The sequence below is a fragment of the Paucilactobacillus salsurae genome, assembly GCF_054784995.1.
The window spans coordinates 115,344-173,014 of record NZ_BAAHWX010000002.1 but is presented as its reverse complement, the minus strand read 5'-3'; the positions used below and the strand labels follow the sequence as shown (position 1 = coordinate 173,014).

Here is a 57,671-nt window from a genome sequence, read left to right as displayed (position 1 = left end):
ATCAATTTTATCTTGAAGTCCAAATGATTTAACAGTTCCTTTACCTTCACCCATCACACCAGAACCATGTGCGTCATCAACGTAAGTAATCAAATTATACTTATCTGCAATTTCAACTACTGATGGTAAATCTTGAACATCACCATCCATGGAGAAGACACCGTCCGTGATATACATGACTTTATTATATAGTCCGCTTTCGGTTGCCTCCTTTGCTTTTGCTTCTAAGTCTTGCATATCTTTATGTTTAACTCGAATGATTTTTGCTCCAGATAGGCGAGAACCATCGATGATGGAAGCATGATTTAATTCATCAGACAAGATGGCGTCATGCTTGTCCATTACTGCTGAGATGGCACCCATGTTAGCATTAAAACCGGATTGATATGCTAATGCTGCTTCTGTTCCCTTAAATTCAGCAATCTTTTTTTCAAGTTGATCGTGAATTTGCAGCGTCCCATTAATGGGACGGACAGCACCAGCACCAACCCCCCACTCTTTCGTTGCATCAATGCTTGCATCAATTAACTCTTGCTTGTCAGCAAAACCTAGGTAGTTATTTGATGCTAGGTTAATCAGGTTTTTCCCGTTTACTTCGATAACAGGTCCATTGGGTTTTTCCAAAGTATCGATGGTATTCAATAACCCTTTGGATTGTAAATCCGTTAAATTAGTTTCTAAAAACTTATCTAATGAGCTTGCCATTTTTTGACCTCCTTAAAACCATTGCAACAACTTTTCAACTAAAACTATATCATGGAAATGTAACCGCTTACAAGCAATATGAATGAAATTATAGTTACTTAGTGAAATTGTTATGGCCGCGATGCTTACCGTTATCATTGATACACAGCGTTTTTAAAACGTTTTCTTCACAAAAAAAAGACTAGAAAGAATTTGTCTTTCTAGTCTGAATTTGAGCTTGAAATCATCAAATTAATTAATCATTTCTAATCAAATTTGTATTTGTTTTTGAGGTAGAAATAGAATGGAATTCCAATTGCTGTTAATACAATTCCAATACCAGCAAGCATAAATTGTGTGAACAGTGTATTGATAACAATGAATAATCCACCCAACAAAGCAACAATCGGAATTACTGGATATGCAGGAACCTTATAAGGACGAACCAATTCAGGTTCCTTCTTTCTCAAAATCATCACAGCTGCAAAAGCCATGCAATAGAATAACCAAATAACGAATACAAGCATGTTAGTAATAGCATCAAATGCGTTTGTTAACATCATAATTGCTGCAATTACTAATTGGAAAATTCCACTGAACCAAGGAACTTTACTCTTTGCAGTTAATGCACCAAATAAATTACTAAATGGCAATTTATGCTCTTCAGCCATAGCAAGAGGAATTCTCATCCCAGTCATGGTATACCCGTTAATCGTTCCATAAACAGAAATCAAAATACCAATCGTAACTATTTTACCACCTAGCCCACCAAATAAAACTTTTGATGCGTCAGAAGCAACATTTAAATTACCAATAACGGCGTTGTGTGCACCTGCTAATGGCAAAATCATTAAGAACACAGCGTTAACGATTAAATAAACAACCATGATCAAACCAATACCAAGTGAGATTGCTTTTGGTAAATCTTTACTTGGATTCTTCATTTCACCAGCAATATTACCAACATGAATCCAACCATCATAGGCAAACATTGTTGCAAGTAATCCTTGTCCTAAACCTGTCCATAAACCAATGTGTTGACCTGGTTTAACTGGAAATAGTGAGAAATCAACACCATTTGAGCCACCATGCATTAATCCAACAATCACAATTAAAGCAAGTGGAATCAACTTGATAACCAATGTGATTGATTGCAAATAACCGGCTGCTTTGGCACCCAAGAAGTTGATAAGGGTTACTGTAGTAGCACAAACAATGGCAATTGGAACAACCGTTCCTGTACTTAATCCAAATAAATTGGCTACTTGTGTTCCGAAAATAATTGCTAAAGCGGCTACGTTAGCAGGGAAATAAATAATAGCTTGTGCCCAACCTGCAAGGAATCCCCAGAAGCCACCATAGGTGTGTTGTAAATATTTCGTTAATCCACCTGTTTCTGGAATTGCAGCAGCTAATTCAGCCCCTGTTAATCCAGCACAGATACTAATTAACCCACCAATAAACCAGGCCATCATGGCTAAACTGGTTGATCCTGTCACTTGTGCAACGTTTGAAGCTTTAAAGAAGACACCGGCACCAATAACGGTTCCCATAACTGTCGCCAAGGCAGGGAAAAAGCCGAGGGTCTTTTTTAATTGATTTTCTTGGTCATTCATTGTTTTGCCTCCCTTTTTTTACTTTGAAATAGTAAATTGAAATTAAAGCTAAATACCAAATAACTGCAAGAACTATTGAAGTTAGCATGTTGCTGTCAAACATTAAAACAATGAGTACGAATACGAAAAATATAATCGTTAAAATATCAGTAAATGGATACCCTGGCATCGGAAAAATTAACTTATCCACATTTTTTACGGTTCGGCGATAGAGTATATGACATATAATTAAAACTACCCAAATAAAGATAAAGTTAACAGTCGCCATTCCGGAAATTAACTTAAAAACACCGTTTGGAATAAAATAATTCAGAGCCACAACAATTAACAAAACTAATGATGAGAAATTCAGTGCGACATTTGGTACTAAATTACGTCCAATTTTTTTGAATCCTTTTGGTGCATTGCCACCTTTTGCCATTGCATATAAAGTACGACTGGTACTAAAAATCGCACTATTACATGCTGACATTGCTGCGGTCAACACAACAAAATTAACTATTCCAGCAGCAGCCGGAATTCCAACATCACTAAATACTGTAACAAAAGGGCTTTGAGATGGTGACAGTGAATCCCAAGGATAAATACTCATGATGACAATCATCGATCCAATATAAAACAACCCAATTCGAACTGGTAACGAATGAATGGCTTTTGGAAGATTTTCTTCGGGGTCTTGTGTTTCACCCGCAGTAATTCCAACCATTTCGATTCCGGCAAAAGCAAATAATACCATTTGGAATGACGTCAAAAATCCATTTATTTTTGTCGGGAAAAAGCCACCATGTGATACCAAATTACTTAAGCTAGCTGTGCCAGCGTTACTTTGATATCCTACAAGAATCATGTAGCCACCAATCACAATCAACGCGATAATTGCTACAACCTTAACAAACGCAAACCACGATTCCATTTCACCAAAGAGCCGAACACTTGCCATATTGCTAATCAGTAAGACAACAATGATGATAAGCGGTGTGGCCCATTGTGGGAAATGGGGGAACCAATACTTTACATATATTCCAGAAGCAGTCAAATCAGCCATTGCAATGTTGATCCAGCAAAGCCAATAAGTCCATCCAGTAACAAACTCAAACTCGTCACCTAGATATCTCTTTACAAAATCAATAAACGAATGAAGTTTTGTATCAGAAAGTAACAAATCTCCAATTGCGCGCATCAAAAAGTAACAAAATACTCCAGCAACAGCGTAAGCTAGAATTATTGAAGGACCGGACTCGTGAATTGCAGTACCAGAACCTAGGAACAAACCAGTTCCTATGGCACCACCAATTGCTATCATCTGTATATGTCTACTCTTCAAAGATCTGGAGAGTTCGGGGTCGGGACCATCCTTCATCAGTACATTACCTCAATTCTACTAAATTTTAACAAAAGCCCCATCGCACAAACAATGTCATGTTAGGGGCTAGCAATGATCTTAATTATTCAGATTATTAAATTGTATTTTTTTCAATTAAATCAAAATAATTAGTCTCACCAAATTTTAATAGTTAACATTTTAACATGTTATTTCAATTTAGCCAATACCTTTTTCAGTTCCAACTGGAGCTAAGAAGTGGTCAATGATCTTTGAAACACGTTGTAAGTCAACGTTACCACCTGAAACAAGGGCAACAGTCTTCTTACCTTCGAGCCATTTCTTATCAATTTTTCCTGATTCGATAGCAGCTGTTGGTAATGCACCAGCACCTTCAACACAAATCTTAGTACGTTGCATAAGGTCTTTCATTGCTAATGCGATCTCGTCTTCATTTACCAAGACAATTTCGTCAACCAAGTTTTGAACAATAGGGAATGTCAAATCACCTGGAGTTGAAACATCAGTTCCATCAGCTAATGTAAAGTCATCATGATGGAATGTAATTTTACCTGCTTCAACTGAAGCTTCCATTCCATGAACGTTTTCTGATTGAACACCAATTACGTGAATTGATGGGTTGAATGACTTAACTGCAGTAGCAATACCAGAAATCATTCCACCACCACCAACAGGTACGATAACTGTATCAACATCCCAAAGATCATCTAAAATTTCAAGACCAATGGTACCTTGTCCAGCAATAACATATTTGTCATTAAATGGATCACAAACTGTTAGTCCTTCTTTTTCAGCACGTTCAAACATCCAAGCATGTGCATCATCAAATGTTGCACCGTGAATGTCAACTTCCGCACCATATCCACGCGTTGCATCACGTTTCATTTGAGGTGCTTCATCTGGCATAACAATCGTAGCATTAATTCCTAAAAGTTTTGAAGTTAAGGCGACACCTTGAGCATGGTTACCCGCTGAGGCTGCGATAACACCACGCTTCTTTTCTTCATCACTTAAATGGTTAATTTTGTTGTTGGCACCACGGAATTTGAATGATCCAGTTAATTGCATGTTTTCAAGCTTCAAATAAACATCGCCTTTAGCAACGTTTCTTGAAAGGAACATTGATTGAATCAATGGTGTACGACGTGCATATTTACTAATAATACTTTTTGCTTCTTCAATATCTTTAATATCACAAATATCGGCTGTTTTGGCTACAATACTATTCATTGGCATAATAGTGTTACTCCTTTGTGTATACTTTAATTTGTAAAGTATTTTTGTTCACTAAACCGTGTAATATCTAATCATTCTCATGTATTAGTTTTCACAATACTTTCGAAAATTATAATAGATTTAAATCTTCATCTAAATCTATTACAATCATTTTTCAACAGAGCAAAGTAAATTCTAATTAAAAATTAAATGTTTAATTCTTCATATGGTAAGTCTAATGATTTACCTAAACCTTCATTGGTAATCGTACCTTTATAAAGGTTAACACCTGTTCCTAATGCTGGATCTGCTTTAACTGCGCCTTCAAGGCCTTTGTCAGCAATTTCCAACAAGTACTTCAGGTTTCCAGCTGCAAGTGCCATCGTAGCTGTCCGTGGAACGGCACCTGGTTGGTTAGGAACAGCATAGTGAACAACACCATCTTTGACAAATACTGGATCATCAATGGTTGTTGGGTGATCAATTGTTTCAACCGTTCCACCTTGGTCGATGGCGATATCAACAATTACACTACCTGGCTTCATTGATTTAACCATGTATTCTTTAACAAGCTTTGGTGGTTTGCTCCCAGGAATAAGAATTGTTGAAACAAACAAATCAGCATCTTTGATTTCTTTTGCTAGGTTTTCTTCGTTTGATTTAACAACACGAACTTTTTGACCTGCAAATTCAGATTCAAGTTGCTTGATGCGATCATCGTTTAATTCGATAATTACAACTGAGCATCCTAATCCAAGTGCCATTTCTGCGGCATTGGTAGCTGCATTACCACCACCGAAGATAACAACGTTTCCTGGTGTAATACCTGGAACATCGATTCCTGGAAGTAAGATTCCTTCACCTTGATGTTGAGCTTCCAAGTAGTAAGCACCCATAATCACAGAACGTCGACCTGCGATGGCACTCATTGGAGCTAACAATTCAAGTTTTCCATCATTAACAATTGTTTCACCACCGATAGCGGTAGTTCCAGCCTTCATCATTGCTTCAACAGTTGGTTTTGATGAAGCTAAATGTTGAAAGCCCCAAACAATTTTACCTTCAGAGAAATACTTGTATTCTTCTGCATCTGGTTCCTTAACCTTAATGATTAAGTCAGCTTTCCAGCCTTCTTCATGACTGACAATCTTACCACCGGCATCTTCAAACTCAGCATCTGGGAACCCGGCACCTACACCGGCATTCTTTTCAACTAAGACTTCGTTACCAGCTTCTACCATCTTGCGAACATTTTCTGGAGTAGCCGCTACACGACCTTCTCCTTCTTTTTGTTCTTTGATAACTGCGATCTTCATTCCAACACTCCCTTTAGAATTACTATTTGACGTCGACATAATGATAGCGCTTTCCAAAAAATGTGTCAACGATTTTGTGAAAAAATGCATCAACTTTTTTATGAGATTTTTCTCATTTTTTCATTAATTTTTTTATTACTTATTATTTAAAAGTTTCTTAGAGCCCCAAGGAATAGCAACTTTACCGTTTTTAAGTTCGTGAAATGAGTATTAAACTTATAATTGCAGAAATGCTTAAAAAATCACAAACCGCTAAGGAAAAAAATTGATTTTTACCATTTTATCGGTAAAAATCAATTTTTTTATTTTTTTATTCAGTTATCTCAACTTTGTTCGATTCTTCAACTTTAAACCGATCTTTAAATTGTCTCATTTGTTCAGCTAAGTGAACTTCATCCACAACAAACTCGTGGGTTCTGCAGACATAGTCATGTTCTCGACCAATTTTTGCAATATAACCATTAATGTAGTCAACTTCAGTTGGACGATTCTTTGAGAAATCTTGATACATTGATGGATAGTGGTAAGCATAGGCATGACTAACCGTTTCAACTGAATCAATTTCTTCTTGTCTAGTTTCAACTAACTTAATGCCAGCACGTTCACAGGCGTCGTAGGCTTCATTGAACATTTGGGTGGCCATCTTACGAACACCAGGATATTCAATAAATTGACCCATTTGAATCTCGAACATCGTGCATAATGTGTTAACAACAGCGTTGAAAACAACTTTTGACATCATGGTGCCCATGAAGTTTTGTGTGACTACTGGTCCTAAGCCGGCATTTTTAAAATCTGTTTCAATCGCGTTGGTATAGTTGTTAACTTCTTCATTATAATTGCAAACATGCATGACTTCAGTTCCTGTGGCACCCATGAAATCAACATCACCAGGGCCGTTGAAAACGGTCGCAATCATTGCAGTTCCACCGATAATTTTATCTTCTGGAAAGTATTTTTTAATGACATCAAAGTGGCCCATTCCATTCATAGCTGAAAATGCGATTTGATGATCTTTAAAAATTGGTGCGCAACGTTTCATGACATCTTCTAATTGCATTTGCTTAACAAAAATAATCCAAGCATCTGGATCACCTTTGTAATCTTCTGGGTAATAAACATTGACCGGTACGATATGTTTATTTTCGTGATCACGAGCAACGTAAACGCCACCTTGTTCGTGAATCTTTTCAACATTAGGTTCCCAAGTATCAATAAAATCGACTTCGCAACCTGCATTTTCTTGAATCATAACTCCGAAACGAACACCCATTGCACCTGCACCAATTACACCGTATTTCATTTATATCATCCTTTCAAAAACCAATTATTATTTTTTCTACACTGTCATCTTTAAAAGCTTCGTAAGGACGATAAATGCGGCCAGCTCACGTTCGTAGTTCTAAAATTTTCATATGTCATTTCAATCATCCTTCCTTTTCTATGTAACAAAATTATGTGTTGTGAGTCGTTTAGTTCTATGTTTATTTTAATTTGATGAAAGAAAAAGCGTCCCAATTAGTCTTAATGACCAATTGGGACGCTTTTTGCGTGTTACCACCCTAATTTGTAGCATACTCACATATACTACCTTAGCAAGTACTGCACGGTTGCAATACTTCGATATTGTATGGGGTATCTTCCCCTAGTCTCTCAAATGAGACTAACGCTATGAATCATCTTTGACACTTAGGAAAATACATCTTCTCAACTACGATGCTTTCTGAAAATTTCGCTAAGTGCTACTCCATGGTTCAAGTGACACGTGCTTTCATCAAATTGTTGAGATTAGTATACAAACAATCAGAATAATTTGTCAACAACTTTTTCTCATTTTTTTTTAATTTAATTTAGTTAATCAACTCTGACCTTGCATTATCAAGGCATTTTTTCTAATTTTATTTTAATTAAAAATAAAATACTTGAATTTTTTATTGACAAATCAAATTACTTAACTCTATAATTTAGCATATTAAGACAACGTTAGGAGCAATCAGCAATGGCAACACAACCCTCACAACTGAATAATCGTTGGCAAAGCCGGTAACGGGTTGTAGTCTTTTGACAGATACAACCTGTGTTTCAGATTGTATCTGTGCTGGCTGCTTTTTTAATTAAGTCTGCATGGAGTGATATCATGCAGGCTTTTTCTTTTCCAGAGGCCTTCATGAAGTCCTCTGGTTTTTTGTTTTTGGCAATTATTTATTTCTTGAAAAGGTGGTTATATAGTATGAAACGAATATACACATTCATCGCAATTATTCTAGTATTTCTAGGCGTTGCCTACTTTAAGGAAGGTGGGTTCGCAACTTCGCAAAAAACGCCAACTGTTGGTATTTTAACGTTGATGCATCACCCCGCGTTAGACCAAATTCATAAAGGGGTTGTTGCAGGATTAAAACAAGAAGGCTTTTCTGGTAAGAAGGTTAAAATTGATTACCAAAATGCCCAAGGTGATCAAAGCAATTTGAAAACCATGAGTTCCAAATTGGTTAACGAACACAATGATGTGCTTGTTGGTATTACCACTCCCGCATCACAAGCTTTAGCCAACGCAACCAGCAAAATTCCAATTGTTTTAGGAGCTGTGACTGATCCACAAGATGCTGGTCTAGTGAAAAACAATAAACGTCCAGGTGGCAATATCACTGGTATTTCAGATCAAGCGCCACTACTCGAACAATTGAAATTGATCAAAGAATTTATGCCCCACATGAAAACATTAGGCATTATTTATACGTCCAGTGATAGCTCAGCGGTTGCTGAACATGCCTTATTCGTGAAATTATGTAAAAAAGAACACGTCAACGTTAAATCTTATTCCATTTCAAACAGCAATGATTTGAATCAGGTTTCCCAACAAATGATGACACAAGTTGATGCTGTGTTTGTCCCGACCGATAATACAATTGCCGGTGCCATGCAAACACTTGTTGCAAACGCCAATGCTGCTAAAAAGCCAATTTTTCCAACCGTTGACACAATGGTGAAAGATGGTGGCCTCGCAACCTACAGTATCAATCAGTATAAATTGGGTGTGCGTGGTGGCAAACTAGCCGGGCAAATCTTAAAAGGTGAAAAGAAAACAGCAACGACACCAATTAATTACATTCGCCACGGGGATGCCACAATTAACTTGAAACAAGCTAAAAAATTAGGCATTAAAGTGCCAGCTAAATTCTTACACGAAGCTAAAGAAAATGGGGAGGTGTATCGCTAATGGGTTTAATCGTATCTGCAATTGGACAAGGATTGTTATGGGCGATACTTGGATTAGGATTATTTTTAACATTTAGAATTTTGGACATTGCCGACATGACCGTTGAAGGCACCTTTCCACTGGGAGCTGCTACCGCTGTCACTGCAATTGTGCACGGCGTCTCGCCGCTCAATGCCACCATTCTCGCTTTTCTGGCGGGTATGGTTGCTGGTTTAATTACTGGTCTTCTATATACCAAGGGTAAGATTCCAATCTTACTGGCTGGAATTTTAACGATGACCGCAGCGTACTCAATTAATTTACGAATTATGGGTAAATCAAATACATCCCTACTTGGTCAAAAAACACTTTTAAAATCAAAGATGTTAGTTAACTTACCCACCTATTTTGATAGCGTGACGTTGGGAATGTTTGTGATTGTCATTATCACAGCCATTTTAATTTTCTTTTTACAAACTGATCTCGGTCAATCCTTTATTGCCACAGGTGATAACGAAAAAATGGCCAAATCATTAGGAATTCATACCGATAACATGAAAATCATGGGTTTGATGGTTTCTAATGGAATGGTCGGTGCATGCGGTGCTTTAGTCGCCCAAAGTAATGGCTATGCTGATATTAATATGGGGATTGGTACCATTGTCATTGCCCTCGCCTCCATCATTATTGGTGAAGTGGTCTTTGGCGAATTAACGCTCAACCAACGACTAGTTGCTGTGACTCTTGGTAGTATTATCTATCGTTTAATCTTACTTGCTGTACTCCAAATTGGTTTCTCAGCAAACGATTTGAACTTACTGTCATCAATCGTTCTCGCATTGTGCATGATGTTACCACAAATGCGTTCAGCCTTACATTTGGATCACGTTTTCAAAAAGGGGGTAAAGTCATATGACTAAACCAATCTTAGAGTTAAAAGATATTGTCACAGTCGTGAACGCAGGCACTGTGAATGAAACACAAATTTTAAAACACTTAAATCTGACCATTAATGAAGGTGACTTCATTACGATTGTTGGCTCTAATGGAGCTGGTAAATCGACCTTGTTTAACGTCATTGGTGGCAATTTAGCAGCTGATGAAGGTCAAATTTTATTGCATGGAAACGACATTACTCATTTGAGTGAAGAACAACGAACCACCTTTTTAAGTCGCGTATTCCAAGATCCAAAGCTTGGCACTGCACCACGAATGACAGTCGCTGAAAATCTTTTACTCGCCATGAAACGTGGCCAAAAGCGACGGTTAATTCCACGCCATTTGAATCAACACATGGATGAATTTACTAAATTGGCTGCCACTATGAATAATGGCTTAGAAGAACGAATGAACACAGCAACGGGCGATTTGTCTGGTGGACAACGCCAAGCACTCAGTTTCTTAATGGCGACGCTGAAACGACCAGATATGATTTTATTAGATGAACATACCGCAGCCCTTGATCCACGGACTAGCCAGGAATTGCTGCATGCGACGAATGAGCGTATCACGCAAGACAAACTCACCGCACTTATGATTACCCATCATTTAGAAGATGCGCTCACCTTTGGCAATCGACTCATTGTGTTAAATGATGGTCAAATTGTCGCCGATTATACCGGCGCCGAAAAACAAGCTTTAACCGCTGAAAAACTATACAGTTTTTTTGAACTAGTTGGTTAATATTAACCACACAAAAACAGCTACATCAACGGATGTAGCTGTTTTTTATTTTGACCACCATAATTTAACTAAAGCTTGGGTTCCATCGTCACCAAGATGTTTGTCATCAACCAACTGTTCATATAGTAGTTTAGCCTGTGTTGTAGCTGGCAGATCAAGTTTCATTTTTTCTGCCTCATCAAGGGCAATACGCAAATCCTTGAGAAAATGCTTAGCAAAAAAGCCTGGTGTATAATCATTTTTTAAAATGCGCGGCACATAGTTATCCATGCTCCAATTATCAGCTCCACCACTGCTCAGCGTTTGTAAAACAAGTCTTAAATCTAACTTAGCAGCCTTGGCATAAACTAGCATTTCAGTTAAGCCTGTCATCGTCCCCGCGATCATGATTTGATTGGCCATTTTAGCATGTTGGCCGCTTCCAAATGGACCAAAATAATTCATTTGTTGCCCAATTTGGCTAAAAAGTGGTTTTAATTGCTCATAGGCTTTCTGATGACCACCAACCATGATCGTCAATGTTGCATTTTTGGCCCCCACATCACCGCCGGAAACTGGTGCATCCAAAACTAACACATCTTGCTGTTCACCAGCCTCGCCAATTTGTTTAGCCAAGCTTGGTGTACTAGTGGTCATATCAACTAGGATTTGATGGCTAGTAACCGCAGAAAAAATACCCTGGTCGCCAAAATAAACTTCAGAAACATCCTGCGGATAGCCGACCATCGTCATCACCACTTCGACTTCTTTAGTTACCTGGGCCGGCGTATCAGCCCATTTTGCACCCTGATCAATCACTTTTTGTGCGTGGTCTTTGGTGCGATTATAAACAACAACCTCATTGTCTGCTTTAAGCAAATTGTTAACGATACCTGTGCCCATGACGCCTGTACCAATAAATCCGATTTTCATACGATCACCCCTTCATTTATGTCTTAATCCTATCAGTCCTGCACGAAAAATGCTAAACTAAACTTGAATTTACTTTTAGGAGGTTAAGATCTTGAAAAAAGTTAATCTTGGAAACAGTGGTTTAAATGCATCCCAAGTTGCACTTGGCGTCATGCGAATGGGATCTTTAAGTGTTGACGATGCAACAAAAGTCATTGAAACAACTTACGATAATGGCGTTAATTTTTACGACGCTGCCGATATTTATCAAAACGGAAAATCCGAAGAAACCTTTGGTGCCGCTATTAAACAAGCTTCGTTTAATCGTGATGACATTTACATTCAATCAAAGGGTGGGATCATTTTAGATCCTAAGCGCAGTACTGGTGATTTAGTTTTCGGTGCCCGCTATGATTTTTCCAAAGATCACTTAATTGAAGCCGTTGATGGTATTTTAAAACGCTTAGATATCGATTATCTTGATTCATTTCTACTTCATCGACCAGATCCACTGATGGATCCAGCAGAAATTGCCGACGCTTTTAATACCCTCCAAGCTAGTGGAAAGGTTAGACATTTTGGTGTTTCAAACTTTAATAGTAGTCAAATTAATCTGGTTCAAAATTATCTCAATCAAAAACTGATTGTCGATCAACTTCAATTTGGGGTCATGCATACCGGCATGATTGATAGTGGCATTCACGTCAACATGAGTGATCCAGATAGTATCGATCACGACGGCGGTTTACTTGAATATTTGCGTCTTCACCAAATGAACATTCAAGCATGGTCACCTTACCAATATGGCATGTTTGAAGGCCCATTTATCGATAATCCAAAGTTCCCTGAATTAAACGCTAAATTGCAAGAAATTGCTGATAAATATCACGTAACAAAAAATGCGATTGCGACTGCTTGGATTACACGTTTGCCTCACAACATTCAAGTTGTGTTAGGTTCAATGAATCCAACTCACTTAAAAGAAAGTATTGCTGGTGCTAGCATCACACTAGAAAAGCAAGAATGGTATGATATTTACTTTGCAGCCGGTCATACTTTACCTTAATCAAAAAAGAATCGTGAAAATCACGATTCTTTTTTTGTTTCACTAATTTTTTTCTCAAAATAATGTGCCAGTTTAGCTTTCGGATAAACACCCGTTACTTTTTCAGTGGCCGTTCCGTCTTTAAAAACAACTAAAGATGGAATACTCATCACTTTGTATTTCATGGCCAAATTTTGATCTTCATCAACGTTAAATTTAACAAACTTTATTTCATGGTATTCTTGTTCAAGTTGATCAAGAACTGGTTCAACCATTTTACATGGTGCACACCAAGGTGCCCAAAAGTCAACAATGACTATGGGTGCTGTGGTTAATTCTTGAAAATTTTCACTCGTTGCAACTTGCGCCATTATTTGACCTCCTTTTTGGCAATATTTCTTCTGATAAGATGGACAATCAAAGTGCCGATAAACATAATAATGATAAATAAACCAAACCAGTCCGTTGGAATTTCAATATCAATCATTGGGATGGTTAAAAATAACTTAACAGCAATCACTGCAATCAAAACGTAAGCCATCGGTTCCAATTCCGGAATTTTACGCATTAAATTCATAATGATTTCTGCAATCCCACGCATGCATAAAATACCAATCAGGCCCCCAATTAAAACAATCACTGGATTGGAAGAAATGGCTAATGACGCCAAGACAGAATCAACGGAAAAGACAATATCCATCACTTCAATTTGAATCACAACCGACCAAAATAAAGGTAAAATACGATGTTTGCGTTCCTTTGGTTCTTTACTAGGTTTTTTCCCAAATAACTTGTGATGAAAAAAGCGGTAAACCAAATACATTAAATATAGTGCCCCGATGACCTTGATTTCCCAAATGTGGATCAAATAGACGCCAATACCAATGATTAAAAAGCGAAAGAGGTAGGCACCCCAGAGACCATAAAATAACGATTTTTCTTGTTCTTTTAACGTGGGTAAGACACGGGTTTGTGCCGCTAAAACGATGGCATTATCAACGGACAACAAACATTCGATCATGACTAACGAAAAAATAATTAGCCAATCTTGTCCAGAGGAGATGACACTCGTCCAGTTATGCAGGTCAAAAAATGGACCATATAGTTTTTCTAAAAGTGCCAATCGATAATCTCCTTAATGACTTGATGATGGTGATAGTAGTTGATCCAAAGCTGTTTGAAAATAGTTTGGTACTGGTGCTGTTATTGTTAAGTGACTCATTTCAAATGGCAGTATTAATTTTAAATAACGACCGTGTAGCAACATCGGCGCTGCCCCTGTATCATTTCCATACAATGGATCATTCACAATTGGGCAGTCTAATGATTGTAAGTGCAGTCTAATTTGGTGGGTGCGCCCGGTCCCTAAAGTTAACTGAACTAATGAATAATCATCATTACTCGCTAATACTTCATAGTATGTTAATGCTTTTTGAGCATTTAATCCATTAATTTTTCTTTTGCGTTGATCATCAGGATTCTGGCCGATCGGCAAATCAATTTGACCTTGCTGCTTGGGTAATGCTCCATGCACAATGGCTAAATAAATTCGCTGAATGCTTTTTTGAGCAATCAATCGATCTAAAATAGGAACAACCACCGGATTTTTGGCAATCACAACTGCACCACTAGTTTGCTGATCAATTCGATGAACCATATATGGTTGGGTACCAGATTTTTTTAAATACGTAGCAACAAAATTCATTAACGTGCCTTTTTCAGCCGCCCAATTCGGATGAGATTTGATACCACTGGGTTTGTTAACAACTAGTAAATTGTCATTTTCAAACAAAACTTCCGGCACAACTGACGCATCTGTCACATAATTAGAAACTGCTGTTCTAAAATCACTTGCAACAAAATGTAGTTTAATTTCATCACCCAGATTTACCTCTGTGTTCATCGGTTGATAATGACCATTAACCAACACATCTTGTCTAATTCGTAAATAATGCACAATTCGCCGTGGAATTAACCAGTCAGTTTGCAATAACTGTCGTAAAGTGGTCTGATTTATATTAACATGTTGATTGATTACCCATTCGTTGTGCATCGCATGACTCCAAAATAAAGGACTGTTTTTTTGTTATTACTACTGTTGTTCATCTTTTTAATATTAGCACTAATTAAATCTTGGTTTCTTTGTGCCGGTTGGATTTCCACCATTTTGTGTGGTTATTTAATACTGCAATTAAATGATAAATTAATCCTTGTTTGGTTAATTGCATTAACAATTTGGTTAGTCTACTCACTTTACTATCTAATTTTTAAAGTTTCAAGACTGATCCGCAAACTGTCACTTTTATTAAAATCACTAATTGTTATCTGTGGTATTGCCATCTTAATTGGTATTCCATTAATCGTGGCCAATTTATTCTCAGTAAATGTTCCACTTTGGTTGAATTTGATAAGTATTATTGCCATTTTCTTACTAACTTCACTAACTTCCTATTACTTCAGCTTATTTTGGCACGGCATTTTAACAAAAAAATCCCAGCAATTAAAAACGATTGTCATTTTAGGAGCTGGCTTGACTCATCAGTCGCAAATTAGTCCAGAATTACAGCATCGATTAACGCTGGGATTGAAAATATATCGAATTCAAAAACAGGCCCCTACCATCATTATGTCTGGTGGACAAGGACCTGATGAAACTGTCAGTGAAGCAGCTGCCATGAAAGAATATGCGCTGAAACAAGGAATTGATTCACATTATATTTTTACGGAATCCCAGTCACGTAATACTTGGGAAAATCTCGCAAATGCACAACGCATCATTCGTCAACAACACCTAAAAATGCCCGTCGCCGTCATTTCGAACAATTACCACACGTTACGTATCTTGGCTTATGCGCGCAAACAGCACTTAACAATTACAGCTGTGGGTAGCCAATCAAACTGGCGCTTTTTTCCAACAGCCAGCATTCGCGAATGGATTGGTTTACTATCCTTCTATCGATACACAAATCTACTGATACTAATTGCCATGTTTCTAGGGTTAATCGTAATTAATTTAATTGGTTAACCCTTAACTCGTCTGGTACTTGATAAACTTTTGGTTCAGTCCAGGCTAACATTTCTGGTTTCAATTGCAATTTAGTAATTTCGCCTTGATTATAAGACTGAAAATAATAGCTTCTACTTTCTGCTACAGTGGCCGCACGATACACTGAAAATGTGTGCTGATGTTGAGAATTACGAGGCACACTAACGCTATTTAATAAATGCCAACTTGATACAATTGCGGCATCTTCATTTTGTGGTTGGTCTGCGCGTTCCTTTAAATAAGCTGCACGAATAAAACGTGCGCCAGGCGAATAAGAACCAGGTGGAATTGACTTACCAGATAAGTTCCCAGTTGAAACTTTAGCTGTATTCAATGGCACTTGCCCCTTTTCAAATGCAGGTGTAAATTGCATATACTTTTCTAACCGTCCAATTTGACGTTCAAAATTAGGGCTGTTGGTGACGATTCCTAGTGGGTTTTCAATTACTCTCATTGGTGTTTGAGTAGGTTCAATAACGACGATATCCCCAGTTGTATCAACTAGCGCAAAATGTAGTTCTGGTTCGCCGTATTTTGTCACGCTGTATTTATCAGACATGAGTTGCACTGTATCAATATGCTCACGAATATCAGCAACTGATTTGAAGTTACCTAACACCCAAAAAATAAATTCAAATGGTGCAATCTGAACCTTACTATCATCAATCTCATCATTTAATTGAGCGCCGTTAGCAAATGTTAATTTTTGCGCACAGAGCCCAAACTCGTTGACACCATCTGAAACATCAATTCGTTCACGGCGCAAATTTCCCCCACCAATTAACGCATATTTATTTTCAATTGTTCGATGACTAAATGATGTCTGCCATTGAAAATTTCTGGGCACAAACATTGGCGCGTTTTCAAGTGTTGGCCAGTCCATTGTACGCGATAAAACATGAACGCCATCTTTAGCAATTTGTAAAATACTTGTACACATGATGTTCTCCTATATTTTTAATTAACTTATATTGTACTAATAACCGACGTTAATTAACAAGATAAACACTTCTTTACAATTAAACTAAAGAAGTGTTTACTTAGTGTCAAAGAATACTAAGGAGTAGTCAAATGTTAGCCACAACCCCGTTGAGTCCGTCTTCAAAATGGATTAACGTTGAAAATCCAACCCCTGAAGAACAACGCCAACTCGTAACTGAATATGAAGTCACACAAGAAATGTTGGAATATGCCATTGACCCTGATGAACGAGCGCGAGTCGAAGTTGATCAAGATGCCAACATCATGCTATTGATCTTTGACGTTTTTTGCCCACCAATTAGTGATACGCGCCCGCAAACGGCACCGGTAAGTTTTATGTTTACCACGAATAACCTGATTTCTTTCACCAGTTCGCAGACAGCTTTTGTTGATGACGTGTTACTCAAGCAAATCAAAATATCTGCTAAGACACCAGCTGACACTAATCAACTTGATATTATTCTTCCTGTTTTGTATCACTTATCAACCGCCTACTTTGAGCCCATTCACCACGCAGACAAAAAACGGCAAGAAATTCAAACAGAACTTCAAAAAAAGACCAGTCGCAATGCTATTGATTCATTTGTGACGATTGAAACTGGTTTAGTTTATATTTTAACTTCTCTACGTGGCAATACTTCCTTGTTGTTAGAATTAAAGCGTCGCTCCAACCAGCTTTCAGCACAACAACAAGAAATTTTGGACGATGTCATTGTCGAGGCTCAGCAAGGACTAGAAATGGCCCAAATGACCTCGGATGTGATTGACCGTGTCTCTAATGCCTATTCTAAAGTCTTGGATAATGATTTAAATAATACGATGAAATTTTTGACGGTTTATTCAATTGTGTTAACCATTCCGTCAATTGTCTTTGGCTTCTTTGGTCAAAATGTTGCCATCCCGTTTGAGCATTCACCTATTGGCTGGGAATTAACCCTCATCGTCATGTTGATTTTAGCAGCAATAACCTCTTGGATGTTACTAAATAACCATTTCTGGAAAAAATAATACAAATTAAAAAGCAAAATCGTGATTTAACGATTTTGCTTTTTAATTTACTTACTTTGGAACACGTAATAAATCCATTTTGTCGAGATACTCAGCAATTTCGACCGAATTCCATGCGGCACCCTTTAATAAATTATCTGAAACATTCCAAAGATGGAATGCGCCTTTGTTTTCTTGGTCAGGACGAATGCGACCGATAAATGTTTCCTTCTTGCCCACCGCATTAATTGGTTGTGGGTAGATTTGATGATCAGGATCATCTTCTAAAACATCCCCGTCAAATTGACTGATGGCCTCTCGAATACCTGGCACATTAGCATCTTTATCTTGAACTTCAAAATAAACAGATTCACTATGCGCAATTGGCACTGGAACACGTGAACAAGTGGCAGTCACTTGAATATCTTCACTATTCATATCGCCATTGCACATAATCTTTTTGGTTTCATGAATCATTTTCCATTCTTCGTGTGTATACCCGTCTTCTTCGAAAACGTCAATTTGTGGTAACACATTGAATGCTTGTTGATAATGCTTTTTGTCACCCTTTACAGGCATAACTTCTGGTGTATATGACTTGCCATCAAGATAAGCGCGACTTTCATCCAGAGTTTCTTGAATCGCACGATTACCAGCACCACTAACTGCTTGCAAAGTGGTAACGACAACGCGTTTCAATCCATAACGTGCGCGAATTGGCTCTAAGGCCATCACCATTTGAATCGTTGAACAGTTAGGGTTGGCAATTAAGCCGTTATGATTTTTTAAAGCTTCCGGGTTAACCTCGGGCACCACTAATGGCACTTCTGGATCCATCCGAAATGCAGAAGTATTATCAACAACGACAGCGCCACGTTTAATGGCTTCTGGGGCAAATTTCTTAGAGACAGATCCACCAGCTGAAAATAAGGCTAAATCAATGCCTTCAAAAGAATCCGGAGTGGTTTCTTCAACTGTGATATCTTTGCCATTGTATTTGACTTTGGTGCCGGCAGAGTGTTTAGAAGCCAACATCTTAACAGATTTGACATTCAAGCTTGACTCTTCGACCATTTTAATCATGCGCGTACCAACCGCGCCAGTTGCACCAACAATAGCTACATTGTATTCACTCACAGTAAAAACCTCACTTTTTTTGAAATTGGTTTTAATTCTAGCACATTAAAAAACAATTAAAAAGTTTTTAATCTAAATTTTCGTTAAAATCGTCGATGACTTGGTAGTAGGCCCCTTCTTCATTTTGAAAGCCAAACAGTCGTTTTGTTTTAGCAGCATCAAAATATCCCAAATCGATAGCCTTTTGACCATTGATTTCTTTAACGCCTTGAAAGGATTTTTTGATGAACTGATGAACAAATTTGGCCTCATTTAAAGTATCCATACTTTTCTCGTAAGCTGCCTGTAAGGTATAACCGGTATCCAAAAAACGTTTCATTAACCGCACCTGGACATAAGTCACAAAGCTATAGACCCGGGGTCCCTTATTATTAACTCGTTCATTAGATTTGATAAATTTTTTTTGTTCCCAATAACGCAGCTGACGAGCAGAAACGTTAGCCATTTTACTAAGTTCACCAATGCGAAATTGCAGAAATTCAGTATCAATGAAATGTGCTGGATTTGGTAGTCCCATGATAATTCCCCTTGTGATTAATTTAAGTTCAGTGACATATGTTTATGTAAAATTCCGGCCTCTTCAAACGTCTCGCCTTGTATTTTAAATCCCAATTTTTCGTAAAACGGAATAGCAGTTAATTGGCCATCCAATATTAGCTTTTTAGCCAACTTATCTTGCTTAGCTAACGCAATAATATGTTCTAATAATTGCTTTGCATACCCATGGCCACGTGCTTGTTTTTGGGTGGCAACTCTTTGGATTTTCCAAGAATCAGCTTGTTTAAGGATTCGTAGAGTCGTCACCGGCACGTGACTGTCATACCCGACAAAATGGGTTGTTTTCGCTTCAAATGCGTCTTGTTCCAATTCTGCAGGGACATGCTGTTCTTTAATAAAGACAGCTTCTCTTATTTGAAAAGCGTCATGATAAATTTCGCTGTTAATGTTTGCTGTCTCCTTGATTTCCATCTAAGCACCTTCTGTCATTTTAAAAATATGATAGTGGTATTTTACCACCAAAAAACATTTTTCGTGCAACAAGTCGTCTGTTAAACTATACTACAGTTAAATTTATAGACTGGATGTGAAACTATGCAGATTCATCATATTTCGATGCTTGCGGCAGATGCACAAAAAAACTTTGATTTTTACACCAAAGTTTTAGGACTCCGTTTAGTTAAAAATACTGTTAATCAAGAAAATTTTAGTCTCCAACATTTATTTTATGGTGACTACACCGCTTCTCCCGGAAGCGTTTTAACCTTTTTTGTGGTCCCCTTTTTGGGCAAACGAACTGATGGCAACCACCATATTGATGGCGCATACCTTGGTATTCCCAAGGGGTCACTTGACTGGTGGGCTAACTGGTTAACCGATCATGATGTCGCTGTTCAACGAACCGATCAACAACTGATCTTTACAGATTCTGATCAGTTCAATCTTGTCATGCAAGAAACAGAACAATCACTTTCAGAGGCGCAAATTAATCCAGACTCACCTGTTCCAGCCAAAAATCAAATTGTCCATATTCTTGGTAATACGTGGGTAGTGCCTGATTTACCAGCAACTGAAGCTTTCTATCATGACTGGCTTGGTCTCACCGCCGACGCAAATCACCGTATTTCGTTAGCCACAGATCAATTTATTCAGTTACGTCAGACAGATCAACCAACGACACGTACTCGCTTTGGTCGCGGAAGTACTGATCATCTAGCATTAAGTGCTGAAAATGAAGACCAATTGCTCGATTATTGGGAATTAGCCAAAACACAAGGCTACCACCTTGAAATGTATCGCGATCGTTTTTGGTTTAAGAGTATCTACGTAAAAGATCCCGGGGATAATCGCCTTGAACTGGCAACCATGGGTCCTGGCTTTACGAGAGACGAGCCTTTAGATCAACTGGGCAAAAAAATCTCCTTGCCACCGTGGATTGAACCTAAACGGGCTGAAATTGAAGCTAAAATTCCAACATTTGATTAGTCAGTTTGATTATAATATTCGACTTCAATATTGTCTGATGTTAAGACAAGTTTAGTGACGCTGCCGTTGGCTGGTCGAACCGTCAAATCGTATTTGCCTTGACCATATTTTTCCATCATACTGAGCACCGTATTACCGTGACTGACTAATAATACATTATCATTATCTTTTAACTGGGGATTTGACCGAATAAGGTCAAATCCTTTTTCTAATCGCTGCCAATATTCTGCATCATTTTCCGCGTCATGAAACGGATCTGCTTCTTTTAAGAAGTCTTTTGCCTTAGCAATTGAGTATTTATTGACGATGTCTTTAAATGTTTTAAGACCATGTGGGGCTCCTGCCACATACCAAGTCTCATCCATATTGTTACCTTCATAGTAGCCGTAAAATTCTTCACGAAAATTCATTTTGACAATTGGTTGGGCTACTGAAGCGCTTTGATTAGCATCTAAAATCATCTGAGCAGTTTCCATCGCCCGCGTTGTATCGCTGCAATAAGCTGCATCAAAATGAAGCTTAGCTAGCCGTTCACCGGCTTTTTTAGCATCATCGATTCCTTTTTGAGTTAAAGGTGAATTGCTCCAACCTTGTAATTTGTTATAAATGTTGTAATACGTTTGCCCATGACGCACCATATAAATATTTAATTTTGTCATATTATCGACTCCTTTTTATAATGAGAGATAACCTTTAGCTATTTTTGATTATAAACTATTCAAGTTCTGATTGTTTAACATTTAATTATTCTTGGTTGAAGTTCAATCAAAAACCAATAATTATGATAGAATATTGATATTTGAAACTACATAGATGATTTTTAAATTTGATTTTTATCCAGACTGTGAGGAACCACTATGAAAAGACTTAGCGCAATGATGAATACTAGAATGGGATTATTTACCGTTTTGGTGTTTTTATTTTGGCTAAAAACTATTTTTGCTTATTTTATGGATTTTCGCCTGGGCGTAACGAGTTTCTTTCAATACGTTATTTTATTCATTAATCCATTGGCAACCACGATTTTTTTGCTTGGTATCGCTTTTTATTTTAAAAGATCGCGCTTTTTTTACCCCGTTTTAGGGGGCCTTTACATTGGTAATACTGTTTTACTCTATTTAAATGTAATTTACTTTCGTGAATTTACTGATTTTATGACTGTTGCCACTATGTCTGGTTATTCGAAAGTTAATCAAGGTTTGAGTGGTAGTTCGTGGGCCTTGACAAATTTTCATGATGCGTTTTTCTGGATAGATATTGTTGTCATCGCGTTACTGATGCTGTTTCGCAAAATAAAATTCGATCCACGCGGTATCAATCATCGCATGGCCTTTTCCATCACTTCATTAGCGGTCGTCTTATTCGGTGTTAACTTATCACTAGGTGAAATGGACCGACCACAACTGCTAACTAGAACCTTTGATCGAACCTATATTGTTAAGTATTTAGGCTTGGATTCTTTTACAGTCTATGATGCCATCAAATCACAACATACAGATAATTTACGGGCAACAGCTACTAAATCCGAACTGAAATCGGTTAAAAAGTTTACCGATAAACATTATGCTAAACCTAATAAGAGTATGTATGGAATTGCGAAAGGCCGAAATGTCTTTGTAATCCATCTTGAAAGTTTCCAACAATTTTTAATTGATAAAAAGATTAATGGCCAAGAGGTAACACCATTTTTAAATTCAATTTATCATGGATCAAACACGTATGCTTTTAGCAACTTCTTTCATCAAGTTGGCCAGGGAAAAACGAGTGACGCTGAAAATATGCTGGAAACCAGTACTTATGGTCTTTCCCAAGGATCATTGTTTGCCACTCTTGGTAATGATAATACGTTCCAAGCTGCCCCTGCCATTTTGAATCAGCGGGCCGGTTATTCGAGTGCGGTTTTCCATGGCAATGTTGCCAGTTTCTGGAACCGTAATAATGTCTATAAAAATTTAGGTTATCAATATTTCTTTGATGCCAGTTACTACGATACTTCTGGAGATAAATCAACAGGTTATGGTTTAAAAGATAAACTTCTGTTCAACGATTCCATCAAATATTTACAAAGATTGCAACAGCCGTTTTATGCCAAATACATCACCGTTACTAATCATTTCCCGTATGATCTTGATGAAGAAGATGCGGATCCTAATTTCAAAACTGTCGATACCGGCACCCAAAGTGTTGATAACTATTTCTTGACTGCCCACTATTTGGATCAGTCTCTGCAAGAATTCTTTGACTACTTGAAAAAAGCCGGATTATACGATAATTCAATGTTTGTCATTTATGGCGATCACTATGGTATTTCCGATTCTGAAAATCCAAAATTAGCTTCTGTATTGGGTAAATCTGCTGATACATGGACTGATTATGATGATGCTCAATTACAACGAGTACCATTAATGTTCTTGATTCCAAATTCTGGTAATCACGGTGGTATTTCTAAAACTTACGGTGGTGAAATTGATGTCTTACCAACCTTAATGCACTTATTGGGAATTAGTTCTAAACGCTACATTCAATTTGGTACTGATCTGTTCTCCAGCCAACACGATCAGGTAGTGGCTTTTAGAAATCGTGATTTTGTCACACCAGATTACACTAGCATTTCCGACGTGATTTACAGCAATAAAACTGGTAAAAAAATCACACCAACTGGTAAGATTAAAAAACAAATTGCTGCGGATAACAAAAAGGTTGCCACCGAATTGGATCTTTCGGATTCACTTAACACCAAAAATCTGTTGCGTTTCTATCACCCTAAAGGATTTAAAAAAGTTGACCCAAGCAAGTACAACTACGCTAATGGCCTTGATCAGGCAATTGATATTGAAAAACAATTGAAGGGTAAATCAACCAGCTTATATTCGAAGAAGGGTAATAAGAGCACTGAAAATGATTATTCAACAGACGCACCAGAACTTGATCATTCGAAGACGGACTCTAACCGCATTAAGATCACCAATCCTGATGAGAATAACAAGAATTAAATTTTATACTCGTTTTAAAAACCGTTCGCGATTCGAACGGTTTTTTTGTTGTCAATTACCATTATACTTGCTGAAGCACTAGTAAATAAAATTTTAAATTTCTCCATTATTTCAGCCAGCTTATTTTCATTTGAATATGAATATGCAATAATAATCCTATTATTCAAAAATTATTAAAAGAGGATCCAAACATGTATATCGTACCTAGTCGCGATCGGTTGCTCAATATTATTACGGCCGTGTTAATTTTAATTATTATGATGTCCCTCATTCTCACTAATTCGCCAATCTTTTCATTATTTGATTCCTTATTGCAGGATTTTGTCACCGGTCTTAGCTTTAATCACCCGCTGCTGAATACCCTTGTCTCGTTTCTAGTTAATCCTGTTTTAGTTGGTTTCTACATCCTAGTTCTCTGGTTTTTATTATGGGGTTTCAAACATAAAATTATTGCGTTTTGGTGTTTATGTACCTACTTTTCTGGCGAAATTGTTGGTTTAATTATGCGAAAAATTGTTAATCGGGCTCAACCATTAAGTCATACTGGTGCCGCCCATGCCTCCTTTCCAAGCCATCACGTTTTTGCCTTGTCCTTACTTGTGATTTTAATCTACGTTGCGGCCATGCCTTACGTAGAAAATCGACTTAAACGCTGGGTAATTGTTGGCCTAATGTGGCTTCTGGTTATTTTTGTTACTATTGCACAAATACAGTTAAAACGAGCATACCCACTTGATGCGGTTGGTAGTATTTTACTAGCTTATATGTGGGTAGAGTGTTTTGAATGGATTTACCTCACATTCTTCAACAAATTGCAAAACACACGTGTTTTTTCTCATTCTGATTTCAATTAAGCAAAAAAACTGCCGTTCAATTGAACAGCAGTTTTTATTTATGAATTATTATTTTTCATTTTTGAGTTTTAGTGATGTACTGCGAACTGGCGCCCGTTTACCAGGATACAGTTCATCAACCACTGAACTAACCGCTGTCGGGGCTTCACCAAATGCGGAAGCAATTAATTTCACTTTACCCGTAAAACTAATCCCATCACCAATCGCATAAACGCCCTTAACACTCGTTTCCATTTTAGAATCGACCACAATGTCATGGCGATTTTCTTCAAAATCGAGTGACCAAGCTGTTAAAGCTTTATTGTTTGAGGTGAATCCATAATTAACAATCACAGAATCCACCGTTAAAGTCTTCTCCTCATCTTCGGAGCGCACCTTTTTCAAGGTTAAATCTAATTGACCGGATTGATTTTTTTGCATTGCTTTTAGCAAATACGGCACTTCTAATTCGACACTTGATTGCTGCAATAGTGACACACTATGCTCGAGCGCCCGAAAGTTTTCACGTCTGTGCATCAAATGAACTTTTTTAGCAATTGGTTCAAGCATGAGCGCAATGTCGATAGCAGAATCGCCACCCCCGGCAATTAAAACTTCTTGATCTTTAAAATCTGCCTTGTGATTGACGGTATAAAATAGCGAACTATTCTCAAATTGTTCTGCCCCTTCAACCGACAATTTTCTCGGGGTAAATGCGCCATTTCCCAATGCAATGATAATTTTTTTACTGTATGACACACGTTCTTTAGTCGTAATTTTAAAACCATCATCTATTTTTTCAACGTCATCAACTGTTTGGTTTAAAAACAGATCAATTGGGGCTTCTGCCATTTGTTGTTCAAGCTGTTCAGTCAATTGTTGTCCTGTAATACCCGGAATTCCTGCAATATCTAAAATACGTTTTTCTGGGTACAGTGCATTCACTTGCCCACCGAGCTGTGGCAAACTTTCAATTAATTGGGCCTTTAATTCTCGTAACCCAGCATAAAATCCAGCAAACATCCCCGCTGGGCCTCCACCAATAATGGTCACATCATACATTTCTTTAGCCATTTTCTAATTCCTTTCGTCAAAATCGATTGCATTTATCTTACAATAATTTAGTTCAAAGTGACAAATATTCTTTTTTCACTAAATTAATTGTTAGGGTTTGTCTTTTACGATTGAGTCCGCTATCATTAGAAGTGTGATAAGGCTTTCAAACAATTATTGGAGGTAATTTAATGGCTACAAAGAAAATGATTCTCGATTTGGATACTGGTGTTGATGATGCGTTAGCAATTGCTTATGCACTAACAGCTCCCGACGTTGATTTAATTGGTATTGCTAGCTCATATGGTAACTGCCTAGTTGAACAATCGGCTGAAAACAGTCTTAAATTGTTAGAACTACTTGGTGCGACAGATGTTCCTGTCTTCATCGGCCACAGTCATTCAAGTACAACTGATCATTTTGATGTTATGCAAGTAAGTAAAGACATCCATGGAAATAACGGAATTGGTGAAGTTGAGCTACCAAAAGCAAAACGGCCAGTTGAATCACAAAATGCCGTTGATTTCATCATCGAAGCAGCTCACAAGTATGCTGAAAATCTCATCATTGTACCAACTGGTCCAATGACAAACCTCGATGATGCGTTGACAAAAGACCCAGAAATTGCTGATTTAATCGGTAATGTAACCTTTATGGGTGGGGCATTAACTGTTGAAGGAAATGTCACTCCTTATACCGAAGCAAATATCAACCAAGATCCACAAGCTGCTGATCGGGTAATGCGCAGTAATTTGAAGATTACAATGGTTGGTTTGGATGTTACACTCCGTACTTTGTTAACTAAGGCTGAAACTTCAGTATGGCGTAACTTAGCTACTGATGCTGGTAAAAACTATGCAGATATTACTGATTTTTACATTGATGCCTACTATAACCTCGATATTGATAAAACAGGTTGTGCGCTTCATGATCCATTAGCAGTTGGTGTTGCACTTGATCCATCATTTGTTCAAACAATTGATATGAACATGAAGGTCACATCCGACGAAAATGATTACGGACGCACAATTGGTGATAACGCACGATTGAACGATCCAACTACCAACGTTAAAGTTGCTGTCAACGTTGATAAAGATCGTTATCTCATGGTCTTCATGAATTACTTAACCAATCTTTTCAAAAACCATTAATACGACAAGATTCGAGCCTTGATGCTCGAATCTTTTTTATTGAGCATGTTGCTTTTTTGAGCAAAATAATTTATATTAACAGTGAATCATATTACATCTGGGGTGCCGTTTGGCTGAGATACACCCATTGAACCTGATCTGGTTAGTACCAGCGAAGGGAGATCGTAAGGGATTATTATGTTGAAATAATAATTGAAAGCGTCTCTTCGCCATGAAGAGATGCTTTTTTACTTCAGAAAGTAATGTGATAATTCAACTATTTGGAGGAATGTCACATGGCAAAACGAAACAAATGGCAAGTTAGAGACATTATCTTACTTGCTTTAATCGGTATCGCTTTTGGAGCAATTTTTATGGGTACAAATTTTATTTATGATGCCCTAACTGTGTTCCTGACACCGTTAGGCTACGCACCAATGGCAAATGACATTATGATGGGCCTGTGGATTATGGCTGGTCCATTAGCTGCTTTTTTGTTACGGATTCCGGGTGCTGGGTTCTTAGGCGAATTCCTAGCGGCTGTCGGTGAAATGTTTTTTGGCGGTCAATGGGGTGCTTCAACCTTAATTTCTGGTGCGGTTCAAGGAATTGCCGCAGAACTCGGTTTTACGTTTACCGGATATAAAGTTTATAATTGGTTTTCAATCAGTCTTTCAACTCTGTTTTTGACAATCATCACATTTGCCTGGGATATGGCACGTAATGGTTATGCTAAATTTAGTTTTTCATTATTAATCACGTTATTTATCGTTCGTTTAATTTCCATTTTTATTTTTGGTGGTGTTCTCGTCAAGTTAATCACCAATCTATTACAAAGAAGTCGCGTTTTAAGTCGACAATAAGGAGCAGTTAGTTACTATGGCCACCATTAAAATCGAACACTTAACATTTCAATATCAGTCACCAAAATCGATTTTAAATGATGTCTCGATTGAATTCCCGCAAGCTAAATTTTCATTGCTTGTTGGTCCTTCTGGCAGTGGTAAATCAACGCTTCTAAAAATCTTAACCGGCCTATTACCTGAATTTGGTGGTACCATTCAAAACGGTACCATGAGTATTTTTGGTCAACCATTGGCTGATGCGCTTAAGACCCATCAACTTGCCTTGATGTTTCAAAATCCAAATCAGCAATTTACGATGGATACGCCCAAAAATGAATTGATCTTTGCTTTAGAAAATTTACAAACTGATCCAGCCCAAATGGATGAAAAAATTGACCATGCACTCGCATTTTGTGAAATTGAACAGTTGAAGGATCGTCAGTTGCTGAGTTTATCTGGCGGCGAAAAACAAAAAGTTGCCTTGGCTTTAATCGTTGCCATGGATTGCCCAGTTATCTTACTTGATGAACCTTTTGCCAGTGTTGATCCAGTTGCGAGAGAATCTTTACTACAAAAGTTGGCCATTTTACGCGATCAATATCAAAAAACCATCATCATTGCTGATCACGATTTACACGGTTATGATGCTTATATTGATCATGTCTATCAATTGGATGAAACAGACGCAAAAATTACACAACTCTCATCTTCACAATCAAACACACTTTTTCAACATTTTGCGCAATCACAGCAAGATATTCAATTGTCTTTACCTGATTTAGATAATGAACAAATTGCGTTGAAACTGACAAATTTTAGTCTCATGCGTCAAGACCAACAGTTGTTATCAGCAGAAAACTTTGCTTTTTTTAAAAATAAAATCACACTGATTACGGGCGCCAACGGTATTGGTAAATCAACCTTGTTTTATGCGCTAACAAAGCTCATGCCTTATCAGGGAACCATTTTACTAAATGGTGATCAAAATATTCACCAGATTAGGGCCAAACAGTATGCGCGCCAGGTGGGTCTAATTTTCCAAGACGCCCAAGATCAATTTTTGAAAATTACTGTTCAAGAAGAACTGGACCTTAGTATGCAACAACTTCATTCTTCATTTTTCACCACCACATCATTAGCCACAATTTTGGACCAACTTGAACTGACACAGCATTTAGATCAGGTTGTCTATTCACTTAGCGAGGGCCAGAAAAAGAAACTACAAATCTTATTAATGTTAATCAGTGGCCAACCTATCTTGTTATTGGACGAACCTTTAAAGGGACTAGATCTTGAATCCGTGCAGATCATTTTACAATTAATTCTGCAGGTTCGGAAAGCAACTGAACAAACAATTATTTTAATCAGTCACCAAATGACAGGCCTAGCAGGCTTTATTGACTATCATGTCGTTTTTGAAAATCAGCAATTACGTTATCAGGAGTCGTTATCATGAATCCAAGTTTAAAACTACTATTGATTTTATTAATATCGCTGGAGATTTCCTTTACCGCCAGTTTAAGCGCCAACTTGATTTTAATTATCATCAGTCTTGGGTATTTACTTATCAAAAAACCAGTTTTCAAAACGATTGCTTTACTCCTACTTGTCCCTGCACTTCCTGCAATTGCCCTGTTTATCACAATTTATTACTTTAGCCCTGGACATGATTTACATTTCGCCCTAGTTTTACTCACACGGATGTATGTTTATGTCTTGGTAGGCGCAACCTTTACAGTGACGACTAAACCGTTAGCATTGGCATTGTCACTCGAGCAAAATTGGCATTTACCCGCCAAATTTTCATATGGCACGTTAGCGGCGTTTAACATGGTGCCAAAAATTCGCATTGCTGTGACGACGATTCAAAAAGCCGCGTTAATGCGCGGAGTTCGTTTGGGTTTTTGGTCACCGCAACTTTACTTCAAGGCGATATTGGTTGCCTTACATTGGTCGGAAAACTTGGCTCAAGCCATGATTTCACATGGTTTTGTGGAAGATCAACCTCGGAGTTTTTATCGTAAAATACCGTTAACCTCCGGTGACTGGCTTTTGTTTACTATTCCATTAATTGTAGTGCAACTGCCAATTTGGTTATTAAAATAATTAATCGCCCCGTTCAATAATGAACGGGGCGATTTATTTTGTGGGTAACGACCGGAAATAGTGTACAATAGACGACAAATAACAACGATGGAGCACTGCAAATGACAACCCTTTTTTCAATCATTTTATTACTAATTGCCGTGGTGGCAGCTAATATTTTCTACTTAGTATGGCCCAAAATACCATTATCACTGTATCAACTTGTTGCTGGTTTAGTATTGTCACTTGATCCGCAATACAGTCATTTTACCTTTGAACCAGAAATTTTTATGATTGCCATCATTGCTCCGCTAATGTTTAACGATGGGCAAAATCAAGCCTTCAAAAGTATTACCAAACACTTCAATACCACTCTATCATTAGCGGTGACCTTGTCTGTCATTACCGTTGGTTTAGTCGGCATCTTGGCACATACTGTCTGGCCATTTTTAGCGTTACCAGTTGCATTTATGTTAGGTGCCATCGTGACACCAACCGATTCAGTCGCCGTATCTTCAATTACAAAAGATATCGTTTTACCTGACGATGTCAATGGGGCACTGGAACATGAATCTTTGTTTAACGATGCTTCTGGAATTGTGCTGTTTAATTTAGCATTGAGTGCCTTCATGTCAGGAAATTTTTCACTAACCTCTGGTATTTTATCATTTGTTAAAGTCTTTTTTGGTGGCATCATTTTTGGCTTAATTGTGGGCATGTTAATTATTAAATTGCGCATGACCCTGACGCAAAGTCATGCGGATATTAGTGCGATTGTTGTTCCCATTAATGTCATGACGCCAGTGGCCGTTTATTGGTTTGCGGAACGATTTGGTCTTTCTGGTATTTTGGCAGTTGTGGCAACTGGATTAGTGCACAGTATCTTACATGACCGTCTTCGTCTGACTTCAACCAAACTACAGATTGTTACTTCTACGACTTGGACAATTTTATCTGATATTTTAAATGGCTTTGTATTTGTCCTGTTAGGTGCCACATTACCAACTGTTCTTTCAGACATCAACGTGCCAGAAATTGGGACTAGCTTTCTAATTGCCCTCTTTTTATACGTGTTACTATTTGTCCTTCGCTATTTGTGGATTCGCTTGAATCTAGCACCATTACACCGGCACCACAAAAACACATCACAACAAGCCTGGCAAATTGCGATTAGCGGCATTCACGGTACAATGACACTTGCGATGGCGTTTTCCATTCCAACAGTGATTAATGGTGTTCCATTTGCACTGCGTAAACAATTAATCTTTATTGCGGCGTTGGTGATTTTAATTAGTTTGTTAGTACCAACCATCCTGCTACCACTGTTATTGCCAAAGAAACAAAGAAGTTATACGCCTGAACAATTTGACACTCATATCAGTGACATGGTCTACTATGCCATTAATTTGCTGCGGCAAAACAATCAAGACTCGCGTGAACTACAATTGGTCGTTAACACTTTAACCAGTCAGGCAGGAGCCAGTCATCAAATTAACCGCAAGACATATATTGCGCTCACTGAAAAAACACAAGAAATAGAACAAGATTACATTACCGCTTTGAATGAACAAGGTGACGTTTCAGATGATGCCTTGAAACTATATGATCGCTTTTTACAACGCTCCTCTGCACAGCACAGTTGGCGCAACTTCTTCAAAATTTTCATCCACCGTTTCAAACTTAAATTTAGCAAAAAAGCTTATCAGCGGAATATGGCAATGCGACAAAAAATCGAGCAAACACCAGCCCTGAAACAAAAATGGCAAGATCGTCAGCAGGCAACCTTGCAAATTTTAAATGGTGCTAAAGATGAAGTAATTCAATATTTAGATACAATTGAGACCCAAGATAACATGGCTGAAGTTAATCTTTTGCGCCAAGGTTATCAACAACGAACAAAACACTTTGAACAACGCGAAACATATTCCAGTGATGTCACGAATGCTTTATTTATTCAAGCATTTCAAAGCGAATACACTTATGTGCAACAACAAGTCGCCGCTGGCAGCATCGTGCAAGAGTTAGCCAATCAACTTAATGAACAGGTTTCTGTTGATCAAATGGCCTACATGCAAGAAATGATGGACTAGTTTTACTTCACATAATGCGTGACAAATTCAGTAATATGTTTCGTATATCCTGTTGGGTTTGTTTTAAATGAATTGGCATGGCCAGCTCCCTTAACAATCCATAGCTGCTTAGGCCCCTTGGTTGCATGATAATTTTCATAGACCATTTTGGTTGGGACAAAATGATCATTACTACCATGAATAAACAGCATGGGGCGCTGATTATGTGCTAATTGTTTAGTTGAGCTTGCTTCACCAAAATAATAACCAGCACGAATTTTTGTGATAACACTGACCTCATTTACTATGGGCACTCTGATCCAGACCGGCAAATGATATAGTTGGCCGGCTTGGTAATTAATTTCTGCCTTTGCGTTGGTATAGCCGCAGTCTTCAATAAAAGCTTTAACTTGAGGTGGCAGTTTTTGGCCACTGGTCATCATTGTCGTTGCGCCACCCATACTGACACCAAACATCAAAATTTTGCTGTCTTTACCATTTGTTTGAATCACCTTATTAATCCATTTTTGGTAATCAAGACGATCCGGCCAACCATAACCAATATAATGACCGGCACTTTGACCATGACCACGTGCATCCGGCAGCAAAACATTATAGCCTAAATGATGAAATAAAAAGGCGTATTCTCCCATTTTAGCTTTACTCTGCATAAAACCATGGGCCACAATGGCTGTTTTGTTTGTTTTTTCGGCAGCAGGAATGTAATCGGCAACCAAGTTAAGATTGCCGGTCGCAGAACGCATTTGCCACTGTTTTTTATCAGTATCCAAAAACCAACGTTTTTCTTGATATAATGGATCTGTCTTTGTTAATTTGGTTGGTTTACTTAAAAAAGGTTTTTGGCTTGGAACCACCGCCACATGATAAAAATATAACCCAGCGCCAAGAAACCCGCCGAATAATAAAATTAAAATAATTATTACAAATATAATTAGCCTTTTTTTCAACTTATTCACCACTTCATATCAGATTGGGGATTGTTATGTCTAAAGATTTTTATTTTACGTCCACGAATAATACGAGCACCATTCATGCTAAAATTTGGCAACCACAGGGCCAAGCTCAGGCTGTGATTATGATTGTCCATGGCATGGCCGAACATATTGGTCGCTATGAAGAATTCGCTCAGTTTTTGACCCAACAGCATTACATCGTCGTGGGAAATGACCACCTAGGCCATGGCGACACCGATCATGGTGCTCACTTAGGTTTTTTTGGTCGTCAGCATCCCATGGCAACCCTATTAGCAGATGAACGCAACCTTTTAAAAATCGTTTCTGAACATTTTCCCAGTTTACCATATATTATCCTTGGTCACAGCATGGGGACGATGATAGTGCAAAGTTTGCTTCCCCAAATCGATCAACAGATTGCGGCTGCTATTTTAATAGGATCGAGTGCCAAACATCCCGAACTGACACCTGCTTGGCCACTCATTAGTCTGCTCAATCGTTATCGGCCGCATAAAACTGGTAAATTACTGGACTCAATGGCGTTTGGCAGTTTTTCCAAACCGTTTAATAAACATGTTAAATTCTCATGGTTAACGCATGACGCTGACATTTTAGCACAGTATACTCAGGATCCTTTATCCGGTTTTACTTTTACTAACAACGGTTTTTATACCCTATTTTCACTGACTAAAGCAGCGACCAAACCTACCTGGATCAACCATATTCGTCATGATTTACCCATTCTCATTGCCAGTGGCACACATGACCCAGTTGGTAAATTTTCACAAGGTCCAAAATATCACTTTGATTTGTTGACCAATGCGCATTTTGACCACGTTACTTTAAAACTTTTTGAAGGACTGCGTCATGAAATTTTAAATGAACGAACGCGGTCAACGGTTTATCAATTTATTGCAGATTGGTTAACACAAAATGTGGTAAAGTAGTGAGTAGGAATGTTATTAATTGTTGAGTTAGGAAGTGACCAATATGTTTCCAGAACGTTTACGTGCACTACGCCGCGGCCAAAATATTACCTTAAAAGAACTAGCGACTGCCTTAAATAAGCATCTCAGTGCCAACGAAAAACCTAACACACCGTCACAAATTGGAAATTGGGAACGGGGTATTCGCACTCCTTCATATATTGAAGCGCGCAAATTAGCTGAATATTTTAATGTTAGTCTAGATTTTTTAACGGGTAAAACTGATCAAAATGAATATGATTTGGGAAAACTGTTTCTTTCTGGCAAGGAACTTTCTTTTAACAATACGGTTTTGACTAGCCAAGACCGTTACGAAATTTTCCAACTGATTGATGGCTATTTACATGGCCGTAAACAACGGCGTGATACCCAAACATTTTATGGCACACAAGAAGAACTGGATCTCGATCTATAAAAGTGAGCGTTTATGACTCCTAAACAATTAAAAAAACTCAAAAAACAATTTCGACAATCAAAACCATCTGATTACATCACGCAGATGAACCAGTATTTAACCCTGTTTGAAAACTTTCCGTCCGTCAAATACCTGATTAACAACGTGTTAGAAAGTGATCGGCTGCTCAAAAATGGATTACTGCCGCAACCACTGCCGCAACTCATCCTACCTGATAACCTTCAAGATCAGATCTATGCCTATATTAATGAACATTATGACTTGGGCGATCCCAAGGGTGATCAATTATGGAATCAATTTGTGGACGCGCTACCAAAATTGGATCGCCTCCTCAGAAACTTTCGCGATTATTTAGAGCAAACCTACGGCATGTGGTCGTATGTTAATGCACCATTTGTCAGCGACCTATCAAAATACATTGCTGGTCGGAATACGTTAGAAGTCATGGCTGGTAATGGTTATATTTCTAGCGGATTACGTAATTTGAACCGTGGACAAACAATTTTTACAACCGACAACCAGGCTTGGCGCAGTGAAAATGCAACTGGGAACCACCCCGTAACGCAAATTGAAAAATTAGATGCACTCAGTGCCTTTGAAAAATACAAATCACAAATTGACTTCGTTATCATGTCTTGGTCACCAGATAAACTCACCATTGATTGGCAGCTACTTCAGGCCATTCGCGACAGTAAACTTGACATCACGCTCATTACAATCGGTGAACAAGATGGAGCTACTGGATCTCATGAATTTTGGTCAAATGCGCATTATATTGAGCCAGAGATGGCTGCCAAGTTAAGTACTCATCTAAAGACTTTTGATCTTATTGACGAACAAGTTTATTTAGTTAAATAAAACAAAAAGACCTTAAAACCAAAATGGTTTCAAGATCTTTTTTTGTGTATTGAAATTATCTCAGACTAGCCCCACTCCACAATGTGACTAATCAGACGCGCTACATTATCCGGTAGCATCATGCGTCCCACTTCGAAAAATGTCACTAGTCGCTTGCGCGAAACAATCAAAGATTGCCTGACTTCTCGACTCATCGCATGTAATTAACCTACCACGTTTTGTTTTGATATGCAAATTATTGACGGTTGTCATGAATTGCAATGAGTTGTGTATCGAGCCATTCCAACATCTCATCAACAGCAGTTGATTGACTCTGTGGCAACTCATCAACTGCCAGCAATTTATCGATTCTTAAACCCGACTTATTAACGTCTTCAGAGCGACAAACCATGTAGACGTTTACTGGCTGTTCATCGGTGGTGGTCACAATCTTTGAAAGCACCTTGGCATCACTCATTGGTAAATTAATAATATTAGTTTCTAAGGCGACACTAATTGCGGCACCCTTTTTCATAGTAACTTGCCATTCATAACGTGCCAGATTATCGTCCTTAGTTTGCTTTTCAATAAATGTTAATCCAGACTCAAGTGTTTTTTGGTCCACCAGATCAGATTCTTTAATCTCTTTGGTCTCATTTGCAAATTGTTCATCGCTTAAACCCGCGACCATTTTTTCAGCTGTATATTTCATTACTTACTTCTTTCTAAGTTTACTTTTTAATTTAGGACTAATGTAGTTGTTACGTTGGCGAACAGCCGCAATGATACATAAAATATTCATCACTAAGCCAATTACGCTGAGAACATCCACAATCAATTTAAAAAACGGACCCGCATTTCCATGCAAATTAATTTCGACAAATGCGGCTAATAATGCAATCGAATAAATTAAAATCACAAATAGCATCAAGTAAATCGAAAATCGTTGGTTTAACGCAATCAAAATTGCAGCAACCAAATAAAGTGCGATTGCGATGCCAACATGATCAATTACTTCCGGGCTTAGGAGCGGTGTGTGCGAATGCGAATACATCAATAGACTCACGATGCAATAAATCACGAGTGATACCGTCGCATACGTAATAACTTGGCGTGCTTGTTTCAAAATCATCTCTCCAATTAAGTTAGTAGTTTCATGATACTATGAAACCTTAGTGAACACAAAAAAGATTATACCTGACGTATAATCTTTTCAAATAACCTTATTTAATTTTGACGATTAGCACATCACACTTAGCAATGCGATTAACATAACTCGTTACAGATCCAACCATAAAACGCTCTACGGCAGATAACCCGGTCGTCCCAATAACAATTAATTGATTGTGGTGATCTTCTGGAAATTCCTTAGCAATTACCGGTTTAGGATTGCCGAAACGAACGTGAATGCTAACATCTGTCACGCCAGCATCCAGCGCAGTTTGTTTTAATTCATTTAACCGTTCTTCAATCTCCTCAACTAAACTATAAATGACATCCCCGCTAACGGCGCCCCCGTAACTGTCGCTAAATTGATTAACTTCGACAACATTTAAAATATCCAAATGTGTATGATTTTGTTTCGCAATCTGAATGGCTTTGTCAATGACCTGCGGAGTTGCTTTAGAACCATCAACCGGTACCAAAATATTTTGATATTGTTGTTCAAACATGAAAATCAACCTTCTTTCTAGACCTGTTCCATAACTTAATTATACTATTCTTCCTGCGAGATGTAATCAAAAGCGTTAATTTAATTGTGATTGGATGATCAAAAACAAAATATTTAGTCGAAAAATATGGTGATATCAAGCTTTTTATTAATGAACAATAATGCAATTTTTCACTAATAGAACTAATAATTGTAATCGCTTACACTTGGTGCTATTCTTTAGAAGGCTAGATGAATGACAGAATCAACCAAATAGTCAATTAAATGATAAACGTTAGGATGGGATAGATATGCGTTACGTTTCAATGACTTCGCACAACATTGGTGAAAATTTAGCAACAGAACAGTATTTGATGAACAACAAAAATTTTGGTGAACCGTTACTTTTATTCTATTATGAGGAACCTTGTATCATTGTGGGACGTAATCAAAATACAATGGAAGAAATCAACCAAAAATATGTCGACGATAATCACATCCGGGTCACTCGCCGATTATCTGGTGGTGGTGCGGTTTATCAAGATTTAGGTAACCTTTGCTTTAGTTTTGTGGTCGATAGCGACAGTGAAGAATTTGGTGACTTTAAATCTTTCACCCAACCAATCGTTGATGCACTTCATGAAATGGGTGCGACAACAGCTGAAGTCAGTGGCCGTAACGATATTTTAGTAGACGGTAAAAAATTCTCTGGCAACGCCATGTATACAAGAAATGGTAAAACATTCTCGCATGGAACGTTAATGCTAGATGTTGATTTAGATGTTGTGACCCACGCCTTAAATGTGCCTGAGGACAAGATCAAATCTAAAGGAATTAAATCTGTTCGCTCACGGGTAACTAACCTCAAACCTTACCTATCAAAAGAATATCAAAGTATTACGGTTCCTGAATTCCGTGATTTACTCCTTAAAAAGTTATTCCACGTTGATGACTTAGCTCAAATCAAGGATCAAGAATACATCGTGACAGCTGACGAGCAAGCTAAAATTGATGATATTTATGAACAATATTACAACAACTGGGACTGGGTTTATGGCAAATCACCTAAATTTAGTGTCAAGAAACGTCAACACTTTGATATGGGAACTGTCGATGCTCGGCTTGAAGTCGATGATGGTCAAATCAAAAACATTAAATTTTATGGCGATTTCTTTGGCCCACAAGATGTGTCCGCGTTGGAAAAACAATTAACTGGTATTAACTACGATCGTCCAAGCATCAAACAAGTTTTAGATGCTGCTGATACTGGCCAATATATCGTTGGTATTTCGACAGATGAATTAGTTGATTTACTTGCCTGACAAAATACTAAAAAGAGCTGAAACCAACGGTTTCAGCTCTTTTATTATGCTTTCATTGCTTTATTACCGATGTCGTGTCGATAGCGTAAATTGGGTAACTTTTCTGCGTCCAACCACTGATATATACTTTGTTGTGCACTAGCCACGTTTTTTCCATGGCTAACAATGTCCATAATACGCCCACCATGGCTCATTAACTGACGATTTTTATCTTCTATGACACCAGCATAATCAATGAAAAGTTGTGCTGGTTTATTTTTGATAAACGTTAACGGTGTGTCCGGGCTGGCTTGCTCAGGGTAATTTGAACCACTCAAAACCACCGTTAAATAAGTTTCGTCAATTTGCCAACTTGCTTCACAAGGTTGCTCATTGATTAAACAAGTAATTAAATCATAAAAATCTGTTTGCAATTGGGGTAATAAGACCGCAGTCTCAGGATCACCAAAACGTACGTTAAATTCAATCACTTTAGGACCTTCATTGGTTAAAATTAAACCTGCATATAAAATTCCTTGAAATGGACATCCAGACGCGTTCATAATTGCGACAATGGGTTTGATAATCTTTGACAAACAAGCGTCAGAGATGCTTTTGTCAAATTGAGGTAATGGACTGTATGCGCCCATACCACCTGTATTGGGTCCCTTATCGCCATCAAAAGCCGCTTTATGATCTTGTGATAACGGCATTGGCACGATTTGATCTCCACTCACAAATGCCATAAATGAAAATTCCTGACCATCTAAAAACTCCTCAAAAATAATTTCCGTCGTATTAAATTCATGCTCGCCTAACATTTGATGGACCGTCTGGTTGGCCACTTCTTTATCTTGTGCAATGACAACACCCTTACCAGCGGCCAACCCGTTTGCCTTAATCACCAATGGAAAAGGCCATTGATTCAACGCCTCAAGGGCAGCTGTCTCAGTTGTAAAGGCTTGATACTTGGCGGTCGGAACTTTTGCTTTAGTCATCATCTCTTTGGCAAAGTGTTTCGAGCTTTCTAATTGAGCGGCGACCTTGGTTGGTCCAAATATGGTTAGATTAGCTTGATGAAATTCATCCACAATTCCACGGTGTAACGGTACCTCGGGTCCAACAAAAGTCAGATCAATATGCTCTTTTTTGGCAAAATTAATCAATTGTGCAAATTCTAGTTCATTAATGGCGACAGTTTCAACACCAGTCAGCATCATTCCCGGGTTACCAGGGGCACAATAGACTTGCGTTACTACTGAACTTTGTTGAAATTGTGTACAAATTGCATGTTCACGTGCGCCACTACCAATTACCAATACTTTTGCCATTTATTCGTTATCCTTTCCAGATTAATGTCTGAAATGTCTGCGGCCAGAAAATACTAACGTTACTCCATATTTATTGGCGTTATCAATCGATTCTTGGTCACGAATACTGCCACCCGGTTCAACAATCGCTTTGATGCCATGTTTTGCAGCAAATTCAACACTATCACCCATTGGAAAATAAGCATCAGAAGCTAACACAGCTTGGTCGTAATTTGGCGAACTTTGTGCTTGATTAATGGCAATTTCAGCAGAACCCACCCGGTTCATTTGACCTGCGCCAATTCCTAAAGTTTGTTCATTAGTTGCAACAACAATGGCATTACTTTTAACATGTTTAGCAACAATCTGTGCAAACACTAATGCCTTTAATTCCTGTTCACTAGGTTGTCGTTTGGAGACCACCTTAAAGTCATCCTGTGTTTCAATCAAATTATCTGGTTCCTGACGCAGAACGCCACCCATAACTGAGACTGTTTCTAATTCATTTTTTTCAGCCTGTGTAAAATCGACTGTTAAAAGCCTTAAATTCTTCTTTTTGGCTAAAATATCATAGGCCGCATCATCAAAGCTCGGTGCGATAATAATTTCCAAAAATAAATGGTGCATTTTTTCCGCGGTGGCCAAATCAACATTCCGATTTAAAACGATAATGCCGCCAAAAATTGAAGTTGAATCAGCTTCATAAGCGCGATCCCATGCTTGTTCAATTGTATCTGCAATACCAATACCACATGGATTCATATGTTTAACTGCCACGACTGCTGGTTGATCAAACTCGGCGCTCATTTTCAAACCTGCATCGGCATCTTTAATGTTGTTATATGACAGCTCTTTACCATGTAATTGTTGCGCACTGGCAATAGAAAAAGCTGTAGGTATCACATCAGCGTAAAAAGCAGCTTGTTGATGGCTATTTTCCCCATAGCGCAGCGCTTGTTTTTTGGTATATGTCAATGTCAGACTATTTGGAAATTCATCATCATTATTTAAATACTGGGCAATTAGTGCATCGTAAGCGGCTGTGTGTTGAAATACTTTTAGGGCTAACTGACGCCGGTAAGCCGCGTCATCTGTGCCCTCCTTTATTGCTGTGACAACACTTTCATAATCATTAGGATCCACCACACTCAAAACATCGGCAAAATTTTTAGCGGCTGCTCTTAACATACTAGGACCACCAATATCAATTTGTTCGATAGCCTGTGTTTCGGTAACATCAGGCTTTTCAATTGTTTCTTTAAAAGGATATAAATTAACTGCGACCAGATCAATCGTATCAATTTTGTGCTGTTCAAGTGCTTGCATATGCACGGCATTATTACGTTTAGCTAGTAGTCCAGCATGAATTGCTGGATGTAATGTTTTGACGCGCCCATCGAGCATTTCAGGAAAATGAGTCACATCTTCAACTGCTTGAACGGTCACTTGCGCATCTTCCAGTACTCTTTTCGTGCCTCCAGTTGAAAGAATTCGAAATCCTTGTGCACTTAATTTTTGTGCAAATTCAACAATGCCTGTCTTATCAGAAACACTTAATAACGCCGTTTTCATTACTGTCTTCCTCCTAAATTAATCCCTTTTGTCTTAACACCTGACAGATACTCTCAAAATAAAGCTCATGTTCAACTTGATGAATCTTACTCTCTACCGTTTCAATCTGTTCGTTTTCACCAATTGGCACTGCTTGTTGCGCAATAATTTGACCACTATCAATGCCTTCATCGACATAATGAACCGTCACGCCAGTAACCTTCACACCGGCAGTAAAAGCATCTTTAATGCCATGACGACCGGGAAAAGCTGGCAACAATGCTGGATGAATATTTAAAATTGACTGTGGGTATTCAGCGAGTAAAACACTCGTTAAAATCCGCATATAACCAGCAAGAACAATCAAATCAATCGATTGTTTCTTCAAATAGTCTAAAATTGCCTGTTCATATGCATGCTTATTGTCGAATTCATTTAATTGATGCGTCCAAACTGGCACATCGTCAAGTTGCGCTTTTTGCACAACTTGGGCGTTAGGGTGATCGCAAATTAGACAACTAATTTCGATTGGCAGCGTTGACTGTTTCAAATGTGCTACCAATGCTTCAAAATTGGTGCCAGTTCCAGAGGCAAATACTGCAATTTTAATCATCTTGAGCCTCCACAAATTCAATTGGGTTTTCATCATCGGCCTTTTTTTGAACCTCACCTAGCCGATAAAATGGTTGATTCAAATCACCTAAAATCGTTTGAACATTTGCTAATTGTTGCTCGCGAACAATTAGCACCATCCCGATGCCCATATTAAAGGTCTGATAACACTCTTTTTGACTTAAATTGCCTAGTTTTTGCAAAAATGTAAAAATAGCAGGTTTCTTCCATGAACCCAATTTAATTTGTGCTTTTAAATTAGTTGGTAACATCCGCGGTAAATTTTCTATTAACCCGCCACCAGTAATATGAGCAGCACCAGCTAATAAATTTTGTTCTAATAACGGTCGCATACTAGCCGTGTAAATTTTAGTTGGCTCCAACAATTCTTGAATTAATGGTCGTTCAAACTCAGGTAAAACGTCGCTAAACTGAAAATCTTGATCTTCAAATAACAATTTTCGAACTAACGAAAATCCATTGCTATGCAGTCCACTACTTGGTAGTCCAATCAGTTGGTCATGTTCGTGTACATTCTGAGCCGACAGTAGCGCACTTTTTTTAGCCAAGCCAACTGCAAAACCAGCTAAATCAAAATGATGAGGTTGGTAAACGCCAGGCATTTCAGCTGTTTCCCCACCAAGTAAAGTCAGTTGATTATTCTGACACGCAGTCAAAATACCATCTAAAATTTGGGCAATTTGTTGTTTCTCTACATGGGCCAATGCTAAATAATCTAAGAAAAAAAGAGGCATGGCACCTTGTGCTAACAGATCATTAACACACATTGCCACTAAATCTTGACCAATGGTCGTCACCTGATTTGCTTGCGCAGCCAATAATACTTTGGTGCCCACACCATCGCTACCCGCCACCAACACTGGTGATTCCAATTGTTGCTGATCTAATTCGTAACAACCAGCAAAACTACCTAAATGACCGAGGACGTGACTGTCTTTGGCAGTCATTTTATTTTTTAATTCATTAACGACTTCATTACCGGCTTCAATATCAACGCCGGCTTTTTGGTAGGCATCCTTCATCTTACCCTCCTATTTTTGGGCGCTTAACGTGTTATCGTTAGCAGTTTTTGGAATCTCAAAACTTTCTTCATAGTCATAAAGTGGTGTCGGATAGTCACCGTTAAAATAAGCAACACACAGGCCATCATTTTCAACGGATTGGTTCAAGCCAATGGCCTTAATCAACCCTGGTAAACTTAAAAAGCTAAGTGAATCCGCACCAATTTGTTCTCGCATTTGTGCCACTGTATAATTGGCGGCCATTAATTCTCTGGTGTGTTCAATATCGATACCATAAAAACACGGATATTTCAGTGGTGGTGAGCTGATTAACAAATGGACACTCTTGGCACCAGCAGCTTTCAACATTTTGACAATGTATTGACTGGTTGTTCCTCGCACAATCGAGTCGTCTACCAATGCCACTTTTTTTCCTGCCACTACTGCTTTAACAGCTGACAATTTCATTTTGACGCCTAATTCACGTAACTCCTGAGTTGGTTGGATAAAGGTTCTGGTGCTGTATTGATTTTTCATCAACCCCATTTCATCAGGAATACCAAGTTGCATTGCAACTCCTGAAGCAGCTGATAATGAGGAATTCGGCACGCCGACCACAATATCAGCATCAACTGGATTTTCACGCGCTAACTGCATCCCCATTCGCTGACGTGCCAAATGAACATTAACACCATAGATGTTCGAATCTGGGCGAGCAAAGTAAATGTACTCCATTGAACAAATTGATAATTTGGTATCAGTTGTAAAATGATCAATTTGATAGCCATCATCGTCTATTTTTAACAGTTCACCAGGATGAATATCCACAATAAACTGAGCCCCAACGACGTCTAATGCGCATGTTTCACTGGCGACAATATAAGCACCATTTTCTAATTGCCCTAAAACTAGTGGTCGAAATCCATTAGGATCTGAAGCAGCATATAAGCCGTCCTTTGTTAAAATTAGATATGCAAATCCGCCACGTAATTGGCGTAAACTCGCTTTTAAGCGTTCGACAAATGAAGCTTGGGTTTGCCGTTGAATCAAATGCATCAATACTTCAGTATCTGAATTTGACTGAAAAATGGCACCTTGTTGTTCTAATTCACGGCGTAAACTCACCGCATTAGTCAGATTCCCATTGTGCGCCAGTGCCACATCTTCATCTAAATAATGAAAAACCAGCGGTTGAATATTTTCAATCCCATGACTCCCAGCAGTGCCATAACGAACATGGCCAATCGCGGCATTACCTTTAAGTTGTTCTAAGGTTTCTGGTCGATTAAAGACATCTGCCAATAACCCCAGACCCTTATGCACATCTAAACGTTGCCGAGAGTTACAAACAGCAATACCAGCACCTTCTTGACCGCGATGTTGCAGACTGTGCAACCCAAAATACGTTAATTGTGCTGCCTGGCTTTCATGACAAACACCAAACAACCCACATTCTTCGTTTAGACTTTTGATTTCAGTTGCCAAGAAAATGCCTCCTTCCACACCTGTTTTGCTTCGTTCACTGGAACCGTAATTGTTTGATCGGCAGTTTGCATGCTAAGTCCTTCACCACCAACAGTTCCAATTTGAAGTCCTTGATTGTTCAACAATTGTTCCACTTGATCCTTATCTTGTGGTGCGACACTGATGATGAAACGGGATTGGTCTTCACTAAATAATTGAGCAGTTGACAAATCAACTTGAACATCGATCCCTAATTCATTATCAAAACAACATTTTGCTAATCCGACTGCTAGGCCGCCTTCAGACAAATCATGTGCACTATTGACTAATCCTTGCTGAATTAATTTTTGTATTAACTGTTGATTGGCAACTTCTTGTGTTAAATCAAAATCAAACAAACGGCCACTGATGTTGCCTTGTTGCATTTTTTGAATTTCCGATCCATTAAATGCGTGTTTGGTTTTGCCAACTAAGTAGATCAAATCTCCTGCATGTTTAAATGCCTGTGTAGTAATCCATTGCGTGTGTTCAATCAAGCCGACCATGCCAACCATTGGTGTGGGATAAATCGCTTCATGATTTGACTCGTTATATAACGAAACGTTGCCGGAAATGACGGGAGTTTCAAACGCTTCACATGCTTTCGCCATTCCTTTAGTAGCTTGTTGTAATTCGTAATAAACTTCTGGATCCTCTGGGCTACCAAAATTTAAACAATCAGTGATTCCTAATGGTTGCCCACCTGCAGCGGTGATGTTTCTGGCCGCTTCACTGACGGCAATCTGACCACCAAGATAAGGATCTAAATATAAATATCTTGGATTGGCATCAGTCACCATCGCCAACGCTTTATTCGTGCCTCGTAGGCGAATCACCGCAGCATCAGAACCTGGATTGACCACTGTGTTGGTCTGGACTTGTGAATCGTAGCGGCGGTAAATGTCGTGCTTACTGGCAATCGTCGGTTGTTGTAATAGTTGTAGTAGCGTTGCTGCGCCATCAGCAATAATTGGTTCATATTGTTGATGGTCTTGCTTTAACCGTTCAGGTTGTTTGCTTTGTTGATAATAAACGGGTGCGTCATCCACTAGCGCGTGAACAGGAACATCAGCAACCATCTGATTCTTGAAAAACAGCTGATACTGTAAGTCCTCAGTCACATGACCAATTTGTACTGCCTGACTGTCATACTTAGCAAACAAGTCTTCTACTTCTTGACCATGACCTTCTTTAATACAAATTAGCATGCGCTCTTGCGACTCTGATAACATTAATTCATAGGGAATCATATCTTGTTCGCGTTGTGGCACGAGATCTAAATTCAACTGCATACCATAATTAGCCTTCGCACCCATTTCGGCTGAAGACGATACCAGGCCTGCAGCACCCATATCCTGAATACCAACCAAAATATCAGCATGCTCATGAATTAATTCTAGGCAAGCTTCCATCACTTGTTTTTCTGCAAATGGATCACCAACTTGGACAGCTGAACGTTGTGTTTCATGTTCATCGTCAAACTGGGCAGAGGCGAAAATTGCACCCTGGATACCATCACGACCCGTTTTGGCACCGACATAATAAATGAGGTTGCCATCTCCGGCAGCTGCACCTTTTTGTTGATCATTTTTATCTAATAACCCAACACACATTGCATTCATTACTGGGTTATTTTCAAAGACGGCATCAAAGGTCGTTTCGCCACCCACAGTTGGAATCCCCATGCAGTTACCATAATCACCAATTCCAGCCACCGTTTGATCAACTAAATACTGCGTATGGGCATTGGTTAATTCACCAAAATGCAAACTATCTAACATCGCAATTGGTTTGGCGCCCATTGAAAAAATGTCTCTGACAATTCCACCGACTCCAGTTGCCGCACCTTGATAAGGTTCGACAGCCGTCGGATGATTGTGACTTTCAGCCTTAAATACAACTGCCTGTCCATCACCAATATCGATAATGCCGGCACCTTCACCTGGGCCTTGTAGAATGTGTTTCCCTGTTGTTGGGAACTGTTTTAGCAAAGGCTTTGAATTTTTATAGCAACAATGTTCACTCCACATTGCTGCAAAGAGACCTGTTTCAGTAAAGTTGGGTAGACGGCCCAAAATAGTTTGCACTTTTTCATATTCACTTTCACTAAGTCCCCATTGTTGATAGAGCTGTTGTGCTTTAATTTCAGTTGGTGATAATTCCGTCATCATATGCCTTGGCCACTCCTTTATGGGTTCTTAGTTAGCAACTACTTGATCAACTAAACTTTGAAATAACTTTAATCCATCCGCACCACCAAGTAACGCATCGCTGGCACGTTCAGGATGAGGCATCATCCCCAACACATTGCCACGCTGGTTGATAATACCTGCAATGTCTTCAACACTGCCATTCGGATTATTTTGATACGTAAACACAATTTGATGATTAGCTTTTAAAGTAGCAAGTGTTTGTTCATCACAGTAATAGTTGCCTTCACCATGAGCCACTGGAAACATGACACGCTCACCTGCCTCAAACTGGTTCGTAAACAATGTTTGACTGTTTTCAACACTTAAATATTCAGGCTCACAAATGAATTCCAAATTATCATTTTGCCGTAAAGCGCCAGGTAATAACCCCGCTTCAGTTAAAATTTGAAAGCCATTGCAAATACCAATTACCGGTTGACCGCTTTGTGCGTAATCACTCACTGCCGTCATAATAGGTGCAAAACGAGCGATTGCCCCACTTCTTAAGTAATCCCCATATGAAAATCCACCTGGAATGAGCACCGCCCCAGTATCGTTTGGTAATTTTGTCTGGCGGTAATCAATAAACTCGGGTTGAACATTCATCTGATCTCGCAAAACGTAGTACAAGTCCCAGTCACAATTTGATCCGGGAAATCTGATGATGGCGTATTTCATTAATTAATCCTCCACTTTTGCGGCGATGGGTTCAATTTCATACCGGAAACTTTCCATGTTGATATTAGCCAATAATTCACGACACATTTGATCAACTTGTTGTTCAATTGGTTGTTGCGTAGCCGTTAATGTTAATTCAAAGTATTTGCCGACCGTTACTTTTTGGACATTTTGATAATCTAATCGATGTAACGCCGTTTTGATCGCCTCTCCTTGAGGATCTAAAATTGATTCTTTATAGGTAATGTAGACTTTAACGTGATACATGTGCTTCCTCCTGTGATTTCAGTAAACGGTCCAACACTTCATGGTAGACAGTGACTAAGTCACCGGTTTTCTTGCGAAAAACATCTTTATCAAACGATTCTCTTGTCTCTAAATCTACTAAACGACAAGAATCTGGGGAAATTTCATCTGCCAAAATAATTTTGCCTTGAGCTGTTTTACCAAATTCAACTTTGAAATCCACTAACTCTAAGTGAGCCTGTGCAAAGCGCGCTTTTAAAATATCATTAATTTGTAAGGCCAGTTTTTGTAATTGTTCACTTTCACCGGGTTGAATCACCTTTAAGGCCAAGGCTTGGCTTGTATTAATGGCCGGGTCATCTAGTTCATCTGACTTAAAAAAATATTCCACTACCGGATGATCGAATTTTTGTAAATACGGCACGGCAAACTTTCTTTGAAAACTGCCTGATGCGGCATTACGCACGACCACTTCGAGTGGAATAATGTCAACTTCTTGATTTAGTTGTTCGTTGTCTGATAATTTTTGAATAAAATCAGTTTCAATCCCTTGTTGACCCAGTAGTTCAAATAACAAGCAATCAATTTGATTATTTAAAACACCTTTGCCCGAAATATGATCTTTCCGCTTGCCATTCAGGGCAGTCGCCTGATCCATATATTCAACCCAAACAACGCCTGGTTCATCAGTATTAAACAAGCGCTTTGCTTTACCTTCTTTAATGAGTGTTGTTTTTTTCATTATTGCTCTGCCTCCCAGATATTTTTTGCTTTAATTTCTGCTAATGATTGTTCGATGTTGCCTAGTATGGTAATGTGTCCCATTTTTCGATTAAGACGCGACTCTGCTTTACCATAATCATGGAAATGCCATGTTGGTTGATCGATTAATACTTGTTTAGCCGGTTGTAAATGTTGTCCTAATAAATTAACCATCACTGCTGGCATAACCTGCGTAATTTCAGGAATGGCTAACCCACAGATACTGCGAATATGCGCCTCAAATTGTGAGATATTACAAGCTTCAATTGAATAATGACCGGAATTGTGCGGCCGTGGTGCCAGCTCGTTGACCAACAATGAACCATCGGCCAACATAAAATATTCAATCCCCAACACACCGCGTAACTTTAATCCTGTGGCTATGCGAAATGCTAACTGCTGGGCTTTTTCTTGAATTGCTGATTCCACTCGTGCAGGAACAATGCTTTTATGGAGAATATGGTGATAATGAACGTTTTCTGCAACTGGAAATGTTTTAACGTCCCCACTCGCACTGCGCGTCACCATCACTGAAAGTTCTTTAGCAAATGGTTGGCGTTTTTCTAAAATACACGTGTCTCGTTGGAGCAATTCTTTAGCTTTAGGTACGTCTGTTGATGAACTAATATCTTGTTGGCCATGACCGTCATAACCGCCATCAGCGGTTTTTAAAATACAAGGGTAATTTAACTTTGCGAGTGCTTCACCAAGTTCTTCTCCATTTGTGACACGCATGAATGGCGTTACAGGAATCTGATGATCATTTAAAAAATTTTTTTCGTTGAGTCGATTGCCGGTAATGGTTAAAAGATCGGTGCCTTGCGGCAATGCAGTTAATTTCTGTGCCGCCTGTAAAGTGTTAACATCAACATTTTCAAATTCATAGGTTAAAACATCACTTTTGGTCGCTAGATCCAGCAATGCTTGTCGATCGGTATATTCAGCGGTAATTTGAAAATCTGCCACCTGACCAGCAGGACACGCTGGCGTGGGGTCCAACACCCCAACTTTATAGCCCATTGACTTTGCGGACAATGCCAGCATTTGGCCTAACTGTCCACCACCTACAATCCCAATTGTTTTTGGTGGTAATAATGGTTCAGAACTGGCTTTCACTGTCGATTGCCTCCTGCGTTTGTGTCTGTCGAAAAGCTGTCAAACTTTGAGCAATTGCCGGTTGAGTTACCGCTAATATTTCTGCTGCTAGTAATGCGGCATTTTTAGCACCTGCCGATCCAATTGCCGTTGTCGCCACTGGAACTCCACTTGGCATTTGAACAATCGATAATAATGAATCTAATCCATGAAGAGCATGACTTTCGATTGGCACACCAATCACTGGTAAAATCGTATTGGCCGCTAACATGCCTGCTAAATGTGCTGCACCACCAGCACCCGCAATGATCACTGTATAATCATTATTTTTCGCCTGCTGCCCAAATTCCTGCAGCTGAGTTGGCATTCTGTGTGCTGAAACAATATGCCGATCATATTTCACTCCCAGTTGCTGTAACAGATCAGCCGTCAACTTCATCGTTGGCCAATCCGAGATAGAGCCCATGACTACCGCTACTTTTCCCATAATCGACTCCTTCGTGTTTTATAGATTTCACGATCAGTGTAACAAGTTAAATCAAAATAATCAATAGTAATTACGAATTTAATTGAATAATTATTTTTTAATGTTCGTGTTTTACCAAGACAAAAAAAGAAAGTAGCTGCCTACTTTCTTTTTTTATGAACTACCTTGTAATTTACTTTAAATTAATTTCATAATGATATTTTGCATTTTCGCCTCCATGCAAAATTTTATTACCTTCTTTTGTTAGTAAATCGCTTTCTTGGCCACTAATATCCGGTAATCCTTGAAAGGGCTCAATGCATAAAAATGGTGCATTAGCACCTTCTTTTGTCCACAAACATACGTAACGAAAATCGTTTAGTGTAACATCAATTGAATGCTCTGTTTTTGGTGAACTCACTTTAATCGCTGAAATACCATCATTTTCAATAATGATTAAACCATCCTCAAACATTTCGTGATTTAATTGAATTTTTCCATGATCTTGTGGCTTGATCTCTACAACTTTTCCGGTACGATATGGATTTGGCGTTTTTACAATTTCAAACTTTTTTAAATCCAGCTTTTCTGGTACAAAGCTTATAAGATAATCATCAAAAGTACCTTCATCATTAATAGGGATATTAAATGCTGGATGTGATCCAATTGAATAACTAAGAGTTTTTTTATCGCGATTCATAACTATGAATTCAATAGTTACACCATCTTCTGTTAATTGAAATGTAACATTCAATTCAAATTCAAATGGATAATATTTTTTGGTAGTATCATTTGCAATTAATTCTAAACTTAATTTAGCTCCAGTATTTTCTTTTACTATGAAAGATTGGTCTGCAGCAAACCCATGCTGTGGCATCTCATATTCTTTGCCTTCAATTTGGTACGAATCATTCGCTGATCTGCCAATTGCCGGAAACAAAACCGGCGCATGTTTGGGCCATAGACTACCATTCCAAATATAATCAAAATTTCCTTTTTTATTAATGAGATGTGTCAATTCGGCACCTTTTTCATTAATTTCAGCTTTAAATTTTTCATTTTCGATTGTTTGCATGATATTCTCCTCGTAATGAACCTTACAAATCTTGTCAATTAAACATTTTGCGTTTATTTTTAGTTAAAAAAGCCGAAATAATCATGTGCATTATTATATGAAATATCTTCCACAATTTGGCCCAAATATTGTTCGTCATCTGGAACTTGTCCTTGTTTTGCTAATTGCCCAATATAATCACAAAGAACTCGGCGGAAATATTCATGTCGTGGATATGACAGAAAGCTTCTTGAATCAGTCAACATCCCAACAAAATTAGCAAGTAAACTTTGTTGAGCCATAATCCTTAACTGGTCTTGCATGCCTTCACGAGTGTCATTAAACCACCATGCACAGCCAAGTTGCATTTTTTGAACTGTGTCATCACCGTAAAAATCACCCATTCCAGTTGCTAACTGTAACCAATCATTTGGATTCAACGAATATAAAATTGTTTTTGGAATGCTGTTTTCTGTTTGCATATCAATTAGCAAATTCATGATTTGCTCTGCCATATCCGGTTGCGTACCCATTGAATCGAATCCTGCATCAGCCCCAATTTTTTTAAACATTGGTTTATTAGCATTTCTAATTGCATTAACATGATACTGCATGGTCCAACCAAATTTTTTGTTCAAACGCATTAATTCTTCTATTAATGCAGTTGCATATGCATCAACTTCGTTTTGCGTTAACTGTTCATTATTTCGGCCTTTATTAAAGATATCATTCACGTCTTTTGCTGAAGCTTTGACAAAATGAAAGGTATTTAATCCGTGATCAGATAAATGACCACCCAGACTGTTGAAAAATTCAAAACGTTGTTCAAAAGCTCGAATAAATGATTCAAAATTGGTTATTTCAATGCCTGAAACCGAAGAAAATTCATCTAAATATTCTGCAAAGGTGTTTGCTGAAATATTAAAAGCTTTATCGGGTCTCATTGCTGGTAATACCTTAAACCCATTCTCATGTTCTTCTTTTTTGAGAAGTACATGATATTTCAGATCCGACGCTGGATCATCTGTTGTGCACACAACTTGAACATTTGAATTTTTGATCAAATTACGGGGTTTAAAATCATCCGTTGCCAACATACTATTAGCCTTATCCCAAACCTGTTTAACATTTTTTGAGGTAAAGGGTTCTGTAATGCCAAAAAAGCGTTGTAATTCCAAGTGCGTCCATTCAAACAACGGATTTCCAATTGCCTTTTCAATTGTTTTGGCCCATTCGACCAACTTTTGATACTCATCGCCATCACCAGTGATATATTCTTCTGGTACGCCATTTGCACGCATAAGTCTCCATTTGTAATGGTCACCAAAACTGCCATCATTAATCCAAATTCTAGTTAAATTAGGATAATTTTTGTTTTCATATATTTCCTGAGGATTCAAATGACAGTGAAAATCAATAATCGGCATTTTAGAAGCGTGATCATGAAAAAGTTTTTTACCCATTTCATTTGTCAACAAAAAATCTTTATCCAATAAAGCCATGACTAAAACCTCTTTCCAATTTTTATAATTCTTCTGCAAAATTTTCATAATGCTCTAATAATTTCGTTGCTGCTTAAATTTGTTTTTCATTCGTAAGATGTTTCAATAACATAAATACTATGATGATACAGTAGATTAAAGAAATGCCCCAAGCAATTTGGTTAGAATAGCAGATTGCCGTATACCCCAACGCCGCCATTGACAATACGGCGCCTATTGAGCGACCAATTAGCTCTCCAACACCCGAAAGAACTGCATAAAAACTGTGCCCCAAGCCTTGAATTGTATTCCTAAAAATCATCAACAATCCGTGTAAAACAAAAAATAAACTGATTGAAATTAAATATTGATTAGCCTTGTCGTATACACCGCCACTTGTTGTACCAAGGACAACTGAAATCAGCGGCTGCTTAAATGCCATCACAACTAATAAGGCAACGACGGAATAGCAGATTTGTATTAACGAACCTTGCCAAACTCCTTTTTTTACACGGTCAATTTTATTTGCCCCATAATTTTGAGCCATAAACGTAGCAATACCCATCCCGACACTTTCCATTGGCAATGTAAATAATTGCCGAATTTTATCGCCAGCAGATTGAGCCGCAATAGATGCAGTACCTAACAAATTAATCGCATCTTGCATGATGATAGCCCCAATTGCAGATACCGAATATTCGAACCCCATCGGAAATCCAATTAAACAAATTTTTTTTAAGTGTCGTGAACTAAACTTAAAATTGTAAGACTTCACAAAGTCAAATCGTTTGTTAAAGTAAAACCAGGCGACATTTAAAAATCCGCTAAAAAACTCACTAATTACTGTTGCAATTGCAATTCCAGCAATACCCATATGGAAAATTGTCACGAAGATCAATGCTAATAAAATATTTAATAGCAACGACACTAACAAGAAATAGAACGGGTGAACCGAATCACCAAACGATCTTAAAACGTTACTTGAGTAGTTAAAGAGAATATTTGCGGGAATGCCGACAAAAGAAATTGTTGTGAATGTGGTAGCTAAATTCATAATGTTTTGTGGCGTATTTAAACTCGTCAAAATATAAGGGGTTAACCAAATCATAATCGGTGTGAGGACAACCGCCATAATGACACAAATCAATATGCCGTGAAATAAGAATTGTTTCTCCAGTTCTTCGTCTTTAGCACCAACACTTTGAGCTAATGGAATACTAAATCCCACGCAGCTTCCTTGCACAAAACCAAGAATCAAAAAGCTAAGTGGATAATATGCTCCAACTGCAGCTAATGCTTCAACCCCAATTAACCGACCAACAATAATCGTATCTATAAAATTATATAATTGTTGAAATAAAGATCCGCCAACCAATGGAATTGAAAAAACAATAATTTTAAAAAAAGGTGTCCCTGTTGTTAAATCAATATTATGCTTCACAATCCCACCAACTCATTCTTTTTTGTAAAAGCTATTCTCGCCATTTTCAATCCTTAAATTGAAATAAGATCTTTAACATTAAAATTGATGATCACTTTGTATTTATCCCATTTTTTATTATTGAATCGGATTTCAACTTGTCGAGTTTCACCATTGAAATACCAACCTTCTTCTGTATTAATAAACTTGTCATAATTTAAAAACTGTTGTATCTCATTTTCGTTCAAGAAAATATTAAATGGTGCAACTTTTGGGCAAATTACTGATAATACCATTTTTTCAACTTGTGACTCATAATTTCCTTTGTTAATCACATTTATTGAAACTGAATCATTTTCTTGCTCAACAGAAAACTGTGTAGTTAAAAATTCACCATTTTGATAATTATTTGTTTTACCGTCATCTTCATAAACAGTAAATTCAATTTGTTGACTAGGTTCGATCAGCATATTTAATTGTTTTATAACATCATTATGCAAGTTATGAATGTTCGGGCTCATGGCGATAATACTTCCTGTTTTAAGAAACATTGGTATTGAAGAAAGATCGACAGGTATTCGAATCGTCTGTCCACCCTCATAGTATTTTGATGTTTTAATATCATACCAAGAAGCTCCAGCAGGAAGATAGATATCCTTCACTGTCTGACCTTTGTCTAAAATATTTGCCACCAACAGTGAAGATCCAAGCATAAATTCAAAACTTTCCTCTAACACTTTTGGATCATCCTGAAATTCATATACTAATGGCCTCATAATGGGTGATCCTTTTGTAGACGCCTCAAACAGTAAAGAGTAAAAATAGGGTATTAGTTTATATCTCAATTTAATTGCTTCACGAATGTATTTTGTATAATCAGGATACATCCAAGGTTCTGTTACTGTGTTATCAGTATTTGAAGAATGAATTGTAAATCGAGGTTGAAAAATACCATTTTGCACCCATCTGACAAATAGTTCTGGTTCAGGTGCTGGACCATCAAAACCACCGATATCACAGCCTTGATTGGCGACCCCTGAAAGTCCCATTCCTAAAATCGTCGGAACATTATATTTAACATTTGTCCAACTGGTACCATTATCTCCTGCCCATGTTTGGGCATATCTTTGGACACCTGCAAACCCAGCTCGATTAGTTAAATACGGCCGAACATTTGGATCATACTCATGAATGGCGTCTTTAGCTGTTTTGGCCATAATCGTAGACATGATGGGCTTAACAGCACCAATTTTTTGATGTAAACCCTCAGTATCTGTAAGTGCATCATTGTCGTTAATTTCATATTCATTATTATCATTCCAAATTGAGGTTATTCCGATTGATAGTAGTGACTCAGTCATATGCTTTGCCCATTGTTTTCGACCATTTTCATTTGTAAAATCTATGAAATGCGCTGGTCCGCCCCAAAATTGATCAACCTGAGCTCCTTTTCCATCACTCGTTTTTACAAAAGCATCATTTTTCTCAAAATCCTCTGTCAAAAAATGAGTGTTCAGAATACCTGGTTTAATATTTGGAGATAACAATACTCCACGTTTATTCAATTCCTCAACAAATTTTTGAGGGTTTGGAAAACGTTTTTTATTCCAATTGAAGACATAACGTTTACCATCTTGCCCGCTTGTATACCCAGATGATAGAAAAAAGCCATCACAAGGAATGTCATATTTTTTACACGTGTCTATAAAGTCCAGAATAGCATCATCTGCATGTTCATCTAATTCGGTGTAATACATAGTGGATCCCATATAACCTAGAGATGCTAATGGTGTCATCACACTCTTACCGGTTAGATCTGTATAATGTTCAACAACGTCTTTAATTTTTGGCCCGCCAATGAAAAAGACATCTAAATCTCCACCATCACACTGAAAATAACTATAGCGAAGCCAATAATTGCTATGCTCACTATCCATGTCAAATACTGAATCATACATATTATTGTAAAATAACCCACTGGCAACGTTGTTATTTTGATTGTAATCAATGTAAAACGGAATCATTTTGTATAAAGGATCAGATTTTTCAGCATTCCAACCTAATGAATCAGTATTATGCATACGCATGCGGCGTTTGAATTTGTTCAATGGACCCGACTTCTCACCAAATCCATAAAAATAATGATTATCTCCCATTGTTGAATAGTGATAAGAGCGCCCTAGTTCATCTTGTGCGAATGCACGTTTTGCCAAATCTTGATGAACAATATTACCCTCTAAATCTGTAATTTCAAACATAAATGGATCTTCATAAATATTTAAAATATATTTCCCCGTTGAAACCGAATAGCCAAACTCAGTTTTATTGAGTGTAGGCTTAATTGCCTTTACATGCGTTCTTTCCTCGCCAATTAACTCATCAGTTTGGTCTTCCCAAGCCGTTTTAGTTAACGCATATGAAGATTCCGGTGAGAATTCATCAGCAAAAGTTCCCCTCATTCGAATAATATTTGAATCTAGCAAATAAACTCTAAATTCAGCCCCATTTGTTTCAATTTCAATAAAATCGTCGTTACTATCAATTTGCAATAATTTTGTACTTAATTTCATCGAATTACCAACTTTCTTTAGCGCCCATTATTAAGAAATTTATTCTTGATTTGAGTCTTCAGCGGCTTCTTCTTCGGCATTTTCATTGTGTAGTTTAGTTAACTTAGCGGCATTTTCATTAACTTTTTTACGACTTAATGGGTAGAAAAACAGCAATAACAGTGCTGCGGCGGCTAAACAGAATGTAGGAACCCCAGTTGCTAATAAATAAATTTTATCTACTACGGCTGTTGTTTGAGCTGCACCACCACCCGTAGATGATTGATAGCCAATAAATGTCAACATGAAACCACCAAATCCACCAGCAATGGCTTGGGCAACTTTACGGGCAAAAGAATTAACGCCATACACGATACCATCTTCTCGAACTCCCGTAATCACTTCATGATTATCAATCACATCTGTGATAAATGCCCAAACCATCAAGTTAAACATTCCTGCACCTAGTGAACCAAAGAACAGCATTACTAGATAAAAACCAGAACTATGCGTGTGAATTATCATTAATGCACCGTAAATTGCTGCACCAATTAATAATGCGACAATTGAAGTTTCTTTACGGCCAAAGCGGCGAGTTAAATAATTACTGAAAGGTGCAAGTAGGATTACTGTCGCAAAGTTGAAGATCAAGGCAATCGCCATGGCTGTTTTATTTGCAAAATAGTCGTTAAATAAGTATGAAATTAACGTTCCCGACAAATTTTGATTGATAACAATAACAATATCAACTAAAACCAGAATCAGTAAGGCACGGTTTTCAAACAATCCTTTAACAACTCGTCCAAGCGGAACTGGTTCACTTTTTTCGGTTCTAACACGTTCAGTAGTCAAATGAGTTGTTAGTTGATAGGAAATCCATCCAATGATTGCACAAACTACAACAACCCAGAAAAAACGACTTCCCGAGATTTTTTGTGTTGCACCAATGTAGATAAACATTGGAATAATATAACTAGTAATCGCACTTCCCAGCGCAGATCCTAAAGCTCTAAACGTTGATAGAGATGTCTTATCATTTGGGTCTGAACTAATTGCTGAGGCCATTGAACCATAAGGGATATTAACTGCAGAATAAAAAATTCCCCAGGCGAGATAGGTTGCAAAAACCCAAACTAATCGGAATGGTAACGACCATGTTGCAACAATTGGTACAAATAATAATACCAGTGAAATCAGCAAGGGATATCTCATTCGATTAATCCAAGGCTTAAATCGTCCAATTTTGTGTAATTTACTATTATCTACAAGTCGTCCAACTGTTATATCAGCAAAAGCATCAACAAATCGGGCAATTAGAAATAGAATTCCGACTTGAGCTCCTGTTAGGCCCAACACATTTGTATAAAAAATCATTAAAAACGAATTTACAACATTGAAAGAAAAGTTATTTCCAATATCTCCAAACATGTAAC

54 protein-coding genes and 1 riboswitch (2 of these 55 cut by a window edge) are annotated in these 57,671 nt (G+C 38.1%); of the genes, 18 read left to right on the top strand and 36 right to left on the bottom strand.

Going from position 1 to position 57,671, the window contains the following annotated elements; all coding sequences use genetic code 11:
* The 6 genes from ACYVQZ_RS02820 to ACYVQZ_RS02795 form a co-directional block, all read right to left on the bottom strand.
* A protein-coding gene (locus tag ACYVQZ_RS02820) for a glycine C-acetyltransferase (protein ID WP_461239879.1) crosses the window boundary here: on the bottom strand, positions 1–705 show its 5' portion. It extends 483 nt beyond the left edge of the window; the window shows 705 of its 1,188 coding nt (coding positions 1–705); it begins with the start codon at positions 703–705; the stop codon falls past the left edge of the window.
* A 245-nt stretch (positions 706–950) separates the two neighbouring features.
* Positions 951–2,300 carry an APC family permease gene (locus tag ACYVQZ_RS02815; protein ID WP_461239878.1) on the bottom strand — a complete coding sequence of 450 codons (1,350 nt, stop codon included), beginning with the start codon at positions 2,298–2,300 and terminating at the stop codon, positions 951–953.
* Positions 2,293–3,603 (bottom strand): amino acid permease, encoded by a 1,311-nt coding sequence (locus tag ACYVQZ_RS02810; RefSeq protein WP_461239877.1) that lies wholly within the window; start codon positions 3,601–3,603, stop codon positions 2,293–2,295. The genes ACYVQZ_RS02815 and ACYVQZ_RS02810 overlap by 8 nt, the downstream gene beginning before the upstream one ends.
* Positions 3,604–3,840: 237 nt before the next feature.
* The gene (gene tdcB, locus ACYVQZ_RS02805; protein ID WP_461239876.1) at positions 3,841–4,878 is read right to left on the bottom strand and encodes a bifunctional threonine ammonia-lyase/L-serine ammonia-lyase TdcB; all 1,038 of its coding nucleotides are present in this window, start codon (positions 4,876–4,878) and stop codon (positions 3,841–3,843) included.
* Between the two features lie 185 nt (positions 4,879–5,063).
* Entirely contained in the window at positions 5,064–6,173 is a 1,110-nt protein-coding gene (gene ald / locus ACYVQZ_RS02800) for an alanine dehydrogenase (protein ID WP_461239875.1), read from the bottom strand.
* Between the two features lie 310 nt (positions 6,174–6,483).
* Positions 6,484–7,476 carry a ketopantoate reductase family protein gene (locus tag ACYVQZ_RS02795; RefSeq protein ID WP_461239874.1) on the bottom strand — a complete coding sequence of 331 codons (993 nt, stop codon included), beginning with the start codon at positions 7,474–7,476 and terminating at the stop codon, positions 6,484–6,486.
* A gap of 927 nt (positions 7,477–8,403) precedes the next feature.
* On the opposite strand from ACYVQZ_RS02795, the gene trpX reads away from it, so the two are divergent.
* From trpX to ACYVQZ_RS02780, 3 genes are read left to right on the top strand one after another with little or no spacing between them, the layout of a single operon-like run.
* Complete coding sequence (trpX, locus tag ACYVQZ_RS02790; protein ID WP_461239873.1) at positions 8,404–9,393, top strand: tryptophan ABC transporter substrate-binding protein; 990 nt, start codon at positions 8,404–8,406, stop codon at positions 9,391–9,393.
* Positions 9,393–10,292 (top strand): ABC transporter permease, encoded by a 900-nt coding sequence (locus tag ACYVQZ_RS02785; RefSeq protein ID WP_461239872.1) that lies wholly within the window; start codon positions 9,393–9,395, stop codon positions 10,290–10,292. Before trpX ends, ACYVQZ_RS02785 begins: the two co-directional genes overlap by 1 nt.
* Entirely contained in the window at positions 10,285–11,055 is a 771-nt protein-coding gene (locus ACYVQZ_RS02780; RefSeq protein ID WP_461239871.1) for an ABC transporter ATP-binding protein, read from the top strand. The genes ACYVQZ_RS02785 and ACYVQZ_RS02780 overlap by 8 nt, the downstream gene beginning before the upstream one ends.
* Positions 11,056–11,100: 45 nt before the next feature.
* Here the strand turns inward: ACYVQZ_RS02780 and ACYVQZ_RS02775 are convergent, their stop codons facing one another.
* Positions 11,101–11,967 carry an NAD(P)-dependent oxidoreductase gene (locus ACYVQZ_RS02775; protein WP_461239870.1) on the bottom strand — a complete coding sequence of 289 codons (867 nt, stop codon included), beginning with the start codon at positions 11,965–11,967 and terminating at the stop codon, positions 11,101–11,103.
* 91 nt (positions 11,968–12,058) lie between these two features.
* On the opposite strand from ACYVQZ_RS02775, the gene ACYVQZ_RS02770 reads away from it, so the two are divergent.
* Entirely contained in the window at positions 12,059–13,012 is a 954-nt protein-coding gene (locus ACYVQZ_RS02770; protein WP_461239869.1) for an aldo/keto reductase, read from the top strand.
* 20 nt (positions 13,013–13,032) lie between these two features.
* On the opposite strand, the gene trxA is transcribed toward ACYVQZ_RS02770, so the two are convergent.
* Genes trxA through ACYVQZ_RS02755 form a run of 3 tightly spaced genes read right to left on the bottom strand, consistent with a single transcriptional unit; the run spans position 13,033 to position 15,044 of the window.
* Positions 13,033–13,362 (bottom strand): thioredoxin, encoded by a 330-nt coding sequence (gene trxA, locus ACYVQZ_RS02765; protein WP_461239868.1) that lies wholly within the window; start codon positions 13,360–13,362, stop codon positions 13,033–13,035.
* Positions 13,362–14,114, bottom strand: coding sequence for a TerC family protein (locus tag ACYVQZ_RS02760; protein WP_461239867.1), 753 nt, complete (start codon positions 14,112–14,114; stop codon positions 13,362–13,364). Before ACYVQZ_RS02760 ends, trxA begins: the two co-directional genes overlap by 1 nt.
* A 12-nt stretch (positions 14,115–14,126) precedes the next feature.
* On the bottom strand, positions 14,127–15,044 hold the full coding sequence (locus ACYVQZ_RS02755) for an RluA family pseudouridine synthase (protein ID WP_461239866.1): 918 nt from the start codon (positions 15,042–15,044) through the stop codon (positions 14,127–14,129).
* Between the two features lie 30 nt (positions 15,045–15,074).
* On the opposite strand from ACYVQZ_RS02755, the gene ACYVQZ_RS02750 reads away from it, so the two are divergent.
* Entirely contained in the window at positions 15,075–16,016 is a 942-nt protein-coding gene (locus ACYVQZ_RS02750) for a YdcF family protein (RefSeq protein ID WP_461239865.1), read from the top strand.
* On the opposite strand, the gene ACYVQZ_RS02745 is transcribed toward ACYVQZ_RS02750, so the two are convergent.
* Positions 16,000–16,977 carry a choloylglycine hydrolase family protein gene (locus ACYVQZ_RS02745; RefSeq protein ID WP_461239864.1) on the bottom strand — a complete coding sequence of 326 codons (978 nt, stop codon included), beginning with the start codon at positions 16,975–16,977 and terminating at the stop codon, positions 16,000–16,002. The two genes, ACYVQZ_RS02750 and ACYVQZ_RS02745, sit on opposite strands and share 17 nt — an antisense overlap.
* Positions 16,978–17,108: 131 nt before the next feature.
* On the opposite strand from ACYVQZ_RS02745, the gene ACYVQZ_RS02740 reads away from it, so the two are divergent.
* Positions 17,109–18,026, top strand: coding sequence for a magnesium transporter CorA family protein (locus tag ACYVQZ_RS02740; RefSeq protein ID WP_461239863.1), 918 nt, complete (start codon positions 17,109–17,111; stop codon positions 18,024–18,026).
* A 51-nt stretch (positions 18,027–18,077) separates the two neighbouring features.
* On the opposite strand, the gene ACYVQZ_RS02735 is transcribed toward ACYVQZ_RS02740, so the two are convergent.
* From ACYVQZ_RS02735 to ACYVQZ_RS02725, 3 genes are all read right to left on the bottom strand, one after another.
* The gene (locus ACYVQZ_RS02735; RefSeq protein ID WP_461239862.1) at positions 18,078–19,142 is read right to left on the bottom strand and encodes an aspartate-semialdehyde dehydrogenase; all 1,065 of its coding nucleotides are present in this window, start codon (positions 19,140–19,142) and stop codon (positions 18,078–18,080) included.
* Between the two features lie 67 nt (positions 19,143–19,209).
* Positions 19,210–19,659: a MerR family transcriptional regulator gene (locus ACYVQZ_RS02730; RefSeq protein ID WP_461239861.1), complete on the bottom strand. Its 450-nt coding sequence runs from the start codon at positions 19,657–19,659 to the stop codon at positions 19,210–19,212.
* A 17-nt stretch (positions 19,660–19,676) separates the two neighbouring features.
* Complete coding sequence (locus ACYVQZ_RS02725) at positions 19,677–20,111, bottom strand: GNAT family N-acetyltransferase (protein WP_461239860.1); 435 nt, start codon at positions 20,109–20,111, stop codon at positions 19,677–19,679.
* A 123-nt stretch (positions 20,112–20,234) separates the two neighbouring features.
* Here ACYVQZ_RS02725 and ACYVQZ_RS02720 point away from each other — a divergent pair, with 123 nt between their 5' ends.
* On the top strand, positions 20,235–21,125 hold the full coding sequence (locus ACYVQZ_RS02720; protein ID WP_461239859.1) for a VOC family protein: 891 nt from the start codon (positions 20,235–20,237) through the stop codon (positions 21,123–21,125).
* Here the strand turns inward: ACYVQZ_RS02720 and ACYVQZ_RS02715 are convergent.
* Positions 21,122–21,784, bottom strand: a complete 663-nt coding sequence (locus ACYVQZ_RS02715; protein ID WP_461239858.1) for a histidine phosphatase family protein — start codon at positions 21,782–21,784, stop codon at positions 21,122–21,124. The genes ACYVQZ_RS02720 and ACYVQZ_RS02715 overlap by 4 nt on opposite strands.
* Before the next feature lie 198 nt (positions 21,785–21,982).
* On the opposite strand from ACYVQZ_RS02715, the gene ACYVQZ_RS02710 reads away from it, so the two are divergent.
* Together ACYVQZ_RS02710 and ACYVQZ_RS02705 are read left to right on the top strand one after the other, a co-directional pair.
* Positions 21,983–24,118 carry an LTA synthase family protein gene (locus ACYVQZ_RS02710; RefSeq protein WP_461239857.1) on the top strand — a complete coding sequence of 712 codons (2,136 nt, stop codon included), beginning with the start codon at positions 21,983–21,985 and terminating at the stop codon, positions 24,116–24,118.
* A 191-nt stretch (positions 24,119–24,309) separates the two neighbouring features.
* Positions 24,310–24,972 carry a phosphatase PAP2 family protein gene (locus ACYVQZ_RS02705; RefSeq protein ID WP_461239856.1) on the top strand — a complete coding sequence of 221 codons (663 nt, stop codon included), beginning with the start codon at positions 24,310–24,312 and terminating at the stop codon, positions 24,970–24,972.
* Between the two features lie 48 nt (positions 24,973–25,020).
* Here ACYVQZ_RS02705 and ACYVQZ_RS02700 read toward each other — a convergent pair whose 3' ends face one another.
* Complete coding sequence (locus ACYVQZ_RS02700; RefSeq protein ID WP_461239855.1) at positions 25,021–26,025, bottom strand: NAD(P)/FAD-dependent oxidoreductase; 1,005 nt, start codon at positions 26,023–26,025, stop codon at positions 25,021–25,023.
* Between the two features lie 170 nt (positions 26,026–26,195).
* On the opposite strand from ACYVQZ_RS02700, the gene ACYVQZ_RS02695 reads away from it, so the two are divergent.
* The 5 genes from ACYVQZ_RS02695 to ACYVQZ_RS02675 all read left to right on the top strand — a co-directional run bounded on the left by ACYVQZ_RS02695 (position 26,196) and on the right by ACYVQZ_RS02675 (position 32,154).
* On the top strand, positions 26,196–27,155 hold the full coding sequence (locus tag ACYVQZ_RS02695) for a nucleoside hydrolase (protein WP_461239854.1): 960 nt from the start codon (positions 26,196–26,198) through the stop codon (positions 27,153–27,155).
* A gap of 88 nt (positions 27,156–27,243) precedes the next feature.
* Positions 27,244–27,332, top strand: a riboswitch (TPP riboswitch).
* A gap of 98 nt (positions 27,333–27,430) precedes the next feature.
* Positions 27,431–27,997: an ECF transporter S component gene (locus tag ACYVQZ_RS02690; protein ID WP_461239853.1), complete on the top strand. Its 567-nt coding sequence runs from the start codon at positions 27,431–27,433 to the stop codon at positions 27,995–27,997.
* Between the two features lie 16 nt (positions 27,998–28,013).
* Positions 28,014–29,435: an ABC transporter ATP-binding protein gene (locus ACYVQZ_RS02685; protein ID WP_461239852.1), complete on the top strand. Its 1,422-nt coding sequence runs from the start codon at positions 28,014–28,016 to the stop codon at positions 29,433–29,435.
* On the top strand, positions 29,432–30,085 hold the full coding sequence (locus tag ACYVQZ_RS02680) for an energy-coupling factor transporter transmembrane component T family protein (protein WP_461239851.1): 654 nt from the start codon (positions 29,432–29,434) through the stop codon (positions 30,083–30,085). Before ACYVQZ_RS02685 ends, ACYVQZ_RS02680 begins: the two co-directional genes overlap by 4 nt.
* A 101-nt stretch (positions 30,086–30,186) precedes the next feature.
* Entirely contained in the window at positions 30,187–32,154 is a 1,968-nt protein-coding gene (locus ACYVQZ_RS02675; protein ID WP_461239850.1) for a cation:proton antiporter, read from the top strand.
* Between the two features lie 2 nt (positions 32,155–32,156).
* Here the strand turns inward: ACYVQZ_RS02675 and ACYVQZ_RS02670 are convergent, their stop codons facing one another.
* Positions 32,157–33,110, bottom strand: a complete 954-nt coding sequence (locus ACYVQZ_RS02670; RefSeq protein WP_461239849.1) for an alpha/beta hydrolase — start codon at positions 33,108–33,110, stop codon at positions 32,157–32,159.
* Between the two features lie 26 nt (positions 33,111–33,136).
* On the opposite strand from ACYVQZ_RS02670, the gene ACYVQZ_RS02665 reads away from it, so the two are divergent.
* The 3 genes from ACYVQZ_RS02665 to ACYVQZ_RS02655 are packed head-to-tail and all read left to right on the top strand — an operon-like array spanning position 33,137 to position 35,366.
* Positions 33,137–34,054, top strand: a complete 918-nt coding sequence (locus tag ACYVQZ_RS02665) for an alpha/beta fold hydrolase (RefSeq protein ID WP_461239848.1) — start codon at positions 33,137–33,139, stop codon at positions 34,052–34,054.
* Positions 34,055–34,097: 43 nt separating this feature from the next.
* A complete protein-coding gene (locus ACYVQZ_RS02660) occupies positions 34,098–34,508 on the top strand; it encodes a helix-turn-helix domain-containing protein (protein WP_461239847.1) in 411 nt (136 codons plus the stop codon).
* Positions 34,509–34,520: 12 nt separating this feature from the next.
* Positions 34,521–35,366, top strand: a complete 846-nt coding sequence (locus ACYVQZ_RS02655; RefSeq protein ID WP_461239846.1) for an SAM-dependent methyltransferase — start codon at positions 34,521–34,523, stop codon at positions 35,364–35,366.
* A 235-nt stretch (positions 35,367–35,601) separates the two neighbouring features.
* Here the strand turns inward: ACYVQZ_RS02655 and ACYVQZ_RS02650 are convergent, their stop codons facing one another.
* From ACYVQZ_RS02650 to ACYVQZ_RS02640, 3 genes are all read right to left on the bottom strand, one after another.
* Positions 35,602–36,057 carry a hypothetical protein gene (locus ACYVQZ_RS02650; protein WP_461239845.1) on the bottom strand — a complete coding sequence of 152 codons (456 nt, stop codon included), beginning with the start codon at positions 36,055–36,057 and terminating at the stop codon, positions 35,602–35,604.
* A 3-nt stretch (positions 36,058–36,060) separates the two neighbouring features.
* The gene (locus tag ACYVQZ_RS02645; protein WP_461239844.1) at positions 36,061–36,471 is read right to left on the bottom strand and encodes a hypothetical protein; all 411 of its coding nucleotides are present in this window, start codon (positions 36,469–36,471) and stop codon (positions 36,061–36,063) included.
* Between the two features lie 97 nt (positions 36,472–36,568).
* Entirely contained in the window at positions 36,569–37,018 is a 450-nt protein-coding gene (locus ACYVQZ_RS02640; RefSeq protein WP_461239843.1) for a universal stress protein, read from the bottom strand.
* 289 nt (positions 37,019–37,307) lie between these two features.
* On the opposite strand from ACYVQZ_RS02640, the gene lplA reads away from it, so the two are divergent.
* On the top strand, positions 37,308–38,318 hold the full coding sequence (lplA, locus tag ACYVQZ_RS02635) for a lipoate--protein ligase (protein WP_461239842.1): 1,011 nt from the start codon (positions 37,308–37,310) through the stop codon (positions 38,316–38,318).
* 44 nt (positions 38,319–38,362) lie between these two features.
* Here the strand turns inward: lplA and purD are convergent, their stop codons facing one another.
* The 16 genes from purD to ACYVQZ_RS02555 all read right to left on the bottom strand — a co-directional run.
* Complete coding sequence (purD, locus tag ACYVQZ_RS02630; protein WP_461239841.1) at positions 38,363–39,628, bottom strand: phosphoribosylamine--glycine ligase; 1,266 nt, start codon at positions 39,626–39,628, stop codon at positions 38,363–38,365.
* A gap of 21 nt (positions 39,629–39,649) precedes the next feature.
* Positions 39,650–41,179 (bottom strand): bifunctional phosphoribosylaminoimidazolecarboxamide formyltransferase/IMP cyclohydrolase, encoded by a 1,530-nt coding sequence (purH, locus tag ACYVQZ_RS02625; protein WP_461239840.1) that lies wholly within the window; start codon positions 41,177–41,179, stop codon positions 39,650–39,652.
* Positions 41,180–41,192: 13 nt separating this feature from the next.
* Positions 41,193–41,768, bottom strand: a complete 576-nt coding sequence (gene purN, locus ACYVQZ_RS02620; RefSeq protein WP_461240034.1) for a phosphoribosylglycinamide formyltransferase — start codon at positions 41,766–41,768, stop codon at positions 41,193–41,195.
* Positions 41,764–42,813: a phosphoribosylformylglycinamidine cyclo-ligase gene (gene purM, locus ACYVQZ_RS02615; RefSeq protein ID WP_461239839.1), complete on the bottom strand. Its 1,050-nt coding sequence runs from the start codon at positions 42,811–42,813 to the stop codon at positions 41,764–41,766. Before purM ends, purN begins: the two co-directional genes overlap by 5 nt.
* A gap of 9 nt (positions 42,814–42,822) precedes the next feature.
* Positions 42,823–44,277, bottom strand: a complete 1,455-nt coding sequence (purF, locus tag ACYVQZ_RS02610) for an amidophosphoribosyltransferase (RefSeq protein WP_461239838.1) — start codon at positions 44,275–44,277, stop codon at positions 42,823–42,825.
* Complete coding sequence (purL, locus tag ACYVQZ_RS02605; RefSeq protein WP_461239837.1) at positions 44,253–46,466, bottom strand: phosphoribosylformylglycinamidine synthase subunit PurL; 2,214 nt, start codon at positions 46,464–46,466, stop codon at positions 44,253–44,255. The genes purF and purL overlap by 25 nt, the downstream gene beginning before the upstream one ends.
* Positions 46,467–46,493: 27 nt before the next feature.
* Positions 46,494–47,165, bottom strand: coding sequence for a phosphoribosylformylglycinamidine synthase subunit PurQ (gene purQ, locus ACYVQZ_RS02600; RefSeq protein WP_461239836.1), 672 nt, complete (start codon positions 47,163–47,165; stop codon positions 46,494–46,496).
* A 3-nt stretch (positions 47,166–47,168) separates the two neighbouring features.
* Positions 47,169–47,432 (bottom strand): phosphoribosylformylglycinamidine synthase subunit PurS, encoded by a 264-nt coding sequence (purS, locus tag ACYVQZ_RS02595; RefSeq protein ID WP_461239835.1) that lies wholly within the window; start codon positions 47,430–47,432, stop codon positions 47,169–47,171.
* On the bottom strand, positions 47,419–48,153 hold the full coding sequence (purC, locus tag ACYVQZ_RS02590) for a phosphoribosylaminoimidazolesuccinocarboxamide synthase (protein WP_461239834.1): 735 nt from the start codon (positions 48,151–48,153) through the stop codon (positions 47,419–47,421). Before purC ends, purS begins: the two co-directional genes overlap by 14 nt.
* Positions 48,153–49,289, bottom strand: coding sequence for a 5-(carboxyamino)imidazole ribonucleotide synthase (purK, locus tag ACYVQZ_RS02585; RefSeq protein ID WP_461239833.1), 1,137 nt, complete (start codon positions 49,287–49,289; stop codon positions 48,153–48,155). Before purK ends, purC begins: the two co-directional genes overlap by 1 nt.
* Positions 49,273–49,755: a 5-(carboxyamino)imidazole ribonucleotide mutase gene (purE, locus tag ACYVQZ_RS02580; protein WP_461239832.1), complete on the bottom strand. Its 483-nt coding sequence runs from the start codon at positions 49,753–49,755 to the stop codon at positions 49,273–49,275. Before purE ends, purK begins: the two co-directional genes overlap by 17 nt.
* Positions 49,756–49,927: 172 nt before the next feature.
* The gene (locus tag ACYVQZ_RS02575; RefSeq protein WP_461239831.1) at positions 49,928–50,809 is read right to left on the bottom strand and encodes an aldose 1-epimerase family protein; all 882 of its coding nucleotides are present in this window, start codon (positions 50,807–50,809) and stop codon (positions 49,928–49,930) included.
* A gap of 59 nt (positions 50,810–50,868) precedes the next feature.
* On the bottom strand, positions 50,869–52,290 hold the full coding sequence (gene uxaC, locus ACYVQZ_RS02570) for a glucuronate isomerase (protein WP_461239830.1): 1,422 nt from the start codon (positions 52,288–52,290) through the stop codon (positions 50,869–50,871).
* 73 nt (positions 52,291–52,363) lie between these two features.
* A complete protein-coding gene (locus ACYVQZ_RS02565) occupies positions 52,364–53,710 on the bottom strand; it encodes an MATE family efflux transporter (RefSeq protein ID WP_461239829.1) in 1,347 nt (448 codons plus the stop codon).
* 53 nt (positions 53,711–53,763) lie between these two features.
* The gene (locus tag ACYVQZ_RS02560) at positions 53,764–56,259 is read right to left on the bottom strand and encodes a glycoside hydrolase family 31 protein (RefSeq protein ID WP_461239828.1); all 2,496 of its coding nucleotides are present in this window, start codon (positions 56,257–56,259) and stop codon (positions 53,764–53,766) included.
* A gap of 39 nt (positions 56,260–56,298) precedes the next feature.
* Positions 56,299–57,671, bottom strand: partial view of an MFS transporter gene (locus tag ACYVQZ_RS02555; RefSeq protein WP_461239827.1) — the 3' portion only. Its footprint extends 64 nt past the window's final position; 1,373 of the gene's 1,437 nt are visible here — the last part of the coding sequence; its start codon lies off the right edge, out of view; the stop codon is at positions 56,299–56,301.

Coding starts and splice junctions, on each gene's coding strand:
- purE (WP_461239832.1), bottom strand. CDS start 49,755: ATGGGAAAAGTAGCGGTAGTCATGGGCTCTATCTCGGATTGGCCAACG.
- ACYVQZ_RS02780 (WP_461239871.1), top strand. CDS start 10,285: ATGACTAAACCAATCTTAGAGTTAAAAGATATTGTCACAGTCGTGAAC.
- ACYVQZ_RS02705 (WP_461239856.1), top strand. CDS start 24,310: ATGTATATCGTACCTAGTCGCGATCGGTTGCTCAATATTATTACGGCC.
- ACYVQZ_RS02815 (WP_461239878.1), bottom strand. CDS start 2,300: ATGAATGACCAAGAAAATCAATTAAAAAAGACCCTCGGCTTTTTCCCT.
- ACYVQZ_RS02640 (WP_461239843.1), bottom strand. CDS start 37,018: ATGTTTGAACAACAATATCAAAATATTTTGGTACCGGTTGATGGTTCT.
- ACYVQZ_RS02665 (WP_461239848.1), top strand. CDS start 33,137: ATGTCTAAAGATTTTTATTTTACGTCCACGAATAATACGAGCACCATT.
- purM (WP_461239839.1), bottom strand. CDS start 42,813: ATGAAGGATGCCTACCAAAAAGCCGGCGTTGATATTGAAGCCGGTAAT.
- ACYVQZ_RS02575 (WP_461239831.1), bottom strand. CDS start 50,809: ATGCAAACAATCGAAAATGAAAAATTTAAAGCTGAAATTAATGAAAAA.
- ACYVQZ_RS02655 (WP_461239846.1), top strand. CDS start 34,521: ATGACTCCTAAACAATTAAAAAAACTCAAAAAACAATTTCGACAATCA.
- ACYVQZ_RS02710 (WP_461239857.1), top strand. CDS start 21,983: ATGAAAAGACTTAGCGCAATGATGAATACTAGAATGGGATTATTTACC.
- ACYVQZ_RS02695 (WP_461239854.1), top strand. CDS start 26,196: ATGGCTACAAAGAAAATGATTCTCGATTTGGATACTGGTGTTGATGAT.
- ACYVQZ_RS02685 (WP_461239852.1), top strand. CDS start 28,014: ATGGCCACCATTAAAATCGAACACTTAACATTTCAATATCAGTCACCA.
- ACYVQZ_RS02560 (WP_461239828.1), bottom strand. CDS start 56,259: ATGAAATTAAGTACAAAATTATTGCAAATTGATAGTAACGACGATTTT.
- purQ (WP_461239836.1), bottom strand. CDS start 47,165: ATGAAATACGCCATCATCAGATTTCCCGGATCAAATTGTGACTGGGAC.
- ACYVQZ_RS02755 (WP_461239866.1), bottom strand. CDS start 15,044: ATGCACAACGAATGGGTAATCAATCAACATGTTAATATAAATCAGACC.
- ACYVQZ_RS02795 (WP_461239874.1), bottom strand. CDS start 7,476: ATGAAATACGGTGTAATTGGTGCAGGTGCAATGGGTGTTCGTTTCGGA.
- trpX (WP_461239873.1), top strand. CDS start 8,404: ATGAAACGAATATACACATTCATCGCAATTATTCTAGTATTTCTAGGC.
- ACYVQZ_RS02660 (WP_461239847.1), top strand. CDS start 34,098: ATGTTTCCAGAACGTTTACGTGCACTACGCCGCGGCCAAAATATTACC.
- purH (WP_461239840.1), bottom strand. CDS start 41,179: ATGAAAACGGCGTTATTAAGTGTTTCTGATAAGACAGGCATTGTTGAA.
- ACYVQZ_RS02690 (WP_461239853.1), top strand. CDS start 27,431: ATGGCAAAACGAAACAAATGGCAAGTTAGAGACATTATCTTACTTGCT.
- ald (WP_461239875.1), bottom strand. CDS start 6,173: ATGAAGATCGCAGTTATCAAAGAACAAAAAGAAGGAGAAGGTCGTGTA.
- ACYVQZ_RS02715 (WP_461239858.1), bottom strand. CDS start 21,784: ATGACAAAATTAAATATTTATATGGTGCGTCATGGGCAAACGTATTAC.
- ACYVQZ_RS02650 (WP_461239845.1), bottom strand. CDS start 36,057: ATGAAATATACAGCTGAAAAAATGGTCGCGGGTTTAAGCGATGAACAA.
- ACYVQZ_RS02740 (WP_461239863.1), top strand. CDS start 17,109: ATGTTAGCCACAACCCCGTTGAGTCCGTCTTCAAAATGGATTAACGTT.
- ACYVQZ_RS02745 (WP_461239864.1), bottom strand. CDS start 16,977: ATGTGTACAAGTATTTTACAAATTGCTAAAGATGGCGTTCATGTTTTA.
- purC (WP_461239834.1), bottom strand. CDS start 48,153: ATGAAAAAAACAACACTCATTAAAGAAGGTAAAGCAAAGCGCTTGTTT.
- ACYVQZ_RS02700 (WP_461239855.1), bottom strand. CDS start 26,025: ATGGCTAAAGAAATGTATGATGTGACCATTATTGGTGGAGGCCCAGCG.
- ACYVQZ_RS02720 (WP_461239859.1), top strand. CDS start 20,235: ATGCAGATTCATCATATTTCGATGCTTGCGGCAGATGCACAAAAAAAC.
- trxA (WP_461239868.1), bottom strand. CDS start 13,362: ATGGCGCAAGTTGCAACGAGTGAAAATTTTCAAGAATTAACCACAGCA.
- ACYVQZ_RS02725 (WP_461239860.1), bottom strand. CDS start 20,111: ATGGAAATCAAGGAGACAGCAAACATTAACAGCGAAATTTATCATGAC.
- ACYVQZ_RS02810 (WP_461239877.1), bottom strand. CDS start 3,603: ATGATAGCAATTGGTGGTGCCATAGGAACTGGTTTGTTCCTAGGTTCT.
- ACYVQZ_RS02675 (WP_461239850.1), top strand. CDS start 30,187: ATGACAACCCTTTTTTCAATCATTTTATTACTAATTGCCGTGGTGGCA.
- purS (WP_461239835.1), bottom strand. CDS start 47,432: ATGTATCACGTTAAAGTCTACATTACCTATAAAGAATCAATTTTAGAT.
- ACYVQZ_RS02680 (WP_461239851.1), top strand. CDS start 29,432: ATGAATCCAAGTTTAAAACTACTATTGATTTTATTAATATCGCTGGAG.
- uxaC (WP_461239830.1), bottom strand. CDS start 52,290: ATGGCTTTATTGGATAAAGATTTTTTGTTGACAAATGAAATGGGTAAA.
- tdcB (WP_461239876.1), bottom strand. CDS start 4,878: ATGCCAATGAATAGTATTGTAGCCAAAACAGCCGATATTTGTGATATT.
- ACYVQZ_RS02730 (WP_461239861.1), bottom strand. CDS start 19,659: ATGGGACTACCAAATCCAGCACATTTCATTGATACTGAATTTCTGCAA.
- ACYVQZ_RS02785 (WP_461239872.1), top strand. CDS start 9,393: ATGGGTTTAATCGTATCTGCAATTGGACAAGGATTGTTATGGGCGATA.
- ACYVQZ_RS02775 (WP_461239870.1), bottom strand. CDS start 11,967: ATGAAAATCGGATTTATTGGTACAGGCGTCATGGGCACAGGTATCGTT.
- purD (WP_461239841.1), bottom strand. CDS start 39,628: ATGGCAAAAGTATTGGTAATTGGTAGTGGCGCACGTGAACATGCAATT.
- lplA (WP_461239842.1), top strand. CDS start 37,308: ATGCGTTACGTTTCAATGACTTCGCACAACATTGGTGAAAATTTAGCA.
- purL (WP_461239837.1), bottom strand. CDS start 46,466: ATGATGACGGAATTATCACCAACTGAAATTAAAGCACAACAGCTCTAT.